Annotated in this window: 40 protein-coding genes and 1 pseudogene (2 of these 41 running past the window's edge); 29 read left to right on the top strand and 12 right to left on the bottom strand. The window is 75.1% G+C overall.

From position 1 onward, the window contains the following. The 3 genes in view from NMK34_RS14300 to NMK34_RS14310 are tightly spaced (each overlapping or abutting the next) and all read left to right on the top strand, a layout consistent with a single transcriptional unit that may run on beyond the window. On the top strand, positions 1-606 hold the 3' portion of the coding sequence (locus tag NMK34_RS14300; RefSeq protein ID WP_318333807.1) for a zinc-binding dehydrogenase. The gene continues 432 nt to the left of window position 1, outside the view; 606 of the gene's 1038 nt are visible here — the last part of the coding sequence; the start codon falls outside the window, past its left edge; its stop codon occupies positions 604-606. After that, on the top strand, positions 606-1424 hold the full coding sequence (locus NMK34_RS14305) for a sugar phosphate isomerase/epimerase family protein (RefSeq protein ID WP_318333808.1): 819 nt from the start codon (positions 606-608) through the stop codon (positions 1422-1424). The genes NMK34_RS14300 and NMK34_RS14305 overlap by 1 nt, the downstream gene beginning before the upstream one ends. Further along, on the top strand, positions 1421-2758 hold the full coding sequence (locus tag NMK34_RS14310) for an MGH1-like glycoside hydrolase domain-containing protein (RefSeq protein ID WP_318333809.1): 1338 nt from the start codon (positions 1421-1423) through the stop codon (positions 2756-2758). The genes NMK34_RS14305 and NMK34_RS14310 overlap by 4 nt, the downstream gene beginning before the upstream one ends. Before the next feature lie 46 nt (positions 2759-2804). Here the strand turns inward: NMK34_RS14310 and NMK34_RS14315 are convergent, their stop codons facing one another. Then, positions 2805-3509, bottom strand: coding sequence for a CBS domain-containing protein (locus NMK34_RS14315; protein WP_318333810.1), 705 nt, complete (start codon positions 3507-3509; stop codon positions 2805-2807). Between the two features lie 94 nt (positions 3510-3603). Further along, on the bottom strand, positions 3604-5718 hold the full coding sequence (locus tag NMK34_RS14320; protein WP_318333811.1) for a molybdopterin-dependent oxidoreductase: 2115 nt from the start codon (positions 5716-5718) through the stop codon (positions 3604-3606). Positions 5719-5855: 137 nt separating this feature from the next. Between NMK34_RS14320 and NMK34_RS14325 the strand changes: the two genes are divergently transcribed. From NMK34_RS14325 to NMK34_RS14375, 11 genes are all read left to right on the top strand, one after another. Next, positions 5856-6248 carry a DUF2267 domain-containing protein gene (locus tag NMK34_RS14325; protein ID WP_091427199.1) on the top strand — a complete coding sequence of 131 codons (393 nt, stop codon included), beginning with the start codon at positions 5856-5858 and terminating at the stop codon, positions 6246-6248. Positions 6249-6577: 329 nt separating this feature from the next. Next, the gene (locus NMK34_RS14330) at positions 6578-10045 is read left to right on the top strand and encodes an AMP-binding protein (RefSeq protein WP_318333812.1); all 3468 of its coding nucleotides are present in this window, start codon (positions 6578-6580) and stop codon (positions 10043-10045) included. Further along, entirely contained in the window at positions 10042-13152 is a 3111-nt protein-coding gene (locus tag NMK34_RS14335; RefSeq protein WP_318333813.1) for a thioesterase domain-containing protein, read from the top strand. The genes NMK34_RS14330 and NMK34_RS14335 overlap by 4 nt, the downstream gene beginning before the upstream one ends. Beyond that, positions 13149-15452 (top strand): lantibiotic dehydratase, encoded by a 2304-nt coding sequence (locus NMK34_RS14340; RefSeq protein WP_318333814.1) that lies wholly within the window; start codon positions 13149-13151, stop codon positions 15450-15452. The genes NMK34_RS14335 and NMK34_RS14340 overlap by 4 nt, the downstream gene beginning before the upstream one ends. Beyond that, positions 15449-18952, top strand: a complete 3504-nt coding sequence (locus NMK34_RS14345) for an amino acid adenylation domain-containing protein (protein ID WP_318333815.1) — start codon at positions 15449-15451, stop codon at positions 18950-18952. Before NMK34_RS14340 ends, NMK34_RS14345 begins: the two co-directional genes overlap by 4 nt. A 29-nt stretch (positions 18953-18981) precedes the next feature. After that, a complete protein-coding gene (locus tag NMK34_RS14350) occupies positions 18982-24429 on the top strand; it encodes an SDR family NAD(P)-dependent oxidoreductase (protein ID WP_318333816.1) in 5448 nt (1815 codons plus the stop codon). Positions 24430-24461: 32 nt separating this feature from the next. After that, the gene (locus NMK34_RS14355) at positions 24462-25415 is read left to right on the top strand and encodes a TauD/TfdA family dioxygenase (RefSeq protein WP_318333817.1); all 954 of its coding nucleotides are present in this window, start codon (positions 24462-24464) and stop codon (positions 25413-25415) included. A gap of 1 nt (position 25416) precedes the next feature. Beyond that, positions 25417-25605: an MbtH family protein gene (locus tag NMK34_RS14360; RefSeq protein ID WP_318333818.1), complete on the top strand. Its 189-nt coding sequence runs from the start codon at positions 25417-25419 to the stop codon at positions 25603-25605. Beyond that, positions 25602-28727: an amino acid adenylation domain-containing protein gene (locus tag NMK34_RS14365; protein ID WP_318333819.1), complete on the top strand. Its 3126-nt coding sequence runs from the start codon at positions 25602-25604 to the stop codon at positions 28725-28727. Before NMK34_RS14360 ends, NMK34_RS14365 begins: the two co-directional genes overlap by 4 nt. Next, complete coding sequence (locus NMK34_RS14370; protein ID WP_318333820.1) at positions 28727-34222, top strand: non-ribosomal peptide synthetase; 5496 nt, start codon at positions 28727-28729, stop codon at positions 34220-34222. The genes NMK34_RS14365 and NMK34_RS14370 overlap by 1 nt, the downstream gene beginning before the upstream one ends. A gap of 94 nt (positions 34223-34316) precedes the next feature. Further along, positions 34317-35963, top strand: coding sequence for a DUF885 domain-containing protein (locus NMK34_RS14375; protein ID WP_318333821.1), 1647 nt, complete (start codon positions 34317-34319; stop codon positions 35961-35963). Here the strand turns inward: NMK34_RS14375 and NMK34_RS14380 are convergent. The 3 genes from NMK34_RS14380 to NMK34_RS14390 form a co-directional block, all read right to left on the bottom strand. Further along, positions 35909-37123 carry a hypothetical protein gene (locus NMK34_RS14380; protein WP_318333822.1) on the bottom strand — a complete coding sequence of 405 codons (1215 nt, stop codon included), beginning with the start codon at positions 37121-37123 and terminating at the stop codon, positions 35909-35911. The genes NMK34_RS14375 and NMK34_RS14380 overlap by 55 nt on opposite strands. A gap of 43 nt (positions 37124-37166) precedes the next feature. Then, entirely contained in the window at positions 37167-37679 is a 513-nt protein-coding gene (locus NMK34_RS14385) for an NUDIX hydrolase (RefSeq protein WP_318333823.1), read from the bottom strand. Between the two features lie 116 nt (positions 37680-37795). Continuing rightward, positions 37796-38392: a DUF4291 domain-containing protein gene (locus NMK34_RS14390; protein ID WP_318333824.1), complete on the bottom strand. Its 597-nt coding sequence runs from the start codon at positions 38390-38392 to the stop codon at positions 37796-37798. A gap of 79 nt (positions 38393-38471) precedes the next feature. On the opposite strand from NMK34_RS14390, the gene NMK34_RS14395 reads away from it, so the two are divergent. Then, positions 38472-38966 carry a type II toxin-antitoxin system PemK/MazF family toxin gene (locus NMK34_RS14395; RefSeq protein WP_135239834.1) on the top strand — a complete coding sequence of 165 codons (495 nt, stop codon included), beginning with the start codon at positions 38472-38474 and terminating at the stop codon, positions 38964-38966. 85 nt (positions 38967-39051) lie between these two features. Here NMK34_RS14395 and NMK34_RS14400 read toward each other — a convergent pair whose 3' ends face one another. Beyond that, a complete protein-coding gene (locus NMK34_RS14400) occupies positions 39052-39687 on the bottom strand; it encodes a GGDEF domain-containing protein (RefSeq protein ID WP_318333825.1) in 636 nt (211 codons plus the stop codon). A 225-nt stretch (positions 39688-39912) separates the two neighbouring features. Between NMK34_RS14400 and NMK34_RS14405 the strand changes: the two genes are divergently transcribed. The 4 genes from NMK34_RS14405 to NMK34_RS14420 all read left to right on the top strand — a co-directional run bounded on the left by NMK34_RS14405 (position 39913) and on the right by NMK34_RS14420 (position 43581). After that, complete coding sequence (locus NMK34_RS14405) at positions 39913-40170, top strand: DUF397 domain-containing protein (RefSeq protein WP_135239836.1); 258 nt, start codon at positions 39913-39915, stop codon at positions 40168-40170. Between the two features lie 105 nt (positions 40171-40275). Then, on the top strand, positions 40276-41163 hold the full coding sequence (locus NMK34_RS14410; protein WP_194801709.1) for a helix-turn-helix domain-containing protein: 888 nt from the start codon (positions 40276-40278) through the stop codon (positions 41161-41163). A 76-nt stretch (positions 41164-41239) separates the two neighbouring features. Beyond that, positions 41240-42076 (top strand): SAM-dependent methyltransferase, encoded by an 837-nt coding sequence (locus NMK34_RS14415; protein ID WP_318333826.1) that lies wholly within the window; start codon positions 41240-41242, stop codon positions 42074-42076. 62 nt (positions 42077-42138) lie between these two features. Continuing rightward, complete coding sequence (locus tag NMK34_RS14420) at positions 42139-43581, top strand: serine/threonine-protein kinase (RefSeq protein ID WP_318333827.1); 1443 nt, start codon at positions 42139-42141, stop codon at positions 43579-43581. Between the two features lie 3 nt (positions 43582-43584). Here the strand turns inward: NMK34_RS14420 and NMK34_RS14425 are convergent, their stop codons facing one another. Next, entirely contained in the window at positions 43585-44277 is a 693-nt protein-coding gene (locus tag NMK34_RS14425; protein WP_318333828.1) for a carbon-nitrogen hydrolase family protein, read from the bottom strand. A gap of 66 nt (positions 44278-44343) precedes the next feature. Here NMK34_RS14425 and NMK34_RS14430 point away from each other — a divergent pair, with 66 nt between their 5' ends. Beyond that, positions 44344-45117: a DedA family protein gene (locus NMK34_RS14430; protein ID WP_318333829.1), complete on the top strand. Its 774-nt coding sequence runs from the start codon at positions 44344-44346 to the stop codon at positions 45115-45117. Between the two features lie 7 nt (positions 45118-45124). Here NMK34_RS14430 and NMK34_RS14435 read toward each other — a convergent pair whose 3' ends face one another. Continuing rightward, positions 45125-46483, bottom strand: a complete 1359-nt coding sequence (locus NMK34_RS14435) for a hypothetical protein (RefSeq protein WP_318333830.1) — start codon at positions 46481-46483, stop codon at positions 45125-45127. Positions 46484-46633: 150 nt separating this feature from the next. Then, positions 46634-47965, bottom strand: coding sequence for an NADP-specific glutamate dehydrogenase (gene gdhA / locus NMK34_RS14440; protein WP_194801703.1), 1332 nt, complete (start codon positions 47963-47965; stop codon positions 46634-46636). Positions 47966-48056: 91 nt separating this feature from the next. Between gdhA and NMK34_RS14445 the strand changes: the two genes are divergently transcribed. Genes NMK34_RS14445 through NMK34_RS14460 form a run of 4 tightly spaced genes read left to right on the top strand, consistent with a single transcriptional unit; the run spans position 48057 to position 50962 of the window. Further along, complete coding sequence (locus NMK34_RS14445; protein WP_318333831.1) at positions 48057-48398, top strand: MazG-like family protein; 342 nt, start codon at positions 48057-48059, stop codon at positions 48396-48398. A 30-nt stretch (positions 48399-48428) separates the two neighbouring features. After that, positions 48429-49262, top strand: a complete 834-nt coding sequence (locus NMK34_RS14450; protein WP_318333832.1) for a hypothetical protein — start codon at positions 48429-48431, stop codon at positions 49260-49262. Between the two features lie 15 nt (positions 49263-49277). Further along, entirely contained in the window at positions 49278-50249 is a 972-nt protein-coding gene (locus NMK34_RS14455) for a pirin family protein (RefSeq protein ID WP_318333833.1), read from the top strand. Positions 50250-50293: 44 nt separating this feature from the next. Then, positions 50294-50962 (top strand): hypothetical protein, encoded by a 669-nt coding sequence (locus tag NMK34_RS14460; RefSeq protein WP_318333834.1) that lies wholly within the window; start codon positions 50294-50296, stop codon positions 50960-50962. A gap of 309 nt (positions 50963-51271) precedes the next feature. On the opposite strand, the gene NMK34_RS14465 is transcribed toward NMK34_RS14460, so the two are convergent. Beyond that, positions 51272-51541, bottom strand: coding sequence for a DUF2795 domain-containing protein (locus NMK34_RS14465; RefSeq protein ID WP_318333835.1), 270 nt, complete (start codon positions 51539-51541; stop codon positions 51272-51274). Positions 51542-51718: 177 nt separating this feature from the next. Here NMK34_RS14465 and NMK34_RS14470 point away from each other — a divergent pair, with 177 nt between their 5' ends. Beyond that, positions 51719-52123 (top strand): DUF2267 domain-containing protein, encoded by a 405-nt coding sequence (locus NMK34_RS14470; protein WP_318333836.1) that lies wholly within the window; start codon positions 51719-51721, stop codon positions 52121-52123. Between the two features lie 12 nt (positions 52124-52135). Here NMK34_RS14470 and NMK34_RS14475 read toward each other — a convergent pair whose 3' ends face one another. After that, positions 52136-53308, bottom strand: coding sequence for a CaiB/BaiF CoA-transferase family protein (locus tag NMK34_RS14475; protein ID WP_318333837.1), 1173 nt, complete (start codon positions 53306-53308; stop codon positions 52136-52138). A gap of 243 nt (positions 53309-53551) precedes the next feature. Between NMK34_RS14475 and NMK34_RS14480 the strand changes: the two genes are divergently transcribed. The 4 genes and pseudogenes from NMK34_RS14480 to NMK34_RS14495 form a co-directional block, all read left to right on the top strand. Then, on the top strand, positions 53552-54586 hold the full coding sequence (locus tag NMK34_RS14480) for a TerC/Alx family metal homeostasis membrane protein (protein WP_318333838.1): 1035 nt from the start codon (positions 53552-53554) through the stop codon (positions 54584-54586). 59 nt (positions 54587-54645) lie between these two features. Beyond that, positions 54646-55236, top strand: a complete 591-nt coding sequence (locus NMK34_RS14485) for a sulfite oxidase-like oxidoreductase (RefSeq protein WP_318336344.1) — start codon at positions 54646-54648, stop codon at positions 55234-55236. Between the two features lie 40 nt (positions 55237-55276). Next, positions 55277-55996, top strand: coding sequence for a ferredoxin reductase (locus NMK34_RS14490; protein WP_318336345.1), 720 nt, complete (start codon positions 55277-55279; stop codon positions 55994-55996). A 46-nt stretch (positions 55997-56042) separates the two neighbouring features. Further along, positions 56043-56213, top strand: a pseudogene (locus NMK34_RS14495) (DUF6510 family protein); the annotation flags it as partial. Here NMK34_RS14495 and NMK34_RS14500 read toward each other — a convergent pair. Beyond that, positions 56139-57671, bottom strand: the 3' portion of a protein-coding gene (locus NMK34_RS14500; RefSeq protein ID WP_318333839.1) for a glycosyltransferase family 2 protein. The gene runs 240 nt beyond the window's last position; the window shows 1533 of its 1773 coding nt (coding positions 241-1773); its start codon lies beyond the right edge, outside the window — the gene reads right to left on this strand; the stop codon is at positions 56139-56141. The pseudogene NMK34_RS14495 and the gene NMK34_RS14500 sit on opposite strands and share 75 nt — an antisense overlap.

Genomic DNA, 57671 nt, shown 5'->3' on the forward strand with positions numbered 1-57671 from the left:
GTGCTCGCCGGTGACCTGCACCTGGGCGACTGGGTGGGCGTGTTCGGGCAGGGCGTGATCGGGCTGCTCGGCACGCGCCTGGCCGCGCTCTCCGGCGCCCGCGTCGTCGCCGTCGACCGGATGCCGGGCCGGCTCGCGCACGCCGTGCGGCTCGGCGCGCGCCGGGTGGTCGACGCCGCCGCCGACTCGCCCGCCGCCGCGCTGCGGGCCGCCACCGACGGCCGGGGCGCCGACGTCTGCCTGGAGCTGTCCGGGGCGTACCCGGCGCTGCACGAGGCGATCCGCGCCACCGCGCACGCCGGCCGCGTCGTCGCGGCCGGCTTCTACCAGGGGTACGCCCACGGGCTGGAGCTCGGCGAGGAGTTCCACCACAACCGGATCCAGCTCGTGGCCGCCCAGGTCTCCGGGCCGGACCCGGCACCCGGCACGGCCGGCCGGTGGTCCGGGACGCGGATCGCACACACCTTCATGGATCTGGTGGCCGAGGGCAGCGTCGACCCGCTGCCGCTGGTGAGCCACGTCGTCGACGCGGGCGCGGTGGCCGACGCCCTGGCGTTGCTCGACCGCGGTGACGATGACGTCCTCCAAGTGGTGCTGAGGTTCTGATGGACATTCCGCTCTCGTGCCAGGAGCAGCTGCTTCCCGGCACCGACCTGACCCGGAAGTACGCCCTCGCCGTCTCCCTCGGCTACCAGGGCATCGAGCTGCGCGGGCGGGGCGACCTCGCCCTGGCCCGGCGGCTGCCGGAGCTGCGCCGCGCCCGCGCCGCCGGCGTGGTCATGCCGACCGTCTGCGTCGAGATGGACCACTTCATCGGCGACTTCGACCCGGGCCGCTCCCGCGACGCGGTGGACAACCTGCGGTCCCAGCTCTCGGTGATCGCCGAGCTGGGCGGCGTCGGCGCGATGACCCCTGCCGCGTGGGGCATGTTCTCCCGCCGGCTGCCCCCGTTCGACCCGCCACGCTCGGCCGACGACGACCGGCGGGTGCTCGTCGACGCCCTGGGCGAGCTGGCCGGGCACGCCCGCGCCGAGGGGGTCACCGTGTTCCTGGAGCCGCTCAACCGGTACGAGGACCACATGGTCAACCGGCTCGACCAGGCCGTCGAGCTGTGCCGCGCGGTCGGGTCACCGGCGCTGCGGGTGGCCGCCGACACGTACCACATGAACATCGAGGAGGACGATCCGCACGTCGCGCTGCGCGCCGCCGCGCCGTACCTCGGGCACGTGCAGGTCAGCGACTCCAACCGGCACCAGCCCGGCGCCGGGCACCTGGACTGGGGCGCGCTGCTGGCCACGCTCGACGCGATCGGCTACACCGGCTGGCTGGCGCTGGAGTGCCGGCTGCGCGGCGAGCCGGTCGCCGCGCTGCGCCAGGCCGCCACCGCGCTGGCCCAGGCCCGTCCCCGGCGGGCCGCCGCATGACGCTGACCACCGGGGTACGCGCCGACGCCGACCGCCATGCCCGGCTGCGCCGCCTCGCGCTGGCCACCCTGGACGCCAACTGGGAACACGACCACACCGTCCCCTCGCGCACGCTCTACCCGCACCAGTGGAGCTGGGACTCGGCGTTCATCGCGATCGGCCTGGCCCACGTCCGCCCGGACCGGGCCTGGCGGGAGCTGCGCACGCTGTTCGCCGCGCAGTGGGTCGACGGGCGGGTGCCGCACATCGTGTTCAACCCGGCCTCGCGCGCCGGGCCGTACTTCCCCGGGCCGCAGTTCTGGGACTCGGCCCGCGCCGACGGCTCGCCGGCCCGGGCCACCTCCGGGATCGTCCAGCCGCCGGTGCACGCCCCGGCCGCCTGGCTGGTGCACCGCCGCGCGCCCGGCGAGGCGTCGGTGGCCGCGCTGCGGCGGCTCTACCCGAGGCTGGTCGCGCAGCAGCGCTACCTGACCGGCCGGCGCGACGCCGGAGGCGGCGGGCTGGCGTCGATCGTGCACCCGTGGGAGTCCGGGCTGGACAACAGCCCCGCCTGGGACGCGCCGCTCGCAGGGCTCCCGGCCGACGAGGCGGTGATGCGCGCGTACCGGCGGCACGACACCGCGCACGCCGACGCGGCGCAGCGCCCCACCGACCTGGACTACGCGCGCTACGTCGCGCTGGTGGAGAGCTACCGGGCCGGCCGCTACCGGGACGAGGGACTGCTCGGGCGGCACCCGTTCCTGGTGGAGTGCCCACTGGTGAACGCCGCGCTCGGCGTCTCCGAGTACGCCCTCGCGCGCATCGCCGCGGTGATCGGCGCCGACCCGGGACCGCACCGTGACCGGGGCGCCCGGATCACCGAGGCGATCGTCACCCGCCTCTGGGATCCGATAGCCGGCACGTTCCGCCCCCGCGACGTGCGCGCGGACCGGCTCGTGCCGGCCCGGACCGTGCTCGGGCTGATGCCGCTGGCGCTGCCGGAGCTGCCCGCCGCGCAGGTGTCGGCGCTGCTGGCCGAGGCGTGCTCGCCGCGCTTCGGGCTGGCCGCCCGGATGGACCGGCCGCTGCCCACGTACGACCGCACCGCGCCGGACTTCGAGCCGCTGCGCTACTGGCGCGGCCCGAGCTGGATCAACACCGGATGGCTGCTCTGGCAGGGACTGCGTACCCACCGCCGGGCCGACCTGGCCGCCGGGCTGCGCGAGTCGCTGCTCGACCTGGTCGACCGGTCCGGCTGCCACGAGTACTTCCACCCGGACACCGGCGCCGGACTCGGCTCACCGGCGTTCAGCTGGACCGCCGCGCTGGTGCTGGACGCGCTCGCCCAGGAGTGACGGCGGTGGGCGCCGGGTACGCCGGCGCCCACCGGGCCGTCCAGGCTCAGGCGATGCCGGCCGGGGTGCCGCCGCCGATGCGCAGCGCCGACATCGGCGCGTCGTCGATCGCGTAGCCGAGCGCGTCGACCACCTCGACCACGCCGCTGACCTGCCCCGCCAGCCGGACCGCGAGCTGGGCGGTGGACCGGCGCTCCACCTGGCCGGTGAGCGTCACCACGCCCCTGCCGACTGTCACGTCCACCACGCCGTCGCGGACGCCGAGGCTGCGCCACAGCACCTCCTCGACCACGTCCCGCCGGATGCCGGCGTCCGGGCGCAGGTGCACCTTGAGCAGGTCGCCGCGGGTGACGATGCCGACCAGCCGGCCGAGGTCGTTCACCACCGGCAGCCGCTTCACGCCGCGTGCGTCCATCAACCGGGCCGCCTCCACGATCGTGGCGTCCGGCGTGATGGTGACCGGGGGAGCGGTCATCAGGTCGGCGGCCAGCGTCGCGCCGGCCTTCGCCCGCGCCTCGCGGCGGTGCCGGTCCGGCAGGATCCGCCGCTCCCGGGGCTGTCCCAGGAACTCCACCTTGTACATCAGGTCCGCCTCGGACACCACGCCCAGCACCCGGCCGGTCTCGTCCACCACCGGCGCCGCCGTGACGTGCCGTCCGGTCAGCACGTCGACGATCTCCCGGTACTCCGTGCCCTCCCGTACCGACGCCACGTCCCTGGTCATCACGTCCTGCACCTGCCACGTACGCATGGCGAACCTCCCTGTGTCCGCCTCCGACGCTAGGTGGCGGCGACGGGCCGGAGCAGGGGCGCAAAGACCAGGTCAGGGGGCCGGAGGTCCCGAATCACCCAGCTGCGACGGGCTCCGCGACCTCGTCGAGGGGCGGCTCGGCGGTCAGCAGGCCGGCCGGCACCGGCTCGACCTCCACCCGGCAGTCGTGGAACGTCGGCGCCTCGCCCAGGTCGGTGTCCCGGACGCCGGTGACCGCGTTGACGGTGGACCGCCCCGGGCTGCGCCGCGCCCAGTACGCCTTGTACGTGAACGCCAGACCGGGCCGGGCCGCCTCGTCCACCGCCACCGCGGCGAGGAACGCGCCCCTGTCGTTGTGCACGCGTACCGCGTCGCCGTCGGCGAGCCCGCGCGCCGCCGCGTCGTCCGGATGCAGGTGCACCCGGGGCGGCCCGGCGCGGCGGGTGTGCCACGGCAGCGACGCGAACGTGGAGTTCATCAGGTAGCGGTTGGCCGGGGTGAGCAGCGTCAGCGGGAACCGGCGGGCCAGCTCCGGGTCGGCCGCCTCGGCCGGTGGCGTGTACCCGGGCAGCGGGTCCACCCCGAGCGCTGCGAGCGCCGGATCGTGCAGCCGGGCCCGCCCGTCCGGGGTGGGGAAACCGCCCTCGGCGTACGGCGCGGATCCCACCGGCACGCCGGTGAGCCGGGCGTACGTGCGCTCGCGCAACTCCTCGTACGTGATCGGGGCGTCGGCCAGCAACTGCCGGGCCAGGTCCTCGTCGCTGTCGGAGAACGCCGGGTGGCCGATCCCGAGCGCGGCGGCGATCCGCCGGAAGATCTCGGTGTTCGGCAGCGCCTCGCCCGGCGCGCGGGTGACCGGCAGGTTCAGCGTCGTGTAGTGGTGCCCGTAGGACGTCTGGAGGTCCAGGTGCTCGGGCTGCATGGTGGCCGGGAGCACCACGTCGGCGTAGTCGCAGGTGTCGGTCCAGCGCTGCTCCAGCACCACGGTGAACAGGTCGGCGCGGCCGAGCCCGGTCAGCAGCCGGGCCTGGTCCGGGGCGGTCGCCGCCGGGTTGGCGTCGAACACCACGAGCGAGGTGACGGGCGGGTCGGCCTCCCCGGTGAGCACGGCGGCCAGCCGGCTCATGTTCAGCGACCGGGCCGGCGGGGCGGGCATGCCGGCCGGCCGGATCGCCGGGCCGTTGTCGACCGGGTGGTGGCCGCTGGTGGTGACGAGCGCCCCGCCTCCGGGGTACCGGAAGTCGCCGGTGACCAGCGGCAACGCGCAGATGGCCCGGATCGCCTGCCCGGCGCCGTGGTGGCGTTGCAGGCCCAGCCCGACCCGTACCGCTGTCGGCCGGGTGGTGGCGATCCGGTCGCCGAGGCGGCGGATCGTCCCGGCGGGCAGGCCGCACTCGGCGGCGGCGCGTTCCACCGGCCAGTCGTCGAGCCGGGCGCGCAGTTCCGGCCAGCCGGTGGTGTGCGCGGCCAGCCACTCCTCGTCGGCCGCCCCGGCGTCGCGAACGTGCCGCATCAGCCCGAGCGCGAGCGCCGCGTCGGTGCCGGGCAGCGGCGCGACGTGCTCGTCGCTGCGGGCCGCCGTGTCGGTACGAAGCGGGTCGATCGTCACCACGTACGCGCCGCGCTCGCGGGCCTGCTGCACGAACGGCCACAGGTGCAGGTTGGTGACGAGCGGGTTGGCGCCCCAGAGGACGATCAGGTCCGCCTCGACGATCGTCTCCGGTTCGAAGCCGACCGAGGCGCCGTAGAGCGAGCGCAGCGCCGCCCGTGCCGCCGCCGTGCAGATGGTGGTGTCCAGCCGGGACGCGCCGAGGTGGGCGAAGAGCCGGGGCCCCATGGTCCAGCCCTGGATCAGGCCCATCGTGCCGGCGAAGTAGTAGGGCAGCACCGACTCCGGGCCGTCCCGCTCGATGCTCGTCCGCAGTCCGGCGGCGACCCGGTCGACTGCCTCGTCCCAGCTCGCCGGCCGGTACGCGACCCGGCCGGCGCCCTTCGGGCCGGTGCGGACCCAGGGCGTGGTGAGCCGGTCCGGCCCGTTCACCGCGTCCAGGTAGCGGTTCACCTTGCCGCAGAGCGCGCCCCTGGTGAACGGGTGGTCGCGGTCGCCGCGCAGCGCGACGGCCCGGCCGTCCTCCACCGTGAGCTGCCAGACGCAGGTGTCCGGGCAGTCCAGCGGGCAGGCACCGGGGTGGGTGGTGACGGGGGCCATGGGCGGATGCTACCCCCGGTTCGTGGTACTGCCGCCGCTCGTCGTGGCCGGGGGCGTTTGGCCGGGGCGGGGGCGGGTACCCGCCGGGGCCGAGCGGGGTGGGCGTGGTGCCCGCCGGCGGCGAGGGGAGGGGTGGGATGCGGTTCCCCCTGTTCGTCGAGGCGGTGGCGCGGCGGGCCGAGTTGCCTACCGACGAGGCCGCGACCGTCTCCCGTGCCGTGTTGCAGACCCTGGCCGACCGGATCACCGCGGACGAGGCGACGGATCTGGCCGCGCAGCTGCCGGACGACGTGGGCGGCTATCTGGAGCCCGGTGGGACCGCCACCACGGGTGGCGCTGTCGACTTCCTGTACCGCGTGGCCGAACGCGCGGCGGTGGACCCGGCGGTCGCCGAGGTGGGCGCCGTGGCGGTGCTCGCCACGTTGCGCGACACGGTGACGGTGGGGGAGTTCCACGACCTCGTCGCGCAGCTCCCGAAGGGCTTCGACGCCATGGTGGACCCCATCCCACGGCCGCCGTACGATGTCTGAGCAGGCTCCCCGCGACCCGGGTCGAGCTGCGGCACCGAGGCCGTCTGCGGCGAAGATTCCACGGCCTGGAAGTATTTTCACCGTAAAATAACTTGTTGCCGGTCACCTACGCTGTAAATCGTCTACGCGCTAGAGGGATGATCGGACGAATTCCTCCGTCCGAGGTTCCAAGGTGCCGTCCCCTCTTCGGCTCAAGCCTCATCGCCGCTCTTCCGGGGCAGGAATCGAGCCATATTCTGCTTCCAATGTGAAGTCCTGGGGGGGATCAATGATCACATTCGTCGATTGCTGCCTGCCTGCCCTCTGTGGAGCGCGACCCGCATCCTGACATGGCAGAGACGATGATCATCAATCGTTTCGGCGCGATCACGGCGGTACACGGCGGACGTCCGGCACTTCTCGGTGAGACCCACGAGGTCACCTACACCGAGCTGGCCGGGGCGGCCGGCGGGCACGCTGCCGTGTTCGCCGCCGCGGGCCTGCGCGCCGGAGACCGGATCGCGCTGCTCACCGCGCACGGTGCACCGACCGTGGCGGCGATGCTCGGCGCCCTCGCGACCGGATGCGCGTACGTGCCGCTGGATCCGGGCTTCCCGGCCGCCCGGCTGCGCCACATGGTCGACGCCGCCGGCGTCACCGCCGTGGCCTGCGCCGCCGAGCACCGCGACCTCGCCTCCACACTGGCCGGCGAGCGGCCGGTCGTCCCGCTGGACGAGGTGCCGCCGGCGCCGCTGCACCCGGTCGCGGCCGACCCGGACGCACTCGCGTACGTGCTGTTCACCTCCGGCTCCACCGGCGTGCCCAAGGCGGTCGGGCAGACCCACCGCAACCTGGCCCACGTCGTCGACAACCAGATCGCCGCGCTCGGTGTCGGCCCGGACGACCGGCTCAGCCTGCTCGCGTCGTTCAGCTTCGACGCCGCCATCCCCGACCTCTACCCGGCACTGCTCACCGGCGCCGCCGTCGTCCCGGTCGACCTGCGCCGCCAGGGGCTCGCGTACGCCGTCGAGCAGCTCGACCGGCACCGCGCCACGGTGCTGCACTGCACGCCCACCGTCTACCGCTTCCTGCTCGACACGCTCGACGCGCGCCGGCTGCCCACGGTGCGGGCGGTGCTGCTCGGCGGCGAGCAGGCCACCTGGGCCGACGCGGCCCGCGGCCGGGACCGGTTCGCCCCCGGGTGCGTGCTGGTGAACGGCTACGGCGCGACCGAGATGACGTTCGCCGCCCGGCACGTGCAGCCGCTGTCCGAGGTGGACCCGGACGCCCGCGGGCCGCTGCCGGTCGGTGTTGCGTTCCCCGGCTACCGGCTGGACCTCGCCCCGGACACCGGCGAGATCGTGGTCCGCAGCCGCCACCTCGCCCCCGGCTACCTCAACCAGGACAGCGACCGGTTCGGCGTCGACGCCGACGGGCTGCGGTCGTACCGCACCGGTGACCTGGGCCGGCTGCTGCCCGGCGGGGAACTTGTCTGCCTCGGCCGGCTCGACCGGCAGGTCAAGGTGCGCGGCCACCGGGTCGAGCTGACCGAGATCGAAGCCGTGCTGTCCGCCCAGCCCGGCGTTGCGGGCGTCCGCGCCATCGTGCGCGACGGCGAACTGCTCGCGTACGCCCGGGCGGCCGGTACCCGCCCGGACCCGGTGGCGCTGCGCGCGGCGCTGACCGCCGCGCTGCCCGACTACGCCGTGCCCCGCGCGGTGGTGGTGGTCGACGAGTTTTCCCTCACCGTCACCGGCAAGGTCGACGAGCGGGCGCTGCCCGACCCGGTGACCGAGGTGCCGGCCGAGGAGGCACCGGCCACCGACACCGAACGCGCCGTGCACGACATCTGGTGCGCTGTGCTCGGCCGCGACGCGGTCGCCCGCACCGCCAGCTTCTTCGACGTCGGCGGGCAGTCGCTGCTGCTGGGCCAGGTGCAGCAGCGCCTCGCCGAGCGGTTCGGCGTACGCCTGCCGATGCTGCGCCTGTTCGACCACCCGACCGTCGCCGCTCAGGCGGCGCTGCTGGACGCCCCGCCCGAGGCGGTCCGCGCCCCGGTGCTGCCCGCGCCCGCCGCGCCGGTGCGCGCCGCCCGCGAGTACACCGGCGACGAGATCGCCGTGGTCGGCGTCGCCGGGCGGTTCCCCGGCGCGCCCGACGTGGCGACGTTCTGGTGGAACCTGTGTACCGGCGTCGACTCGGTGCACGACCACACCGACGAGGAGCTGGCCGCGCTCGGTGTCGGCCCCGGCCTGCGCGCCGACCCCCGGCACGTCCGCGCCGCCGGCCGGCTCGACGGGGTGACCGACTTCGACGCCGAGTTCTTCGGCTTCGCCGCCGACGAGGCGGCCCGCACCGACCCGCAGCACCGGCTGTTCCTGGAGACCGCCTGGGAGGCGCTGGAGGACGCCGGGCACGACCCGGAGCGCTTCCCCGGGCTGGTCGGCGTCTACGCCGCCACCTCGGCCAACCGCTACTTCCTGTTCCACCTCATGGACAACCCGGCGGTGGTCGGCGACGTCGACCCGGACGACTGGGAGGCCCGGCTCGTCGGCCGCCAGTTCACCGACCACCTGCCCGGTCAGGCGGCCTACCGGCTCGGTCTGACCGGCCCGGCGATGGCCGTGCAGAGCGCCTGTTCCAGCTCGCTGGTCGCGGTGTGCGTGGCCGCGCAGAGCCTCGCCGACTACCAGTGCGACCTGGCGCTGGCCGGCGGGTCCACGGTGATGTGGCCCCGGCACCGGGCCACGCCGGGCGGGCTCGCCTCGCCCGACGGCCGGTGCCGCGCCTACGACGAGGGCGCCGCCGGTTCCGGGTTCGGCTCCGGCGCGGGCGTGGTGGCGTTGCGCCGGCTCGCCGACGCGCAGGCCGACGGCGACCGCATCTACGCGATCCTGCCCGGCTGGGCGGTCACCAACGACGGCCCGGACCGGGCCGGCTTCGCGGTGCCCGGCCCGGCCGGACAGGCCGCCGCCGTCGCCGGCGCGCTCGCCACCGCCGAGGTCGCGCCCGGCGAGGTCCGCTTCGTCGAGGGCCACGGCAGCGGTACGCCACTGGGCGACGCCATCGAGGTCGCCGCGCTGCACGAGGTGTACGCGGGCGCCGCGCCCGCCGAGTCCACAGCGCTCGGCTCGGTGAAGACGAACATCGGTCACCTCGACGCCGCGGCCGGCATCGCCGGGCTGATCAAGACAGTTCTCGCCGTCCGGCACGGGGTGATCCCGCCGAACCTGCACTTCACCCGCCCGCACCCGGAGATCGACCTGGCCGCCGGACCGTTCTACGTGCCCACAAAGGCGCGGGACTGGCCGGACGACGCGCGCCGGGTCGCCGGGGTCAGCGCGTTCGGCCTGGGCGGCACCAACGCGCACGTCGTGGTGGAACAGCCGCCGCCCGCCGAACCGGCCGACCCGCCCGGCGAGGGACCGTGGCTGCTGCCGGTCTCCGCGCGTACCCCGGCGGCGCTGCGGGCCGCGCTGGCCCGCCTGCGCGGCCACCTGGCCGGGGCCGCCCCGGCGCTGTCCGACGTGGCCGCCACGCTGGCACTGGGCCGGCGGGCGTTCGCCCACCGGGCGGCCGTGGTCGCCGCCGACCTGCCGGCCGCGCTGTCCGCGCTGGACGTGCTGCTGGACACCGGCGCCCGCATCGCCGGTGACGGCGGCCCGCTGGGCGAGACGGCAGCCGACTGGGTCGCCGGGCGCGACGTCGACTGGCACGCGCTGCACCCCGAGGGCACGGTCCGGCGCACCGGACTGCCCACCTACCCGTTCCAGCGCCGCCGGCACTGGATCGACCCCGTGCAGAAAGGTCCGCGGTGAACTGGTTCGTCTCCGCCGGAAGCCGACCCGAGGCGCCGGTGCGGTTGTTCTGCCTGCCCTACGCCGGAGCGGGCGCCAGCGCGTTCCGGCGCTGGGCGGCCGAGTTCGGTACGAGCGTCGACGTGGTGCCGGTGCAACTGCCCGGCCGGGAGAACCGGATCACCGAGGACCCGCGCTTCAGCGTCGCCGAGGTGGCCGACGCCATCGCCTCCCGCGCCGACCGCCCGTACGCGATCTACGGCCACTCGATGGGCGGACGGCTCGGCTTCGACGTGGTCCGCGAGCTGCGCCGTACCGGCCGCCCGCTGCCGCTGCGCCTCTACGTCGGCGGCGCCCGCGCCCCGCACGTCGCCACGCCCGGCCCGTTCGACGGGCTGTCCCGGGCCGGCGACGACGAGCTGCTGCGCCGCCTCGGCGAGGGCGGCGGCCTCCCCGCCGAGCTGCTCGACCACCCGGAGCTGGTGGAACTGCTGCTGCCGCTGCTGCGCGCCGACTTCGGCCGGGTCGACGACTACCGCCACATCCCCGGCGAACCGCTGCCGGTGCCGATCGTCGTGTTCGCCGGCCGCACCGACCGGGCGGTCAGCCGGGAGCAGAGCGCCGCCTGGGCCGAGCACACCGCGGCCGGGTTCACCCTGCACGAGCTGGACGGCGGGCACTTCTTCCTGCACGACCGGCTGACCGAGCTGGCCGCGCTGATCCGGGCCGACCTGACCGCCGCGCCCACCGACACCCGCCCCGGCACGCCGGACGCGGGTCCGGACCCGGTGCGCGACGCCGGCCGCGGGACCGCCGGCGCCGCGCACCGGGTTCCGCTCGGCGACACCGGCTGGTCGGTGTGGCGCGACGCGGTGCTGCGGACCACCGGGTTCCCGGCCGACGGGCTGGAGCTGTTCGCCGCACCCAGGGCCGCCGCCGCGGCCGACGAGCTGCTGGCCACCGGCGCCGGTGAGGACCGGTTCGCCAAGGAGTTCGAGGAGGCGCTGCGCGCCGGCGCGCAGCGGTTCAGCGAGCTGGCCGCCGACCCGCTGCTGCGCGAGGCGGTCACCTGGCAGAACCGGGGCGCGCTGGTGGCGTTCGACGGGCTGGTGCGCGGCGGCGCCGACGCGGCCCGCAACGTGCGCCGACGCGACCGGGAACGGGCGCTGCTGAAGTACTGGCAGCGCTACTGCGGCAAGAACGAGACGGTCGGCTTCTTCGGCCCCAGCTGCTGGGTCACAGTCGATCCCGCGCAGCCGGAGGTTGCCCGGGTCAACCCCGGCGAGAGCCTGACCCGGCGGCGCTGGGTGTGGTTCGAGTCGTGGGCGCTGTCCGCGTACGCCGAACGGATCGGCGCGGACCTGGCGGTGCGCCGGTGGTGGCCGCCGATGCTGCGGGCCCACCTGGTGGTCCGGGACCGCGACGTGCTGCGGCCCGGCCGGCCGCCGCTGACGCTGACCCCGGTGGAGGCCGCGCTGCTGCGCGCGGCCGACGGCCGGCGCGCCGCCGCCGACCTGGTCGCCGACCCGGCGATCGGGCTGCGCCGCCCGGAGGACGGCTACGCGCTGCTCGACCGGCTGGTGGAGCGGGAACTGATCACCTGGGACGCGGCCCTGCCGGTGAGCCCGGACGCCGAGCGGGTGCTGGCCGACCGGATCGACGCGATCGGCGACGAGCCGGCCCGCGCCGCCGCCCGCGCCGGGTTCGACCGGCTGCGCGCCGCCCGCGACGACGTCGCCGCCGCGGCCGGTGACGCGGACCGGCTGCGGACCGCCCTGGACGCGCTCGACGCCACGTTCACCGAGCTGACCGGCGTGCCCGCGGTACGCCGGGCCGGGCAGATGTACGCCGGCCGCACGGTCTGCTACGAGGACAGCGCCCGCGACCTCGACGTGGTGTTCGGCGCGCCGCTGCTTGCCGAACTGGCCGCCCCGCTGGACGTGCTGCTGCGCGCCGCCCGCTGGCTGGCCAACGCGCTCGCCCGCGCCTACCTGGACGTGCTGCGCGGCCTGTACGAGGAACTGCGCGCCGAGTCCGGCGCCCCGGTGCCGCTCGCCGACCTGTGGTTCCTTGCCCAGGGCATGTTCTGGGGCGACGGGGAACGGCCGGTCGACGCGGTGGCGGCGGACTTCGCCGCCCGCTGGGCCGGACTGTTCGGCCTGGACACGCTGCCCGCCGGCACCACCGACGTACGGCTGCGCGCCGCCGACCTCGCCGGCCGGATCGACGCGGTGTTCCCCGGCGACGGTCCGGAGTGGTCGAACGCCGCCATCCACAGCCCCGACCTGCAGATCTGCGCCACCGACGCGGACGCGCTGCGGCGCGGCGACTACACGGTGGTGCTCGGCGAACTGCACGCCGCCTGGTCGTCGTTCGACTGCGCGGTGTTCACCCCGTCGCACCCGGACGTGGAACGGCTGCGTGACGCGCTCGCGGCGGACCTCGGGCAGCGGCGCGTCCGGCTGCTGTTCCCGGCCGACTGGCCGCGGCGGACCAGCCGCACCGCCGAGTCGCTGACCGGCCCGACCGACAGGCACCTGGCGTTCCTCGACGCGCCCGGCGCCGACCCGGCCCGCGTTCTGCCCACCGTCGACCTGGTCGTCGACGAGGTGGACGGCGAACTGGTCGCCACCGCCTCGGACGGGCAGCGCTGGCCGCTCGTCGAGATCTTCGCCGAGCCGTTCAGCGCACACGCCGTGGACGGGTTCAAGCTGGTCGCCGCCGCGCCGTACACGCCCCGGATCACCGTGGACCGGCTGGTGCTGGCCCGGCAGACGTGGCGGACCACAGTCGGCGAGAGCGGCCTGGCCGTGCCGAACGGCGAGCGGGACCGCTTCCTCGCCGTCCGGGACTGGCGGCGCCGCCTCGGCCTGCCCGAGCAGGTGTACGTCAAGTTCGGCACCGAGACCAAGCCGTGCTTCGTGGACCTGTCCGCGCCGGCGTTCGCCACCACGCTGTGCGCGATGGTGCGCGCCGCCCGGGTCGACGGCGGCGACGACGTGTCGTTCACTGTGAGCGAGATGCTGCCCGCGCCGGAGCAGGCGTGGGTGCCCGACGGGGCGGGCCGCCGCTACTTCAGCGAGCTGCGCCTGCACATCACCGACGCCGGGCGGGAGGACCACCGGTGAGCCACCTGCTGCCCCTGGGCGACACCGGCTGGTCGGTGTGGCGGGACGTGGTGCTGCGTACCGCCGGGTTCCCGGCCGCCGGGCTGGACCGGTTCGCCGCGCCGGACTGCGCTGCCGCCGCGGACGCGCTGCTCGCCGGCGACACCGGCACCGAGGTGTTCGGCAAGGCGCTGGCCGAGGCGTTCGCCGAGTCCTCCGCGGTGGCCGGTGAGCTGGCCGCCGACCCGCTGCTGCGCGAGGCGGTGACCTGGCAGAACCCGGACATGCTGATCGCGCTGGACGGGCTGCTGCGCACCGACCCGCAGGTCCGCAACGTGCGCCGCCGCAAGCGCGAGCTGAGCCTGCTGCGCTACTGGCAGCGCTACTGCGGCAAGGCCGAGACCATCGGCTTCTTCGGCCCGGTCTGCTGGGGCACGTTCGACGCCACCCGGCCCGGCGTGCACACCACGCCCGGCGACGCGCTGGTGCACCGGCGGCGGGTGTACTTCGAGGCGTGGGCGCTCATCGCGTACGCCGACCGGCTCGCCGACGACCTCGCGGTGCGGCGCTGGTGGGCGCCCGCCCTGCAACCGCACCTGACCGTCGCCGGGCGGGAACTGCGCTGGCCGCTGCACCCGCCGATCGCGCTGACCCCGGTCGAGGCGCTGGTGCTCGGCGCCTGCGACGGGCGGACGCCCGCCCTGGAGCTGGCGCACCGGCTCTGCGACGCCGGCGAGGTGCACAGCCCCGACGACGTCTACCTGCTGCTCGACCGCTGGGTCGAGCGCGGCCAGCTCAGCTGGGGCGCGAACCTGCCGATCGCGCCGGACGCCGAGCGGGTGCTCGAAGCGCGGATCGCCGCGATCGGCGACGAGCCGGTCCGCGCCGCCACGGCTGCCGAGTTCGGCCGGCTGTGCGCCGCCCGCGACGAGGTGGCCGCCGCAGCCGGCGACCCGGACCGGCTCGGTGCCGCGCTCGCCGCGCTCAACGCCGAGTTCACCGCCGTCACCGGGCGCCCGGCCACCCGGCACAGCGGGCAGATGTACGCCGCCCGCACCGTCTGCTACGAGGAGACCGCCCGCGACCTGGAGTTCCGCATCGGGTCGGCGGTGCTCGACGCGCTCGCCGAGCCCCTCGCCGTGGTGCTGCAGACCGCCCGCTGGTTCACAGGCGAGGTGGCCGCCCGCTGCGGCGAACTCTTCACCGAGCTGCACGAGGAACTGGCCGCCGACGGCCCGGTGCGGCTGGCCGACCTCTGGCTGCTGGCCCAGGGCACGCTCGTCGCCCCGGACGGCCCGATCGGCCGGGCCGGCGCCACGCTCACCGCGCGCTGGGCCGAGCTGTTCGGCCTGGCCGACCTGCCCGAGGGGCAGGCGGAGCTGCGGCTGCACGCCGCGGACCTGACCGAGCGGGCCCGGGAACTGTTCCCGGCGACGCGGCCCGGCTGGCCGTCGGCCCGGCTGCACAACCCGGACGTGCAGCTCAGCGCCGCCTCGCCGGAGGCCGTCGAGCGCGGCGACTTCCTGCTGGTGCTCGGTGAGCTGCACCCGGCCTCGGTGGCGTTCGACAGCGCGGTGCTCAGCCCGTTCCACCCCGACCCGGCCGCGCTGCGCGCCGACCTGGACGCCGACCTGGGCCCGGTCCGGCTGCGGGTGCTCTGGCCGGACAGCTTCCCGCGTCGTACCACCCGCACCACGTACGCGCTGACCGGCCCGGCGGACCGCCAGATCGGCATCGACACCGCGCACGGCGCCGACGTGGATCGCCTGGTCCCGGCCACCGCCGTGCTGGTCGAACGCACCGGCGACCAGCTCACCGCGGTCTTCCCCGACGGCGCCCGCTGGCCGCTGATGGAGGTGTTCGCCACGCTGCTCGGCTCGCTGCTGCTCGACGCGTTCAAGCTGCTCGGCGCCGCCGCGTACACGCCCCGCATCACCATCGACCGGCTGGTCGTGGCCCGGCGTACCTGGCGCACCACGGCCGGGGCGTGCGGGCTGGGCGGCCACGCCGACGAGACCGCCCGCTACCTGGCGGTACGCCGCTGGCGCGCCGAGACCGGCCTGCCCGAGCGGGTGTTCGTCAAGGTCGGCACCGAGATCAAACCCTGCTACGTGGACCTGACCGGCCCGCTGTACGCGCAGTCGCTGTGCGCGATGGTCGACGCCGCGCTGCGCACCGGCCCGGACGTGCCGGTGGTGGTCTCCGAACTGCTGCCCGCACCCACCGAGGCGTGGGTGCCCGACGCCCGGGGCCGCGGCTACGTCAGCGAACTGCGCCTCCAGATCACCGACCCGGCCGAGCACCTTGGAGCACTCCGGTGACCGACACCCTGACCGTCAGCGCCGTCCACGGCCCGGACCTGCCGTGGCCGGACTCCACCCTGGCCGACCTGATCACCGCGCAGGCGGCCCGCACCCCGGACGCGGTGGCGGTGCGCCAGTGGGACACCCGGCTCACCTACCGGCAGCTCGTCGACCGGGCCGCCGGGGTGGCCGCCGCGCTGCGCGAGCACGGCGTCGGCCGGGGCGACCGGGTCGGCGTGTGCGGCGCGCGTACCCCCGACCTGGTGGTCACCGTGGTCGGCGTGCTGCTCGCCGGCGCCGCGTACGTGCCGCTGGAGCCGGGCGGCCCCCGGGCCCGGCTGCGCGGCATCGCCCGCGACGCGGGCGTCCGGGTTGTGGCCGGCGACGCGGCGGCGGCCGAGTTCGGCGACGAGCCCGGCGTGACGGCGCTCGGCCTGCCCGGCCCGGCCCCGCTCGCGCCCTGCCCGGCCCGACCCGGCGACCCGGCGTACGTGCTGTTCACCTCCGGCTCCACCGGCCGCCCGAAGGGCGTGCTGACGACCCACCGCAACGCGGTCGAGTTCGTCACCGGGGTGAGCGCGCTGACCGGCGCCGACGCCTCGGTCCGCAGCCTCGGCATCGCCTCGCTCGGCTTCGACGCGGCCACCATGGACCTGTTCGTGCCGCTCACGCTCGGCGGCGCGGTGCAGCTGCTCGGCGCCGACGACCGGGCCGACCCGGTACGGCTGGCCCGGTTCGTCGCCGCGCACGAGGTCACCTGGGGCTTCATCACCCCGACCGTGCTGTCGCTGCTGGACCCGGCCGGGTTCCCGTCGTGGCGGGTGCTGCTCTGCGGCGGCGAGGCGGTCCCGGCCGAGCTGGTCGCCCGCTGGGCGCCGGGCCGGCGGTTCCTCAACGGCTACGGCCCCACCGAGACCACAGTGCTGGCGGTCACCTGCGACCTCACCCCGGCCGACACCGACCCGATGCCGATCGGCCGGCCGCTGCCCAACCACCGGGCGTACGTGGTCGACGCCGACCTGCGTCCGGTGCCGGCGGGCCGGACCGGCGAACTGCTGATCGGCGGGCCCGGCCTGGCCGACGGATACCTGAACCGGCCCGGCCTGACCGCCGAGCGGTTCGTGCCCGACCCGTTCGGCGAGGCCCCCGGCGAGCGGCTCTACCGCACCGGCGACCTGGTCCGGCAGGGCCCGGACGGCCGGATCGTCTACCTCGGCCGCGCCGACCGGCAGGTGAAGGTCCGCGGCCAGCGCATCGAGCTGGGCGAGATCGAGGCGGTGCTGGCCGCCTGCCCGGGCGTCGAGCGCGTCGCGGTGGAGGCGGTGCCCGGCCCGGCCGGCGCCGAGCTGGTCGCCTTCCTCACCCCGGCCGGCGCGCCGGACGACGACGAGCTGCGGGCGTACGCGGCGACGCGGCTGACCACCGCGATGCTGCCGGCCCGGACGATGCGGCTGGACGCACTGCCGGTCAGCGCCACCACCGGCAAGCTGGACCGGCCGGCGCTGCGCGAGCTGGCCGCAGTCGGCCCGGCCGCCGTGGCCGACGCGTCCGCCGACGACGACCCGGTGACGGCGGCGGTCCGGCGCGTCTGGACCCGGCTGCTCGGCGCCGCGCCCGCCCCGGACAGCGACTTCCTCGCCGCCGGCGGCAACTCCATCGCCGCGATGCGGCTGGTCGCCGCGCTGCGCGCGGAGCTGGGCCGGCAGGTGGACACGCGGGTGCTGTTCGCCGACCGCACGTTCGCCGCGCTCGTGGACCGGGTCCGCGCCGCCGACCCCGCCGCCGCCGACGGGCTCACCACCGGAAACCCGCCGACGCTGTCCCCGCCGCAGCGGCGACTGTGGTTCATGGACCAGCTCGCCCCGTCCAGCGCGCCGTACAACATCGCCGTCGCGCACCGGCTGCGCGGGCCGCTGGACGTCACCGCGCTCGGTGCCGCGCTGCGGGCCGTCGCTGAACGGCACGACGTGCTGCGCTGGCGCATCCCGTGCAACGGCGGGGTGCCGTACGCGGTCCGCGAGGAACCCACCGACGTGGCGGTGCCGGTGGTCGACCTGACCGGGGCCGCCGACCCGGACGCCGAACTGGCCGGCATGCTCGCGGCCGGCGCCGGGCACGCGTTCGACCTGGCCACCGGCCCGCCCTGGCAGGTGACCGTGTACCGGCTCGCCGCCGAGGAACACGTGCTCGCGGTGACGGTGCACCACGCGGTCTTCGACGGCTGGTCCGAGGCGCTGCTCTACGACGAGCTGGCGCTCGCGTACGCCCGCGCGCTCGGCCGGTCCGTGCCGGGCCGCCCGCCGCTGCCGGCCACGTACGCCGACTACGCGGTGTGGCGCGCCGACCGGGACCGGCGCCGGGGCGAGACGGACCTGGCCTGGTGGGCCGCGCACCTGGCCGGCGCGCCCACGGTGCTGGACCTGCCCCGCGACCGTCCCCGCCCGGCCGTGCAGACGTACGCCGGCGCGGAGGCCGCGGTGCGGCTGGACGAGACCGCCGACCGGGCCGTACGCGACCTGGCCGCCCGGCGCGGCACCACTGTCGCGGCGGTGCTGCTTGCCGCTTTCGGCGAGCTGCTGCGGCGGGTCACCGGCGGCGACGAGCACGTGCTCGGCGCGATCGTCGCGGACCGGCGGCTGGCCGCGTTCGACGAGGTGATCGGGTTCTTCATCGACACCGTGCCGGTGCGGGTCCGCTCCGGCGGCGCGAGCTTCGCCGAGCAGGTCGACCGGTCCGCCGCCGAACTGCACGAGGTCACCGCCCACCCGGGCGCACCACTGGAACGCATCGTCGAGGCGCTCGGCGTGGGCCGGGACACCTCCCGTGCCCCGCTGGTGCAGGTGCTGTTCAACGTGCTCAACTTCGTCGCGCCCCGGCTGACGCTGACCGGCCTGGCCGTCGAGCCGGTGCCGGTGCCCAAGCCCGGGTCGCCGTTCGACCTGACCGTCTACGTGGTGGAGCGCGACGGGCGGGCCGGCGTCGAGGTGGTGCACAACCCGGACCTGTTCACCGGTGAGCGGATCGAAGCGCTCCTGGCCGACCTGGCCGCACTGGTCGGCGCGCTCGCCGCCGACCCGGACGTCCCGGCCGCCGAGGTGGCGCCCGAGCTGCCCCGCCCGGCGGTACGCGTCGCGGCGCTCGGCGCGATGAGCGTCGCCACCGCCGAACCGGCCCGCGCGCCGCTGCCCGCCGGGTCGGACGCGCTCACCGCGACCGAGGAGCTGATCGCCGGGATCTGGCGGGACGTGCTCGGCCGCGACGCGGTCGGCGTGAGCGACAACTTCTTCGACATCGGCGGCCACTCGATGGCCCTGGCCGCCGTGCACGCCCGCCTCACCGAGGCCACCGGCCGCTCGATCACCATGCTCGACCTGTTCCGCCACCCGACCGTGCGGGCGCTCGCCGCCAGCCTCGACGGGGCCGCCGACCGGCCGGAACTGGCCCGCGCCGCGATGCGCGCCGCCGCCCGGCGGGGACGTGCCCGCCGTACCCCGCCACCACGCCGACCTCACCCGTGACGCGATCCCTTGTGAATGAAGGAACCCCCATGCAGAACGACATTCCGGCCGACGACGGCGTCGAGCCCATCGCCATCGTCGGGCTCGCCGCCCGCCTGCCCGGCGCGGCCGACGTCGACGAGTTCTGGCGCAACCTGGTCGACGGCGTGGAGTCGACGACCGAACTGACCCGCGAGGAGCAGCTCGCCCGCGGCGCCCAGCCGCAGGAGGTCGACGACCCGGGCTGGGTCAACCGTGCCCCGCTGGTGGACGGCTACGACGAGTTCGACGCCGGACTGTTCGGGATGACCGCCCGCGAGGCCGAGATCACCGATCCGCAGCACCGGCTGTTCCTGGAGACCTGCTACACCGCCCTGCAGAACGCCGGCTACGACCCGGGGCGCTACGACGGCGCGGTGGGCGTGTACGCCGGCACCGGCGGCAACACGTACCTGCACCGCAACGTGTACCGCAACAAGCGCGTCGGCGGGAACCCGCACGGCGCTGTCTCGCTCGCCACCGGCAACTCGCCGAACTACGTGGCCACGAACGTGTCGTACCGGCTGGACCTGCGCGGGCCCAGCATGACCGTACACACCGCCTGCTCCACCTCGCTCGTCGCGTTCCACCTGGCCTGCGAGGCGCTGCGCAACGGCGAGTGCGACATGGCCCTGGCCGGCGGCGTCAACATCGAGCTGCCGCACGTCGGCTACCTCGGCATGGACGGCTTCACCTCGCCGGACGGGCGGTGCCGGCCGTTCGACGCCGGGGCGAACGGCACGGTGTGGGGCAGCGGCGTCGGCGTGACGCTGCTCAAGCGGCTGTCCGACGCGATCGCCGACGGCGACACCATCCGCGCGGTAGTGCTCGGCAACGCCATCAACAACGACGGCGCCGGGAAGGTCGGCTTCACCGCCCCCAGCATCGACGGGCAGATGGAGGCCGTCGCCCAGGCCGTCGAGCTGGCCGGCGTCGACCCGCGCAGCATCAGCTACGTCGAGGCGCACGGCACCGGCACCGCGCTCGGCGACCCGATCGAGGTCGCCGCGCTCTCAGCGGTCTACACCAAGGACACCGACGAGCGCGGCTGGTGCGGCATCGGCTCGGTGAAGTCGAACATCGGCCACCTCAGCCAGCCCTCCGGCATCGTCAGCGTGATCAAGACGGTGCTGGCGATGGAGCACGGGCTGATCCCGCCGACCATCAACTACGAGACGCCGAACCCGGCCATCGACTTCGCCGACACCCCGTTCTACGTGGCGAACACGCTGACCAAGTGGGACACCGACGGTGGACCGCGCCGCGCCGGCGTCAGCTCCTTCGGCATCGGCGGCACCAACGCGCACGTGGTGCTGGAGGAGGCCCCGGCCGCCGGCCGGCACGAGCCGCCGGCCCGCCCGGCGCAGCTGCTCCAGGTGTCGGCGAAGACCCCGACCGCGCTGGACACCGCCGTGCGGCGGCTCGCCGGCCACCTGGAGAGCGGCAGCGACGTGGCGCTCGCCGACGTGGCGCACACGCTGCGCGTCGGCCGCCAGGTGTACGCCCACCGCGCCGCCGTGGTCGCCGGTGACCCGGCGTCCGCGGCCGCCGCGCTGCGCGAGCGGCGCAAGGGCCACCGGGGTGTCGCCGAGGGTGCCGCGCCCCGGGTGGCGTTCCTGTTCAGCGGTCAGGGCTCGCAGTACGCCGGGATGGGCGCCGAGCTGTACGCGCAGGACAGCGCCTACGCCGCCGCCGTCGACGAGTGCGCCGAGCTGCTCCGCCCCGAGCTGGGCCTGGACATCCGCGACCTGATCCTCGGCCGCGACCCGGAGGCGGCGGACAAGCTCACGCAGACCCGCTACACCCAGCCCGCCCTGTTCACCGTCGAGTACGCGCTCGCCGCCGCCTGGCGGGCCGCCGGGGTCACCCCGGCCGCGATGATCGGCCACTCCATCGGCGAGTACGTGGCCGCGACGGTGGCCGGGGTGCTCGACCTCGCCGACGCGCTGCGCGTGGTGGCCGCCCGGGGCCGGCTCATGCACTCCCTGCCCGCCGGTTCGATGCTGGCGGTCACGCTCGACGAGTCGGAGGTGACCGGCAAGCTTCCCGAGGGCCTGTCGGTGGCGACTGTCAACGGCCCCGGCACCTGCGTGGTCGCCGGTGAGACGGCGCTCGTGGAGGAGTTCGCGGCGAGCCTCGGCGGCAAGAACAAGTCGAAGGTGCTGCGCACCTCGCACGCGTTCCACTCGCCGATGATGGACCCGATCCTGGACGAGTTCACCGCGCTGATGGCCACCGTGCCGCTGCGCGCCCCGGCGGTGCCGTTCGTCTCGAACGTGACGGGCACCTGGATCACCGAGGCGCAGGCCACCGACCCGGCGTACTGGGCCGCGCATCTGCGCCGCCCGGTCCGCTTCGGCGCGTGCGTGGCGACGCTGCTCGCCGAGGGCACCTGGGCACTCGTCGAGTGCGGCCCGGGCCGGCAGTTGGCCAACCTGGCCCGGATGCAGGTCGCGAAGGCCGGTGAGGCGCAGCGCGCGCTGACCCCGCTGGGCAGCCTGCCCGGCCCGGGCGAGCAGACCGGTGACCTGGCCGCGCTGCTCGGCACGGCCGGCGCGCTGTGGTGCGCCGGGGTGCCGGTGAGCGTCCCGGCCGACCCGCACGCGCGGCGGGTGCCGCTGCCCACGTACCCGTTCGAGCGGCGCCGCTACTGGATCGACCCGGACCCGGAGCAGGAGCCGGCGGCGGCGCCGGTCGAGACCGGCCCCCGCCCGCTGCCGGAGTGGTTCGCGGTGCCGGTGTGGCGGCAGGCCGCGCCGGCCCGCACGGCCGAGCCGCTGGGCCGCTGCCTGGTGCTGGCCGACGGTCCGCGCGGCGACGCGCTCGTGGCCGCGTTGCGCGCCGCCGGCGACGATCCGGTCGAGGTACGCGCCGGCGAGGCGTTCACCGCCACCGCCAACGGTTTCCGGCTGCGCCCCGGCGTACGCGCCGACGCCGAGGAGCTGGTCGCCGCGCTCGGCGCCGACCTGCCCCGGCGGATCGTGCACGCGTTCGCGCTCGACGGCGACCCGGCCGGCACCGACACGGCGGCCGCCTGGGCGGCGCAGGAACGCGGCTTCTTCGGTGCGCTGCACCTGGTGCAGGCCCTGGCCGGCGCCGGTGTCACGGCCGACGAGGCGGGCGTCCGCCTGGACCTGGTCACCGCCGGCATCGGCGACGTCCGCGGCGACGACCTGACCCGCCCGGAGCACGCCACGCTGGCCGGCCTGGCCCGGGTGCTCCCGGCGGAGCTGCCCGGCCTGACCGTGCGTCTGCTCGACACCGACCCGGCCGCGCGTGGCGTCGCCGCCCTGGTGGCCGAGCTGCGCAGCCCCGTCGACGCCGAGCACCCGGAGGTGGCGCTGCGCGGCGACCGCCGCTGGCTGGCCGGCTACGAGCAGGTCACAGTGGACGCCGAGGACGAGCCGGGCGTGCTGCGCGAGGAGGGCCGCTACCTGATCACCGGCGGTCTCGGCGGCATCGGCGTCACCCTCGCCGAGGACTTCGCCCGCCGGGCCCGCGCCAAGCTGGTGCTGCTGGCCCGTTCCGGGCTGCCCGAGCGGGACGAGTGGGACGCGCACCTGGCGGTGCACGGCGGCGCCGACCGGGCCGGGCGGGCCATCGCGGCGATCCGCCGGATGGAGGCCGCGGGCGCCGAGGTGCTGGTGCTCGCCGCCGACGTCACCGACGCCGACGACCTGCGCCGGGTCCGCGACGAGGCGGAGCGCCGGTTCGGCGGGCTGGACGGCATCGTGCACGCCGCCGGTCTGCCCGGCGGCGGCATGGCCGAGGTGAAGGACCGCGACGAGGCGCGGCGAGTGCTGGCCCCGAAGCTGGCCGGCACCCTGGCGCTGGCCCGGGTCTTCGGCGACCTGCCTCTGGACTTCGTCGTGCTCTGCTCCTCGATCACCGCGGTGATCGGCGGGTTCGGCCAGGTCGACTACTGCGCCGCGAACAACTTCCTGGACGCGTTCGCGCGCTCCGGCACCGGGTTCCGCGCGCCGGTGGTGTCGCAGAACTGGGGCGGCTGGGCCGAGGTCGGCATGGCGGTGGAGACCGCCGCGCCTGCCGCGTTCCGGGCCGCCGGGCGGGACACCGTGACCACGGCGGTCGCCCACCCGGTGCTCACCACGATGGTGGCCGGGCCGGACGGGACGGTGCTGCACGGCCTGGTCTCGGCGGACACCCACTGGCTGCTCGACGAGCACCGGATCGGCGGGGTGCCGGTGGTGCCGGGCACCGCCCACCTGGAGTCGGTGCGCGCCGCGGTGGTCGCGGCGCTGCCCGCGCCGGGGCCGGACGCCGCTGTGGAACTGCGGGACGTGGTGTTCCTGGAGCCGTTCTCGGTGCCGGACGGCACCGTGGCCCAGTACCGGGTCGAGCTGACCCCGGCCGAGGACGGCACCGACTTCACCGTCGCGAGCCTCGCCGCCGGCCAGGCGCGCACCCACGTCCGCGGCACCGCCGGGTGGACCACCGACGCGGCCCCGCCGGCCGCCGTGCCCGCGGTGGCGGGGCGGCGGGTCGACGACGACGCCTCGTTCGGCCGGGGACGCACGAGCATGCTCACGTTCGGGCCGCGCTGGGCGGCGCTGGCCGAGCACCACCTCGCCGACGGCGAGGAGCTGGCCCGGGTGCAGGCACCCGCCGCCGCGGTCGGTGACCTGCCCTCCTGGGGCATGCACCCGGCGCTGCTGGACGTGGCCACCGCGTTCGGCCGGGGCCAGGGCTCCGGCACCTACCTGCCGCTGTCGTACGGCCGGATCGTGGTGCGCGGCGCGCTGCCGGCGACGTTCCACAGTCACCTGCGGCACCGGCCCGCCGCCACCGACGAGGTGGTCGCCGCCGACCTGTCGCTGCGCGACCCGGACGGGCGGGAGCTGGTCTCGATCAGCGACTTCGTGCTGCGCCGGGTCGACCAGGAGGCGGTCACCGGCAACCTGGCCGAGTCCCCGGCGGCGGGCGACGCGGCGGTGCCGGTCACCGAGGACATCCGCCCCGTCGACGGCGCGGAGGCGTTCCGCCGCAGCCTCGCCGCCGGTCTCGGCGCCCAGGTGGTGATCACCACCCGCACCGTCGCCGACATCCGGCGCCGCGCGGCCCGGGTCACCACCGACAGCCTCGCCGAGGAGACCGACGCGCCGGCCGGTCCGGCCGGGGTCACCGGTGGCGGCTCGGCGGCGCCCGGCACCGAGCTGGAGAAGACGATCGCCCAGGTGTGGCGCGACGGCCTCGGCGTCACCGACGTCGGCGTGGACGACGACTTCTTCGCCCTCGGCGGCAACTCGCTGGTGGCCGTGCAGCTCATCGCCGCCATGCGCAAGGCGACAGGCGTACGGCTGCCGATGCGCAGCCTCTTCGAGACCCCCACGGTGGCCGGCCTGGCCGCCCGGATCGAGGAGCTGCGCGCGGAGGCGTCCGCCGACGCACCGGCCGCCCCGGCGGCGATCCCGGCCATCCCGCGGCTGCCCCGCGGCTGACACCCCGACGCAGAACCAGGAGACACCGCACCATGAGCGAGACAACCACGACGCTGCCGGTGGTCGTCGAGAGCGACGGCCGGGCGCTGACCGACCTGATCGCGGCCCGGCGCGCCGAGCTGCGGGACACCCTCGTCACCAGCGGCGGGCTGCTGTTCCGCGGCTTCGACGTGGGCGGCGTGGACGGCTTCGACCAGGCCGTCCGCGCACTCGCCGGCGAGCCGCTGACCTACACCGAGCGCTCCTCGCCCCGGCACTCCATCAAGGGCCGGGTCTACACCTCGACCGACTACCCGCCGGACGAGGAGATCTTCCTGCACAACGAGAACTCGTACCAGGCGCGCTGGCCGCTGACGCTGTTCTTCTACTGCGTCACGCCCCCGGACAGCCAGGGCGCCACGCCGCTGGCCGACGTGCGCCGGGTGTACGAGCTGATCGACCCGGCGGTCCGCGAGGAGTTCATCCGCCGCCGCTGGATGCTGGTGCGCAACTTCCACGGCGACTTCGGCACCCGCTGGCAGGAGGTGTTCAACACCGAGAGCCGCGCCGAGGTCGAGGCGTACGCGGCGGACAACGGCATCACCGTGGAGTGGGTCGGCAAGGACGGCCTGCGTACCCGCGCGGTCCGCGACGTGGTGCACCACCGGCCCGGCTCGGACACCCCGCGCTGGTTCAACCACGCCACCTTCTTCCACCTCAGCACCCTGCCAGCCGACTACCAGGAGGGGCTGCTGGCCATGTTCGGCGCGGACGGGCTGCCGTCGAACACCTACTACGGCGACGGCGGCGAGATCCCCGCCGACGTCATGGACCACCTGCGCGCCGCCTACCGGGCCGCCACCGTCCGCTTCGACTACCAGCGCGACGACGTGCTGGTGGTGGACAACATGACCGCCGCGCACGGCCGGGAACCGTTCACCGGTCCCCGCAAGATCGCCGTGGCGATGGCCGAGCCGTACACCCCCGAGACCGCAGGAGCGAACTGACATGGCCGAACCCCGATTCCTGGTCGTCCGCAACGACGAGGAGCAGTACTCGATCTGGTCGGCCGACCGGGACCTGCCCGCCGGCTGGCACGACACCGGCTTCGCCGGCACGCGCGAGGAGTGCCTGGCCCACGTCGACGAGGTCTGGACCGACATGCGTCCCCGCTCCGTGCGCGAGGCCCTCGCATGAGTACGAGCCAGGAGTGGACCTTTCCGGCCTCGTACGCCCAGGAGCGGGTGTGGATGGCCAACCAGCTCGACGCCGGGTCGCCGGTGTTCAACGTGTCCTTCCCGTGGCTGTTCCCGGCCGACGTGGACGCCGACACGGCCGGCGACGTGGTCAACCGGGTCATCGCCCGGCACGAGGCACTGCGTACCCGCCTGCGGACCGACGACGGTGCGCTGGTGCAGGTCGTACGCGCCCACGAGCCGGCGCCGCTGCCCGTCACCGACATCACCCATCTGCCGGCCGGTGAGCAGCGGGCCGAGTTCGAGCGCATCCGCGGCGAGATGGCCCGCACGCCGATCCCGCTGGACGCGGCCCCGCTGTGGCGGGCCCGGCTGATCCGGATGGAGGAGGGGCTGGCGCTGGCGTTCGTGGTGCACCACGCCGTCTTCGACAGCCACTCGGCGGTGCTGTTCCACGCCGAGCTGGTGGCGTTCTGCGAGGCCGCGCGCACCGGCGCCGAGCCCGCCGTGCCCGAGCTGCCCATCCAGTACGCGGACTTCGCGGTCTGGCAGCGTCAGCAGCTCACCGGTGCGGAACTGGACCGGCAGCTCGCGTTCTGGACCGGTCACCTGGCCGGCGCGCCGCCGGTCACCGGCCTGCCGCTGGACCGGCCCCGCCCGGCCCAGCTCGGCTTCGCCGGTGACGAGGTGCGCTTCACGCTGCCCGACGGGCTGCTGGACCGCGTCGGCGCACTGGCCACCGGCGCGCAGGCCACGCCGTACATGGTGCTGCTCGCCGGTTTCGCGGCGCTGCTGTCGCGGATCTCCGGCGAGGCCGACGTGGTGGTCGGCGTCTCCACCGCGGGCCGGGACAACCCGGAGCTGACGCCGCTGATCGGCATGTTCGTCAACCCGGTGGCGCTGCGCTGCGACGTCTCCGGCGACCCGACGTTCGCGGCGCTGCTGGGCCGGGTCCGCAACGGCCTGATCGACGCGATGGAGCACGGGCAGACGCCGTTCCAGAAGATCGTCGAGGCGGTCGACCCGCAGCGTGACCCGTCGGTGCAGCCGATCTTCCAGACCGCGCTGAACTGGATCCCGGACTCCGGCCTCGACCCGGTGGAGCTGGGCACCACCAAGGACGACCTGGCCTTCGACATCACCACCGGCGACTGCCGCCTGGTCTACCGCACCGAGCTGTTCGACCGGGCCACGGCCGAGACGGTGGTCCGCCGCTACGTACGGCTGCTGGCCGCCGCGGTCGCCGAGCCGGAGCGTACGGTCGGCGCGCTGCCGCTGCTCACCGACACCGAGCGGGAGCAGGTGCTCGGCACCTGGAACGACACCGCCCGCGACGTGCCGGTGACCACCGTGGTCGACGAGGTGCAGCGGCAGGCCGCCGCCACCCCGGACGCGGCGGCGCTGGTCTGCGACGGTGTGACGCTCGGCTACGGCGAGCTGAACAGCGCCGCGAACCGGCTGGCCCGGCTGCTGGTGGCGCGCGGCGCCGGCCCGGAGACCCGGGTCGCGCTGGCGCTGCCCCGCTCCTGCGACCTGGTCGTGGCGATGCTGGCGGTGCTCAAGGCCGGCGCCGCGTACGTGCCGGTGGACACCGCGTACCCGGCCGGCCGGATCGCTTACCTCCTGGAGGACGCCGCGCCCGCGCTGGTGGTGACCGCGCCGGACACCGCCGCCCTGGTGCCCGGTGACGCGCTGGTGCTCGACGGCGAGATCGGCTCCGACCAGTCCGGCGACGACCTCACCGACGCCGACCGGGTCGCGCCGCTGCGTCCGGAGCACCCGGCGTACGTGCTCCACACCTCCGGCTCCACCGGCCGCCCGAAGGGCGTGGTGGTCGAGCACCGGGCGGTGACCGCGTACCTGGCCTGGGCCCGCGCCACCTACCCCGGGCTGGCCGGGGTGGCGCTGCTGCACTCGCCGGTGTCGTTCGACCTGACCGTGACCGGCCTGCTCGGCACGCTCACCGCCGGCGGCACGGTACGGCTCGCCGCGATCGACGAGCCCGCCGCCCGCGCCGGTGGCCGGCCCGCCTTCCTCAAGGTCACGCCGAGCCACCTGCCGCTGCTCGACGGCGAGCTGTCGCCGACGGCCGACCTGGTGATCGGCGGCGAGGCGCTGACCGGGGAGCAGCTCGCCGCCTGGCGGGCCGCGCACCCCGACGTGGCAGTGATCAACGAGTACGGCCCGACGGAGGCCACTGTGGGCTGCGTCGCGGCCCGGATCGCCCCGGGCGAGCCGGTCCCGGCCGGTCCGGTGCCGATCGGCACGCCCACCTGGAACACGCGGGCGCTGCTGCTCGACGCCGCGCTGCGGCCGGTGCCGCCGGGCGTGGTGGGGGAGCTGTACGTCACCGGCACCCAGCTCGCGCGCGGCTATCACGACCGGCCCGCCCTGACCGCCGAGCGCTTCCTGCCCTGCCCGTACGGCCCGCCCGGCGCCCGGATGTACGCCACCGGCGACCTGGCCCGCTGGCGTGCCGACGGGACGCTGGACTACCTGGGCCGCCGCGACGACCAGGTCAAGGTGCGCGGCATGCGCATCGAGCTGGGCGAGGTCGAGGCCGCGCTGCTGGCCCACCCGGACGTGCGCGCCGCCGCCGCGGCGGTCCGCACCGACGGCGGCGAGCCGACGCTCGTCGGCTACCTGGTGGGCCCGGCCCACGAGGACTCGGTCCGCGCCGAACTGGCCCGTGAGCTGCCCGCGCACCTGGTGCCGGCCGCCCTGGTCCGGCTGGACGCGCTGCCGCTGACGCCGAACGGCAAGCTGGACCGTGCCGCGCTGCCCGCCCCGGCGGCGGCCGAGTCGGCGCAGGACAGCTACGTCGCACCCCGCACCGACGCCGAGGAGCTGGTCGCCGAGGTGTACGCCGAGATCCTCCAGGTGGAGAAGGTCGGCGCCCACGACGACTTCTTCGCCCTCGGCGGCAACTCGCTGCGCGGCATGCGGGCGATGGCCCGGATCCGCGCCGAGGTGGACGTCGACCTGCCGATGCGGGCGCTGTTCAGCAGCCCCGTGGTGGCGGACCTGGCCGCCCAGATCGAACAGCGGATCGCCGCCGAAATCGACGGGCTCTCCGACACCGAGGTCGCCGCGCTGCTCGCGGCGGAAGAGGGAACCAACTGATGACGGACCTGAAGGATCCGGCCCGCGAGGCGGCCCGGCAGGCGCTGATCGCCCGACGGCTACGCGCCCGCCAGACCGCCCCCGCGGCCCGGATCACCCCCCGCCCGTCCGGCGCGGAGGTGCCGCTGTCCTACGCCCAGGAGCGGGTCTGGTTCATGGACCAGCTCGCCCCGGGCGAGGCGGCGTACCACATCGCGGTTCCGCTGCGGGTACGCGGACCACTCGACGTGGACGCGCTGCGCGCCGCTCTGACCGGGCTCGCGGACCGGCACGAGTCGCAGCGCACCCGCTTCCCGGCCGACGCCGACGGCCGCCCCACCGTGGTCGTCGCGGACACCGCCGACGTGCCGCTGACGGTGGTGGAGGCGCCCGACGAGGCCGCCGCGCAGGCGCTCGTCGACGCGGCGGCGGCCGAGCCGTTCGACCTGGCGAACGGGCCGCTGCTGCGGGCCCTGCTGATCCGGCTCGCCGCCGACGACCACGTGCTGTTCCTCGCCCAGCACCACATCGTCGGCGACGGCTGGTCGGTGGACGTGCTGCTGCGCGACCTGATCACGCTCTACCGGGGCGGCGAGCCGCCCGCCCTGCCGATCCAGTACGGCGACTTCGCCGTCTGGGAGGCCCAGGAGCTGGACGGCCCGCAGGCGCGGGCGCACGTCGACTACTGGAAGCAGCGGCTGGCCGGGATCACCCCGCTGGAGCTGCCGCTGGACCGGCCCCGCCCGGCCACCCAGACCTACCGGGGTGACTTCGTCGAGTTCCAGCTCGACCCGGCCGCCACCGAGGCGCTCAACGCGCTCACCCGGGACAGCGGCGGCACGCTGTTCATGACGCTGCTCGCCGCGTACCAGGTGCTGCTGGCCCGGCACGCCGGCCAGGACGACTTCGCCATCGGTGCGTCGGTGGCCGGCCGGTCCGCGCCGGAGCTGGAGAACGTCGTCGGCATGTTCATCAACATGCTGCCGCTGCGCGCCGACCTGGCCGGCGACCCGACGTTCGCCGAGCTGCTGGAGCGCACCCGCCGTACCGTGCTCGACGGTTTCGAGCACGCCGAGGTGCCGTTCGCCAAGGTGGTCCACGAACTGGGCCTGCCGCGCGACGTCAGCCGCTCCCCGGTGTTCCAGGCCATGTTCGTGCTGCAGAACTACGAGATGGGCCGGTTCACCGGCGTGTCCCGCACCGACGAGGTCACGTTCTCCTGGACCCCGATGGAGTTGCAGGCCACCCGGTTCGACTTCGAGCTGCACGCGGTGGAGACCGTCGACGGTCTCTGGGGCAAGCTGGTCTTCAACACCGACCTGTTCGACCGGGCGACTGTCGAGCGGATGGCGCAGCGGTGGACCGCGCTGCTGGACGCGGTCGTCGCCGCGCCGGACACCCCGGTGTCCCGGCTGCCGCTGCTGCCCGCCGCCGAGCGGGATCTGCTGGCCGCCTGGAACGACACCGCCGCGGACTTCCCGCGCGCGGAGACGCTGCACGGCCCGATCGAGGAGCGCGCCGCGGCCACCCCGGACGCGGTCGCGGTCACCATCGACGGGCACAGCCGCACCTACGCCGAGCTGAACGCGCAGGCCAACCGCGTCGCGCACCGGCTGCGCGCGGCGGGCGTCGGCCCGGAGACCCTGGTCGGCGTCTGCGCGGAACGGTCGGTGGAACTGGTCGCCGGCCTGCTCGGCGTGCTCAAGGCCGGCGGCGCGTACCTGCCGCTGGACCCGGAGTACCCGGCCGACCGGCTCGCGTTCATGGTCGGCGACGCGGACGCGCCTGTGGTGCTGGTCCAGTCGCACCTGCGCGACGTGCTGCCCGACACCGGCGCCACCGTGCTCGAACTGGACGACGCCACGGTCTGGGCCGACCGGCCCGACACCGATCCGGCGCCGGCCGCCGGGCCGGAGAACCTGGCGTACGTCATCTACACCTCCGGGTCCACCGGCCGCCCGAAGGGCGTGCCGAACACGCACCGGGGCATCGTCAACCGGCTCGACTGGATGCAGAAGACGTACGGCCTCGGCGCCGACGACGCGGTGCTCCAGAAGACCCCGGCGAGCTTCGACGTGTCGGTGTGGGAGTTCTTCTGGCCGCTGCGCACCGGCGCCCGCCTGGTGCTGGCCGAGCCGGGCGGCCACAAGGACGCCGGCTACCTGCGTGACCTGCTGGTGTCCGAGCGGATCACCACCGCCCACTTCGTCCCGTCGATGCTGACCGTCTTCCTCGCCGAGGACGGCGTGGAGGCGGCCACCGCGCTGCGCCGGGTGATCTGCTCCGGTGAGGAGCTGCCGCTGGCCTCGGCGGCCGACTTCACCGCCCGGCTGCCCTGGTGCGGCCTGCACAACCTGTACGGCCCGACCGAGGCGGCCATCGACGTGACCGCCTGGGCGTGCGAGCCGGACCGGCTGGCGCAGGTGACGAGTGTGCCGATCGGCGCGCCGATCGCCAACCTGCGGCTGCACGTGCTCGACCCGTCCGGCGCGCAGTGCCCGGTCGGGGTGACCGGTGAACTGCACATCGGCGGTGTCGGGCTGGCCCGCGGCTACCACCGCCGGCCGGCGCTGACCGCGGAGAAGTTCGTCCCCGACCCGTTCTCCGTCGAGCCGGGTGCCCGCCTGTACCGCACCGGTGACCTGGCCCGCTGGGTCGTCGGCCCGGACGGCGCCGGGGTGATCGAGTTCCTCGGCCGTATCGACCACCAGGTCAAGCTGCGCGGTCTGCGCATCGAGCTGGGCGAGATCGAGAGCGCGCTGCGCGAGCAGCCGGGCGTCACCGAGGCCACGGTGATCGTCCGCGAGGACAGCCCGGGCGACAAGCGGCTCACCGCGTACGTGGTCGGGGAGGCCGAGCACGCCGCGCTGAAGGCGGCGCTGAAGGACACGCTGCCCGAATACATGGTGCCGGCCGCGTTCGTCACGCTCGACGCGCTGCCGCTGACTCCGAACGGCAAGCTGGACCGCAAGGCGCTGCCAGCGCCGGTGGTCACCCGTGAGGCGTCGGTGGCGCTCGTCGAGCCGCGCGACGACACCGAGCGGGCGCTCGCCGCGATCTGGTCCGAGGTGCTGGGCGTGGACACGCTCGGCATCGACGACGACTTCTTCGACCTGGGCGGGCACTCGATGCTCGCCACCCAGGTGGTCGCGAAGATCCGCAAGGCGGAGCTGGGCGGCCGGGCGGTCGGCGTGATGGACCTCTTCCAGCAGCGCACCATCCGCGACCTCGCCGCGTTCATCTCCGGTGACGCCGCGCAGGAGGGGCCGCGCCGGCTGCTCTACGAGCTGACCAAGCCGATCCCGGCGGGCAAGCGGGTGCTGACGTACGTCTGCGTCCCGTACGGCGGCGGCAGCGCCATCGTCTACCAGCCGCTGGCCGACGCGCTGCCGGCCGGATACGGGCTGTGGTCGCTGGCGATCCCCGGCCACGACGTGGGTCTCAGCGAGGACGCGCTGCCGTTCGACGAGCTGACCAGCCGGGTCGCCGACGAGATCCTGGAGCGGGTCGAGGGGCCGATCGCCCTGTACGGCCACTGCGGCGTGGGCAGCGCCATCCTCGCCGACGTGGCCCGCAAGGTCGAGGCGGCCGGCCGTGACCTGGAGGCCGTCTACATCGGCGCCATGTTCCCGTTCGCCCGCCCGAAGGGCGTGATCGCGGCGCTCCGCGACCGCCTCGAGCGGCTCAGCAGTAACAGGCACTCCGCGAGCTGGCTCAAGTCGATGGGTGTGGACACCGACGAGCTGGACCCGGAGCAGGCCGACCGGATCATCAGCAACATGCGGGCCGACTCCCGCGCCTCGGAGGAGTACTTCACCCGACTGCTGGACCAGCAGGCGGCGAAGCTCCGGACGCCGATCATCTCGGTGGTCGGCTCCGAGGACCCGGTGACCGACTACTACCGCGAGCGGTACGCCGAGTGGCAGTTCCTCAGCGACACGCTCGGCCTCGTCGTCCTCGACCAGGCCGGGCACTTCTTCCTCAAGTACCGGGCCGAGGAACTGGCCGAGATCGTCACGCAGGTGCACCCGGCGGTGGTCGCCGGTGACGTCAGCGCGCTGACGCCGCAGGCCCGCGGTGAGGACGCCGGCTGGGTGGTGGCCGACACGCTGCGGGTGGGCGAGGACCGCAAGCCCACAAAGACGGTCAAGCCGAGCATGGGCCGGTTCATGGCCGTCACGACCGGTCAGCTCATCTCCAGCACCGGTTCCGCGCTGACCGCGTTCGCGCTGCCGATCTGGCTGTTCAACCGCACCGGCTCGGTGGCGAACCTCGGTCTGCTCTGGGCGCTCGCGCTGATCTGCGGCGTGCTCATGCTGCCGGTGGCCGGCGCGCTGGTCGACCGGGTCAGCCGACGGCGGATCATGATGACGGCGAGCTGCTTCGCCGGGTCCGTCCAGCTCGTGCTGGCGGCCCTGTTGTGGACCGACAACCTGGTGCTCTGGCACATCTACATGCTGGTGGCGCTCAGTTCGGTGGCCGGTTCGTTCCAGCGGATCGCGTTCCAGTCGGCGGTGCCGCAGCTGGTGCCCAAGCGTTACCTCGGGCACGCCATGGGCATCACCCAGCTGTCCACCGGTGTGGCCACGCTGCTCATGCCGGCGTTCGCGGCCGGCCTGCTCGCCACCATCGAGCTGAAGGGCATCCTGCTGGTCGACGTGGCCAGCTACGTGTTCGCGGTGCTCACCCTCGCTGTGGTCCGCTTCCCGGACGCGCTGGGCTGGCGGCCCCGGGAACGGCTGCTGGTGGCCATCGCCAACGGCATGCGCTACTCGTGGCGGCACCGCGGGTTCCGGCTGATGCTCGGCTACTTCGCGCTGGGCAACATCTTCCTGGCGCCCGCGCTGGTGCTCATCACGCCGCTGGTGCTGTCGTTCGGCAGTCCGACGCAGGTGGCGCAGGTGGCGCTGGCCGAGGCGGTCGGCGCGGTGCTCGGCGGCGTGCTGATGTCGCTGTGGGGCGGTCCGCGCAAGCGCCGCATGATCGGTGTGCTGATCGGCAACCTGGGCACCGCGATCGGCTGCGTGCTGATCGGCCTGGACGCGTCGGTGGCGATGATCTGCGTCGGCTTCTGCTGGCTGGCCATGTCGATGACCACCGCGCAGTCGATCTACGCGACGATCGTCCAGGTGAAGGTGCCGCAGCGCTTCCACGGCCGGGTGTTCAGCCTGAACCAGACCATCTCCTGGTCGACGCTGCCGATCGGGTTCGCGCTGCTCGCGCCGGGCGCCACCGCGCTGTTCGAGCCGATGCTCGCCCCCGGTGGGGTGCTGGCCGGTTCGGTGGGCGCGGTGATCGGCACCGGACCGGGCCGGGGCATCGGTTTCGCGTACATCTGCTTCGGCGCGGCGCTGATCCTCATCACGCTCGGCGGTTTCGCGATCCGGCTGCTGCGCCGGTTCGACCTGGAGGTGGAGGACTCCCTGCCGGACGACCTGATCGGCGCCCAGGAGCGCGAGAAGCGCCTGGCCGCCAAGGCCGAGAAGGCCGAGAAGAAGGAACTCGCCTCGGTCTGACCCGCCTCCCATCCGGTTGATCAAGGAGTTCGTGTCCGGTCCGGGCCTTCCGGCCGGCACGAACTCCTTGATCGCCGGGGCTAGCATCGGTGCGATGAGCGAGGACGTCACCGACACGCTACTGCGGGAGATGGGGCGCCTCGATCCCTGCGCCGCCGTGGTCGAGGCCGGTGAGCCGGACGTCGACGGCCTCACCGACTACAGCCCGGACGGTCACCAGGCCCGCGCCGACCTCGCCGCGCACGCCCTGCGCCGGATCGAGGCGCTTCCCGCGACGCCGCTGCACGCCCACCTCGCCGAACGGCTGCGCGCCCGGATCGCCTTCCACGACGCCGGGGAGGACCTGCGGGAACTGCACGCCGCGGCCACCGGCCCGCTCCAGCTCATCCGCCAGTGCGTCGAATCAGCGGTGCCGGGCCGCGACGCCGGGCGCGCGGCCGCCGAGGACGGCTGGGCCCACGTCGGCGCGCGCCAGGCCGCGATCCCGGCCGCACTCGACGGGTACGCCCAGAGCCTGCTGCTCGCCGCCGCGCGCGGTCACCTGCCGGCCCGGCGTCAGGTGGAGCTGGTGACGCGGCGCTGCCGCACCTGGCTCGACGACGACCTCGCCCTGGCCCAGCGGTACGGCGACGGCCCGCAGCGCGCCGCGTTGCAGGCGGCGGCCGAGGCCGCGCGGGAGGCGTACCGGAGGTTCGCCGCGACGCTCACCGCGGAGCTGGCGCCCCGGGCACACGACGACGAGGCGTTCGGCCCGTCGCGGTACGCCCTCTGGGTGCGGGCCTTCCTCGGCGCGGAACCGGACCTGCGCGAGCTGTACGCGTGGGGCTGGGACGAGTTCACCGCCATCGAGGCGGAACTGGCCGCCGAGGCGAGAACCCTGGGCGGCACCGTGCCCGAGGTGCGGGAACGGCTCGACCGTCCCGACGCGCCGGGCGTCCTGCGCAGCCGGGACGAGTTCGCCGCCTGGCTCCAGGAGCTGCTGGAGGCCACCACCGAGCGGATGCACGGCGTCCACTTCGACATCCCCGCGCCGCTACGGCGCATCGAGTCACGGGTCACCACGTCCGGCGGCACCGCCTACATCGCGCCGTCGCGGAACCTGACCCGGCCGGGCCGGGTCTCATGGCTGCTGCCCGACGGGCAGGAGCACTTCTCCACCTGGTGGGCGTACAGCACCGCGTACCACGAGGGCGTCCCCGGCCACCACCTGCACCTCGGCTCGGAGGCGTGCCGGGGCGGCCCCGGGCAGCGGCTGAACCTGCTCGGCGGGCTCTCCGGCGCCCAGGAGGGCTGGGCCCTGTACGCCGAGCGTCTCATGGACGAACTCGGACTCTACGAGCAGCCGGGCGCCCGGCTGGGACACCTGTTCATGCAGTTGCTGCGGGCGGCCCGGGTGGTGCTCGACATCGGCCTGCACCTGAAGCTGCCGATGCCCTCCGGCGGTACGCCGTGGACGCCGGACGCCGCGCTGGACCTGCTGCGCGACCGCTGCCACCAGGGCCCGTACGCGCCACTGGAACTGGCCCGCTACCTGGGCCGGCCCGGGCAGGCGCTGACCTACAAGGTGGGGGAGCGGGTGTGGCGGGACGGCCGCGCGGCGTTCCCCGGCGACCGGCGCGCGTTCCACAACCGGGCGCTGGAACTCGGCTCGCTGGGACTGGACCAGCTCACCAGCGCGCTCGCCGCCTACCCGGCCTCGCCGGCGGGCAGCTCCTCCGGGTCGGTCACCCAGGCGGAGTAGACGGGCAGCGCGTCCCACGGACCGCCGGCCGGGTCGGTGGTCACCGCGACCACCGCGTACGGGTGACCGAACCGCAGCTCCGCGACGCGGGCGACGCCCTCCGGCGGCAGCGCCGTCGCCCGGCCGAACGCGGTCACCGCGGCCGCCTCGAAGCCGTAGCGGCCGAACCGTGCCACCGCCGACTGCGCGGCGTCGAACTCCGGACCGGCCAGGCCCAGCAGTTCGCCGAGCGCCCGTGCCGCCGCGTCGAAGCCGAACCCGGGCGCGGTCAGGTCGTGCCGGCTGCGCGCCGACCAGCACGGCAGCACCGCCGTGGCGCGTTCCTCCCGGCCGTCCGCCGCGTACGTGCGGGTCGGCTCCTCCCGCAGCGCCCACAGCGGCGTCTCGCCCAGCGGCAGGTCGAACAGCGACCGGCAGCCCGGCATGGAGTCCGGGACGAGCGCGGCGGCGCTCGCCAGCTCCTGCGCGGCGGCCAGCACGTCGGCCGCCGGCACCTCGGGCGCGGCGGCAACCGACACCACGAGCATCCCCGCGCCGTCGTCGCCGGCGCGGGCCGGCACCGCGTGCACCGCCACGTCACCGGCCCGGTCGGTGGCCGCCACCCAGCAGCGGTGCCCGAACGGCGGCGTCCGCAGCACCCGGCTCAGCCGGCCGGACCAGGCGCTGCCCGCGCCCAGCTCCGTATCCGGGGCGGTGTCGAACGGGTCGGCCCACGACACCCGGGTCGCGAGCGCGCTGGCCAGGATCAGCAGGGTGTCCGGGGCGACGTCGACCGGGAAGCGGTCGATCAGCCCGCCGGTACGCTCCCGGGCCCAGGCGTCCAGCGCCGCCTGGTCGGGCAGCGGACCGCGTTCGGTGTCCTCCGGCAGGGCGGCCCGCCACGCGGCCAGCTCGGCGGCCGGGGTGCGTTCCCACAGCGCGGTGGCGGCGGCGACCATCGGGTGCGGCGCGGCGAGCAGTGCCCGGGCCTCGGCGGCGGCGTCGTCCGGGTCGGCGTCGAGCGCCTCGGCGAGCGCCGCGCGGGCGTCGCCGGTGGCGGCCGGGCCGGTCAGCGCCAGCAGCAGCCAGGCGCCCAGCGGCGAGGCGACGTGGTGGGTGTCACCGGCGGCGCGGTGCAGCCGCTCGGCGTAACGGGCCAGGGGTGCGCGCAGAGGAGTCACGGCTCCACTCTGCCCGCCGGCGCGCCCGGTGGCACGCCCCGCGTCAGGACCACAGTTCGAACGGCTCGTCGATCTCCGTCCCGGCCAGGAACGCCGGTAGCAGTTCCGGCAGCCGCCCGGGATAGCAGCGCGGCCGCCTCGCGAGCACCTCGGCCAGCGGCCACCAGCGGAACCCGAAGTAGTCCTCCACCTCGTAGTCCATCCGCAGCGCCTCGTCCACGTCCGGCCCCGGGCCGGGCAGCCGTACCGTCACGATGACCTCGTCCTGGAGGTGGCGGCGCCGGCGGTGCCGGAAGCTGGCCCGCCGCCGCCAGGTGGGAGCGCCCACCTCGTCCGGGCCGATGGCGATGCCTGTCTCCTCGCGCAGTTCCCGGACCGCCGCCTCCCGGTACGTCTCGCCCGGGTCCAGCCCGCCGCCGGGTAGCTCCCACCACACGCCGAGGTCCGGGTGGTCCGGGTCGCGGGTGTGGAACAGCAGCAGGCGGTCGGCGGCGTCGAGCACCACCAGCCGCACCGCGCTTCGCTCGAACAGCGGCAGATCGTCGGGCAACTCCACGCCCCCAGCGTAAGGAAGGGCCCCCTGTTAACGCCTCCGGTAGTAGAGGGGCCCCTTGTTAACATCGCGGAGCGGCGCGGCGCGGCCATGGCGAGCCGGCGCGGCACCGCACCCGCTCAGCCGGCGTCGACGACGCGCGCCACCTCGGCCGGCAGCGGGTACGGCCGCTCCACCGGCAGCAGCGCCGCCGCCCCGGCCTCGTCGCCGACGGTGAGCCGACCGTGCACCGACCGGGCCAGCCCGGTGACGTCGGTGAGCCCGACCACCCACTCGTCGACGTACCGGCGTACCGCGTCGCCGGTCAGCCCGACCTGCAGCGAGCGGTACGGCAGCGGCGCCAGCCGCAGCGAGCGTTCCGGGTCCCACTGCACCCGCACCGGGCTGACCCACAGGAGGTGCCGCCAGGCGTCCCGGTCCGGGTGCAGGCGCGGGTCGTAGCTGCTGAGGCAGGCGTGGCGCAGGGCCCACTCGAAACCGGCCCGGCTGATGTCGACCGCCAGCACCCGTTCCTGGCCCGGCTTGAGCGCCCAGCCGCAGCGGTACATCATCCAGCGGAACGAGGTCTTGATCCAGGTCATCCGCTCCCGCTTGAACGGCGGCACGAACCGCCCCGCGCGCAGTGCCGCCTCGGCGATCTCCGGCGGGTACGCCTGGTAGACGGTGACCGACGTGCCGGTGTACGCGGCGCGGATCTCGTGGCGGGGCACTGTCACCGGGGCATGATGGCACCGCGTACCCGCTCCGGCGACCCGATTCCGGGCCCGGCGCACCCCGACCGATAGGCTGCCCGCCGTGGCAGGTCTGTTGAGGAACGTGGCGTCGAAGCTCGGCCGGATCACCCGGGGCGTACCCGCCCCCACCCGCACCGGCGGGCCGATCCCGGCGCAGGTCGCGCGCCGCCGCCAGGTCAGCGCGTTGCAGCGCCGCGAGCTGTCGTACGCCCCGGAGCCGGACGGGCAGGCCGACCCGGGCGAGATCGTCTGGACCTGGGTGCCGTACGAGGACGACCCGCGTCAGGGCAAGGACCGCCCGGTGCTGGTGGTGGGCCGGCACAGCCGCACGCTGTTCGGGCTGATGCTGTCCAGCCAGAGCGACCGGGACGGTCAGCGGCACTGGCTGGCGCTCGGCCCGGGGGAGTGGGACCGGGACGCGCGGCCGAGCTGGGTACGCCTGGACCGCGTGCTCACCATGCGCGAGGACAGCATCCGCCGCGAGGGCGCGGTGCTGGACCGGCCCCGGTTCGACCGGGTCGGGCAGGCGCTGCGCGCCGGCTACGGCTGGCGCTGACCCACCGGACAGAGCCCGGCGACGAGCCGGGGCAGGCAAGCCGGACCCGCCCCGGCACCCCGCGACGAGCTAGCGGACGAGCCGCTCAGCACTCCGCGACGAGCTGGCGGGCCGGGCGGGACGCGCCGAGCGTCTTCGCCTCGTACATGGCCGCGTCGGCGCGGCAGAGCGCGTCGGTGAGCTGGGTGTGGCAGTGCACCGGCGCCAGCCCGACCGAGGCGGTGACCTGGATGCTGCGGGCGCCGAGGGGGATCGGCGCGGCGAGCGCCTCGCAGAGCCGCCGGGTGGCGTGCTCGATCCACCGGCGGTCCGGCGTGGGGCTGGCGAGCAGTCCGGCGAACTCGTCGCCGCCGAGCCGGGCGACCAGGTTGGGGCCGGCGAACGCGGCGAGCCGCTGCGCGACGCTGACCAGCACCTGGTCCCCGGCGGCGTGCCCGTAGCGGTCGTTGACCTGCTTGAAGTTGTCCAGGTCGAGCACGACCGCGACGAGCGGCTGGCCGGCGGGGTCGGTGAGCAGGGCGGCGGCCAGCCGGAAGAAGGCGCGGCGGTTGGGCAGCCCGGTGAGCGGGTCGTGGCTGGCGGCGTGCCGCTCGGCGGCCAGTTCGGCCTGGAGCAGCTCGATCTCGGCTTCGGCGCGCAGCGCGCGGCGGCGTAACTGCCAGGCGGAGACGAGTGCGCCAGCCGCGGAGATGCCGGAGGCGATGGTCATCGGATCCGCCAACGCGTCCTCCTCACCGCAGTCCCGAAGCCGCGCGGAGCGGCGTCCCCGGGGCCGGGCTCAGGTCACCGTACGTGAGCGAACCGGCACACCGTATTTCGAGTATCATCCTCTCCGTCCATTGCAGATGCAATAGCAGATGCACGTGCATCTCACTCCTCAGTCGACAGACGTCGCCACCCACCGCTCCTCCCCGCGGCCTCGGCTGGCTCATCCCGAAGGACGCCCATGCAGCAACCCCCGAACGGCGTGCCCGTGACCGAGTTGCCACCCATGCGCTGGCTGAAGAGCCGCCGCAGCAACCCCAGCGGCAACTGCGTCGAACTGGCCGAGCTGCCCGACGGCGGCGGCATCGCGGTCCGCAACTCGCGGCACCCGGAGGGCCCGGCGCTCATCTACACAGTGGACGAGATCGCGGCGTTCGTGCTCGGCGCGCGGGACGGCGACTTCGACCACCTGATCCCGCCGTCCCGTACACGGGACTGACTCCGTCCGTCCGGAGGAGTTCACCTCACTGTCGGTTCATGGCATGCTTACTCGTCGGTCCGGGAGGGTGCCCGGCCGGGACGGTCGGGATGCGAGGGCGGTCAGGTGGCGACGGTGCCCGTCGAGGGTGGTCCGACAAGCGGTCCGACAGTGCTGCGCATGCTGCTCGGCGGGCAGCTGCGCCGGCTGCGGGAGAGTGCCGGGGTCAGCCGGGAGACCGCCGGCTGGGAGATCCGCTCGTCGGAGTCGAAGATCAGCCGCATGGAGCTGGGCCGGGTCGGCTTCAAGGAGCGCGACGTGGCCGACCTGCTCACGCTCTACGGCGTCACCGCGCCGGAGGACCGCGACGCGCTGCTCAAGCTGGCCCGCGACGCGAACAGCCCGGGCTGGTGGCACCGCTACGGCGACGTGCTCCCCGCCTGGTTCCAGTCGTACCTGGGCCTGGAGGCGGCCGCCGCGCTGATCCGCACGTACGAGGTGCAGTTCGTGCCCGGCCTGTTGCAGACCGCCGCGTACGCCCGCCAGGTGATCCTGCTCGGCCACCGCGGCGCGTCGGCGGCGGAGCTGGACCGGCGGGTGGAGCTGCGGATGCAGCGTAAGGAACTGCTGCGGCGGCCGAACCCGCCGCAGCTGTGGGCGGTGCTCGACGAGGCGGTGCTGCGCCGCCCGATCGGCGGCGCCGCGGTGATGCGCGAGCAGATGGACGCGCTGATCGAGGCGACGTCCGGGCCGCACGTGCGGTTGCAGATCGTCCCGTTCGCCGCCGGCGGGCACGCGGCGGCCAGCGGCGCGTTCAGCATCCTGCGCTTCGGTGACGCCGACCTGCCCGACATCGTCTACATCGAGCAGCTCACCAGCGCCATCTACCTGGACAAGCGCGACGACCTCGACTTCTACGCCGAGGCGATGGAACGGTTGTGCGTGGAGGCCGCGCCGCCGGAGCGGACCCCGGAGCTGCTGGCCCGGCTGCGCGACGAGCTCTACCCGGCCTGACCGGCGCGGTGGCGGGCAGTAGCATGACCGCCAACCGGAGACAGTGGACGGTGGCACGCGAGTCGTGGAGGCGGCCTTGACCAGCGACGCACCAGGTACGGCACCCGAGTCGGGCCGGATCGACACCACGGTGGCGCATCCCGCCCGCCGGTACAACTACTGGCTCGGCGGGAAGGACAACTTCCAGGCCGATCGTGACTCCGGCGACGCGATGGCCGCGCGGTTCCCGACCATCCGGATCAGCGCGCTGGAGAACCGGCGGTTCCTGCGCCGCGCCGTGCGCCACCTGGCCGGCGAGGCGGGCATCCGGCAGTTCCTGGACATCGGCACCGGCATCCCCACCGCCGACAACACGCACGAGGTGGCGCAGGCGACCGACCCGCGCGCCCGGGTGGTCTACGTCGACAACGACCCGATCGTGCTGGCCCACGCCCGCGCGCTGCTCACCAGCTCCGCCGAGGGCGCCACCGCCTACCTCGACGCGGACCTGCGCGACCCGGAGCGCATCCTCACCCACCCCGACCTGCGCCGCACGCTGGACTTCTCCCAGCCGGTGGCGTTGATGCTGCTGGCGGTGCTGCACTTCGTGCCCGACGGCGAGAACCCGTACGCGATCGTCGGCCGCCTGCTGGAGGCCCTGCCCGCCGGCAGCTACCTGGCGGCCTCGCACGCCACCCACGACTACCTGCCGGCCGAGGTGGCCGCCGAGGCGAAGGCGGCGGCCCGCGGCGGCGGCCCGCACGGTGTGATCAACCTGCGCAGCCGGGAGGAGGTCGTGCGCTTCTTCGACGGCCTGGAGCTGGTCGAGCCGGGCATCTGCTCCGTCGCCGAGTGGCACGCCGACGGAGAGCCCGAACCGCGCCCGTCGGTGATCGACGTCAGCATGTACGGCGGGGTCGCCCGCAAGCCCTGACGCCGGGCTCCGGGCCGGGCGGTTGACGGGCACGGGGACCGGACGGGCAGACTGGAGGCATCATGTCGCCGTTCACGCCCGCCCTGCGCCTGCACGACCGGTACGTCCTGCGCGAACGCATCGGCCTCGGCGGGATGTCCGAGGTGTGGCGCGCCGACGACGAGGTCCTGCACCGGCCCGTCGCGGTCAAGGCTCTCGCCGGGCAGCTCGCCGCCGACCCGCAACTGCGCGCGGTCATCCAGCGCGAGGCCCGCGCGGCGGCGCGGCTCACCCACCCGCACGTGACCCAGGTGTACGACTACGGCGAGGCTACGCTGGACCGCGGCGTCGTCGTCCCGTACCTGGTGATGGAGCTGGTGGAGGGGCAGACGCTCGCCGACCGGCTGAACGGCGGGCCGCTGGCCTGGCCGGACGCGGTCCGCACGGCCGGGCAGGTCGCCGGGGCGCTGGCCGCGGCGCACCGGATCGGCGTGGTGCACCGCGACGTCAAGCCGGCGAACGTGATGCTCACCGAGACCGGCGCGAAGGTGCTCGACTTCGGCATCGCCGCGCCCGCCGGCCCGCACCCGGTCACCGGGCAGACCGGCGCGCTGCTGATGGGCACCCCCGCCTACTTCGCCCCGGAACGGCTCGACCCGGGCCCGGCGAACCCGGCCGGCGACGTGTACGCGCTCGGCGTGCTGCTGTACCGCAGCCTCACCGGCCGGGCGCCGCTGCCGGTGCGCAGCTGGGACGACGTGCTGGACGTGCGGCGCAACCGGCCGACCGTGCCGCCGCCGCGGGTGCCCGGCCTGCCGCCGGAGATCACCGACCTGGTCCTGGCCTGCCTGGACGTGGACCCGGAGCGGCGGCCCACCGCAGCCCGGCTCGCCGACCGGCTCGGCGCGGGCCGCCCGGTGGACCCGCCGACCGCGATCCTGCCCACAGTGGCGCCGGCCGTGCACCCGCCCACCCTGATCGAGCGGTCCCCGGCCACCGCGTCCCGCCCGGTCCCGCCGGCGCGTCCCGTCGCGCCGCCGCGCCCGGCGGTCTCGTCGAACCGGCTGCTCGGGCTGCTCGTCGCCGGTGCCCTGGTGTTGCTGCTCGCGGTGGTGGGCTCGCTGGTGTGGGGCGACGGCTCCGGCACGCCACCGGCAGCCGCGCCGACCGCCGGCCCGTCGACGCGCGCCGCCGAGCCGCCCGCCCCGGAGCCCAGCAGTGCCGCGCCGCCGTCGACGGTGCCCGAGCCGGTGACGCTGCGTCAGCTCGGCGACCGTTTCGGTGAGCTGATCGACCGGGCCGAGTCGATCGGGCTGGTCGACGGCAAGACCGCCGACGATCTGCGCAAGAAGGCCGCCGAGCTGGACCGGGGCAAGCCGAAGGACCGGGGCAAGCGGGTCGAGGATCTGCGCGAGAAGATCGACGACGCGGCCGAGGACGAGAAGATCGACCCGGTCACCGCCACCGCGCTGCGCAAGCTGCTCGACGGTTACGAGCGGCTGCGCGGCGGCGCCGACGAGGGCTGACCGTCAGCGCAGCGTGGCGGCGACCACCTCGCCGACGCCCCTGCCGGCGCGGACCACCGGTTCACCGGCCGGTGACCAGATCCCGGAACCACCCGCCGCGCGCGCGTACCCGCCGCCGGTCGACCCGGCGAAACTCGCCGTCGCCACCCACACGCCGTGCGCGGCGGCGACCCGGCGGGCGCGTTCCTCGGGCACCGCCGCGTCGTCCGCCGACTCCAGCACCCCGGCCAGGTAGGCGTCCGCGCCGAGCGCCACCGTCGCCGCCGCGTGCTCCGGCGTGCCGGTGTCCTTGCACACGGCAAGCCCCAGCCGCCAGCCGTCCACATCGAGCACCGCCGGCTCCCGGCCCGGTCGCATGTGCCGCGGCTCCGCGCCACCCAGGCACATCTTCCGGTACGCGACCCGCGCGCCCTCGGCGTCGACCGCGAGCACCCCGATGTGCGGGCCGGGCACCGGCGCCCCGGCCAGCGCCAGCGTGCCGGTCTCGGCGCAGGCCGCCCGCAGCGCCGCGAGCCTCGGGCCGGCCGGGTCCAGCGGCGCGGCGGTCAGCTCGTACCCGGTCAGGGACATCTCCGGGAAGACCACCACGCGGGCCCCGGCGGCGCGCACCGCGTCGGCGTGCCGGGCGGCGTTGCCCTCGACGTCGTGGGAGCGGGTCAGCGGCTGGGCGACGGCGATCCGCAGCGGCTTACGCATGGCGTACACGATAATGGTTTCCATGACGCGTGGTCGTCCGCGGCTTCGCCCCGTAACGTTGGTCCGATGATCGGAAACGCACAGCTGCTCGCCGTCCCCCGGGTGAGCACCGCGCGGGCCGCGGAACCGTCCGGCGACGGGGTGACCGGATGGGTCACCGGCCTGATGGAACGGCTCGGTGGGCCGGGCGCCGGCCTCGCGGTCGCCCTGGAGAACCTGTTCCCGCCGATCCCCAGCGAGGTGATCCTGCCGCTGGCCGGCTTCACCGCGAGCCAGGGCCGGATGAGCCTGGCCGGCGCGATCGTCTGGACCACGCTCGGGTCGATCGTGGGCGCGCTGGCGCTGTACTACATCGGCGCGGCCCTCGGGCGGGACCGGATGCGCGCCCTCGCCGCGCGGCTTCCGCTGATCAAGCTGGAGGATGTGGACCGCACCGAGGCGTGGTTCCTGCGCCACGGCGTCAAGGCGGTGTTCTTCGGCCGGATGATTCCGATCTTCCGCAGTCTCATCTCCATCCCGGCCGGGGTGGAACGGATGCCGGTGCCGGTGTTCCTGCTCTACACCGCGCTGGGCAGCCTGATCTGGAACACCACGTTCGTGCTCGCCGGTTACCTGCTCGGCGAGCAGTGGCACGTGGTCGAGGCGTACGCGGGCACGTTCCAGAAGCTGGTCATCGTGGCCGTGCTGGCCGGTGCCTGCTGGTTCGTGGTCAGCCGGGTCCGCCGCTCCCGCCGCACCGCCGGGGCCGCGCCGCAGGAGGCGGAGGCGCCGCCGGAGCCGCAGCCGGCCCCGCAGGGCACCGTCTACCGGGGCGGCTGGTACTCCCGGGCGGAGGACTGAGGCAGGCTCAGCACGGCGGGTAGAGCGGACGGGTGCCGGTGCCGGCGGCCCGGGCGGCCCGGTCGCTGAACCGGCAGCCGAAGTCCGGCGCCGCGACCGCGCGCCGGTCGGTGACCGCGTCACCGGCCGGGCGCTTCCCGGTACGCACCCAGCGGACCAGGTCGTCCCACGCGGCACCGGCCTCGGCCGGGCTGAACTCGCAGTGCTGCGCGGTGCGCACCGCCCGCTGCACCAGCAGCCGGGACCGGCCGTGCCGGGCCACGTCCCGGGCGTACGCCTGCTCCATGCCGAACGGCACGAACAGGTCGCCGAGCCCGTGCAGGCTCAGCACCGGCACGGTGGGCCGCCCGGCGATCCGGGGCACCTCGGTCAGGCCGGGCGAGAGCCGCTGGCGCAGGTTCTCCGGCGCGACCCGCTGCACAGTGGCGTCGAGGTTCACCGGCTGGTTCGGCGTGTACCTGGTGAACAGGTTCGTGGCGAGCTGACCGGGCCGCCGGGCGGGGGAGCCCTCCGCCTCGCCGACCGCGATGCCGAACAGGAAGTCCTTCCACACCGCGAACGCGGCGTCGGCGCCCGGCCGCGGCCCGCCGGAGCGCTCCACGGTGACCGCGCGCAGCTGCTTGCCGAGGTCGTTCGTGGTGTCCGGGCCGCCCGGCGTCAGCCCGGCCAGGCCGAGCGTGACCTGGATCCGGGGCACCGCCGAGGTGAGGTAGTCGGGCGGCGTCGGGTACGCGCGCACCCCGGCGAGCGCCTGCGCCACCAGGTTGTAGTCCAGGAAGAAGTCGAACAGCTCCTGGTCGCCGAGCACCCCGCACATCGGCAGCGCGCCGGCGTAGAAGCCCGGGTACTGCTCCAGCGACCGGCCGATGACGTGACCGCCCATCGACGCCCCGGCGATGAGCACCCGGTGCGGGCGGCGGACGGTACGGCTGAACAGGTCGGCCAGGGCGCGGGTGCCGCGTACGCCGGAGCGCACGTCGTAGCCGTTGCGGTCGTACGACGACGACGCCCACGCGTACCCCTGCGCCACCAGGCGCTGCCGCAGGTCGAAGCCGGGCGGCTCGGGCGACAGCTCGGTGCTCTGGCCGCGGTAGCCGTGCGCCCACATGACGAGGTCGCCGTTCCAGCGCGCCGGGATCTCGATGATGTACCCGGCGTTGGCGTGCACGCCCTGCCGCACGGTGGTGGCGGCCCCGCCGACGACGAGCGGCGGCAGCGGCGGGTTGACGATGGTGTAGCCGGGAAGCGGGCCGCTGCCGTCGTCGCGGCCGGTGGCGGCGGCGGGGGCCGCGCCGGTGAGGCCGAGCGTCAGCGCGAGGGCCGCGCCGACGGCGAGCAGCCGGCGGCGGACGGGTGAGGGCTGCATCGCTGCTCCCCGGGGACGGGTGCCACCCCGGGACGGGGGTGACGACGCGGGACGGATGCCTACCGGCCGGTAGCGACCTGAACCTAGGCCGGGCGTCGAGAGCTGTCAATCGCTGACCGAACGCCCGGCCGGCGTCCGTCCCGCCGCCGCTCACACCAGGCCGTGCGCCAGCATCGCCTCGGCCACCCGCCGGAACCCCTGGATGTTCGCACCGGCCACGTAGTCGCCGGGCAGGCCGAACTCCTCCGCGGTCGCCCAGCACCTGTCGTGCACGTCGCGCATGATCTCGCGCAGCCGCTGCTCCGACTCGCCGAACGTCCACGTGTCGCGGCTGGCGTTCTGCTGCATCTCCAGCCCGCTCACCGCCACGCCGCCGGCGTTCGCGGCCTTGCCCGGGGCGAACCGCACCCCGGCCCGGCCGAGGATCCGCACCGCCTCCGGCGTGGTGGGCATGTTCGCCCCCTCCACCACCGCGACGCAGCCACCGGCGACCAGCGCGGCCGCCTCCGCGCCGCCGATCTCGTTCTGCGTGGCGCACGGCAGCGCCAGGTCGCAGGGCACCTCCCACACGTTGCGGTCAGCGACCGCCACGGCGTTGCGCGCGTGCTCCGCGTACTCGGCCAGCCGGCCCCGGCGCTGCTCCTTCAGCTCGCGCAGCAACGCCAGGTCGATGCCCTTCTCGTCGACCACGTAGCCGCCGGAGTCCGAGCACGCCACCACGGTGCCACCGAGCTGGTGCACCTTCTCGATCGCGTAGATGGCCACGTTGCCGGAGCCGGACACCACCACCCGCTTGCCCTCCAGGCTGTCCCCGGCCTGGCGGAGCATCTCGTCGGCGAAGAACACCGCCCCGTACCCGGTCGCCTCCCGGCGCACCTGCGCGCCCCCGTACGCCAGGCCCTTGCCGGTGAGCACGCCCGCGTCGTACCGGTTGGTGATCCGCTTGTACTGCCCGAACAGGTAGCCGATCTCCCGGCCGCCCACCCCGATGTCGCCGGCGGGCACGTCGGTCTGCGGGCCGATGTGCCGGTACAGCTCGGTCATGAAGCTCTGGCAGAACCGCATCACCTCGCGGTCCGAGCGGCCCTTCGGGTCGAAGTCCGCGCCGCCCTTGCCGCCGCCGATGGACAGCCCGGTCAGCGCGTTCTTGAAGATCTGCTCGAACCCGAGGAACTTCACGATGCCCAGGTAGACCGACGGGTGGAAGCGCAGGCCGCCCTTGAACGGGCCGAGCGCGCTGTTGAACTCCACCCGGAACCCGCGGTTGACCCGTACCCGGCCCTGGTCGTCCTCCCACGGCACGCGGAAGATGACCTGCCGTTCCGGCTCGCAGACGCGTTCGACCACCTCGGCGTACTCCGGATGCCGGGCCAGGGCCGGACCGATGCTCTCCAGCACCTCGCGGACCGCCTGGTGAAACTCGGGCTCTCCCGGGTTCCGGGCGACCACGCCGGCGAACACCGACTCGACGGTCTCCGGCATCACGGGCACCTCCTCTCGCCTGGGACGCGGGCCCCTGGCCTGCGTCGCCCCAGGATACGAACGGTGTGCGGGGTGGGGTTCACTGGTCGGCGTGGACGCCACCATCTGGACGACCGCGCGGGACGCGCGCGCCTGGCTCGACGCCGCGAACGGCCGCGGCGACACCGAACTGACCTGTCGCATCCTCAAGATCGGCGAGGAGGCCGGCGAGGTCGCCGCGGCCTGGATCGGGCTGCTCGGGCAGAACCCGCGCAAGGGGGTGACGCACACCCGCGAGGAGGTCGCCGCCGAACTCGCCGACGTGGCGTTCACCGCGCTCGTCGCGATCGAGAGCCTCGGCCTGGACGCGCAGGCCGTGCTGGCCGCCTGCGCCGGCAAGGTGCGGGAACGGACCGGAGGGGGAATGAACCGAGACGCCGACGCGGACGTATGACCCGATGGGGACCGGCGAGAGGGGACGACCATGACCGCATCCGAGGACGACCCCGGCCTGGCCCGGCCCCGCTGGTCCGGCGGAGCCCGGCTGCTCGCGGCGGCGGCGGTGCTGGTGGTGGTGCTCGGCGCGGTGGCGGTGGCGGTGACGCTGTCCAACCCGGCCCGGCTCGGCGTGGTCTTCTCCGGCGGCGCCCCGCCGTCGCCCGCTCCCGGCGGCGGCTCCGGCGGGGCAGGCGCCGCCGAGGTGGCCGGCGCCGAGACGCTCGCCGCGCCCCGCGGCGACCGGCAGCGCGCCCAGTTCGAGCTGGTCGACGGGCTGACCCGGTTGACGCTGCGGGCCGACGACCTCGGCGACGACCTGTACCGGATCGGCGCGCCGGACGGCTCCGGCGTGACGCCCCGCCCGCAACTGGTGGGCGACCGCGTCCGGCTGCGGATCGAGGAGAACGGCCGCCCCGGCCCGGCCGCCGTCGAGGTGGTGCTCAACTCCCGGGTCACCTGGCGGCTGCGGCTGATCGGCGGCGTCAGCGAGCAGCGGCTCGACCTGGGTGAGGCCCGGCTCGCCGGGATCGACCTGGTCGGCGGCGCGTCGCGTACCCGGCTGCTGCTGCCCCGGCTCGACGGCTCGCTCACCGTCCGGATGACCGGCGGGGTCAGCGAACTGACGGTCACCGTGCCCGGCGGGCCACCGGCCCGGGTGCGGGTGGCCTCCGGCGCCGGCTCCCTGACCCTGTACGACGAGCGTCGCGGCGGGATCGCCGCCGGTGACCTGGTCAGTTCGCCGGGCTGGGACCGGGCCGCCGACCGGCTCTACCTCGACCTGGTGGGGGGCGCCAACGCGGTGAGCGTCACCGCGGAGTGAGCGTACAGTCGGGCGGTGGACCGCACTGAATCCCTGCCCGCGCAGACGCTCCCACCGGGCGTCGGCCCGACCGACCCGGGCAGCGTGCTGCTGCCGGGCCACGACGTCCCGCTCGGCCGCTACACCACTGTGCGGCGGCTGCTGCCGCAGCGGCAGCGCCGGATGGTCGGCGCCTGGTGCTTCGTCGACCACTTCGGGCCCGACGACGTGGCCGACCGGCCCGGAATGGAGGTGCCGCCGCACCCGCACACCGGCCTGCAGACCGTCACCTGGCTGCTCGACGGGGAGATCCTGCACCGCGACAGCCTCGGCAACGTCCAGCCCATCCGCCCGGGCCAGCTCAACGTGATGACCTCCGGGCGCGGCATCGCGCACTCCGAGCGCTCCCCGCTGGTGCACCCGCCGCTGATGCACGGCGTGCAGTTGTGGGTGGCGCTGCCCGACCCGGCCCGCGCCGGTGACCCGGACTTCGCCCACCACGCCGACCTGCCCCGCTTCCGCGACGGCGACCTGGACGTCACGCTGCTGGTCGGCGACCTCGGCGGGGAACGCTCGCCCGCGGTCGTGCACACCCCGCTGGTCGGCGCGCAGCTCGAGGTCCGCGGGCCGGCGCCGGCCACGCTGCCGCTGCGTCCGGACTTCGAGTACGGGCTGCTCGCCATGTCCGGCGCCGCCGAGTGCGACGGCACGGCGCTGGCCCCCGGCGCGCTGCTCTACCTGGGCCTCGGCCGGAACGCGCTGACGCTGCGCGCCGAACCGGGCACCCGGTTGCTGCTGCTCGGCGGCACCCCGTTCGAGGAGCCGCTGGTGATGTGGTGGAACTTCGTCGGCCGCTCGCACGAGGAGGTGGTGGCCGCCCGGGAGGACTGGATGGCCGGCCGCCGCTTCGGCGTGGTCGCCGACGACGCGGCACCGCCGCTGCCCGCGCCCGCGCTGCCCACCACCCGGCTCAAGGCCCGTGATCGCGGCGGCGACGTGCGCGGCTGACGGTCGTACCCGAATGCCGCGCCGTCGCCGGGGTAGTCGGCGGCATGCCGACAACCACCGCCCCGCGCGACGTCGCGGACAAGAAGCGGCTCGCCCGCCGGCTCGCCGGAGACGGCCGCGGGTTCGCCGAGTTCTTCGGGTTCCGGGTGACGAACAACCCGGCCCAGTTGTTCCAGGTGCTGTACCTGGCCGTCCTGCTGGCCCGCCGGGGCGACTTCCACCGGGCCGTCGACGCGGCCGGGGCGCTGCGCGACGCCGGCTGGGACACCGCGGCCCGGATGGCCCGCTCCCGCCACGAGGACCGGGTACGCGTGCTGCGCGCCGCCGGGCTGCGCGGTGACCTGCCCGCGATCGCCGACACCCTCGGCGACCTGTCCCGCACGGTCGTCGAGACGTACCGGGGCGACCTGCGCCGGCTGCGGACCGCCGCGCACCAGGAGCCGGGCGAGGAACGGCGGCTGCTGACCGCGCTGCCCGGAGTGGACGACGAGGTGTGCGACCTGTTCCTGCGCGAGGCGCAGGCGCTGTGGCGTGAGGCGGCGCCGGTGGCCGACCGGCGGGCGCTCGCGGCGGCCCGGCGGCTCGGGCTGGGCCGCACCGCGCGCGACCTCGCCGGACTCACCGGCAGCGGGGAGTCGGAGCAACTGTCGTGGCTGGTCGGGGCGCTGGCGCGAGTGGACCTGGAGCGGCGGTACGCGGAGGTGACCGCCTGAGCGCACGCGTGCGCCCGGACACACTTCCGCGATTCTCACCCGTTCGGCTGATGTCGCGTCGTATGATGATCGTGGCAGCGATGCCCGCCCGGTTCGGGCGAACATCTCACCGCTGCGCGGTCGCGACCCGGTTCGGGCGTGAACCGCGCAGGACAGGTGCTGCGTGGCGCCCCAGGTCGCGGTTCGTGACCCGGGGCGCTCGCCTGTCCGGGCCACGCCGACCGGCCACAGGGGAGCGCAGCCGTACCCCGGGCTTCTTCGCACGCGCAGGGGCCGGCGGCCGTGTCGCCCGCCGGCCCGCCGTCGTGCTCAGATGCCGCGCAGGTGCTGTGACACGCGTGGGTGGTCGACCCGGGCCTGCGCCGCGCGCTGCGACCGGCTCACCTCGGGCGCCGCGTCGATGCCGGCCGAGCGGGCCACCTCGGTGCCGTTGGCGTAGTCCACCGGGGGCAGCGCGCGCAGCGCCCGCAACACGTCCGGCGGCGCGCCCTCCCGTTCCGCCTCGCGGATGACGTCGTCCTTGCCGGCCGGGTAGTCCAGCGCGGACAGGTAATCAAGGACATCCGTGTAACTCGCCATGGGTCGGGCTCCTCGTGGCAGCAGTCGCGGTCATGACCGGGCGGCGGTTACCCGTCGCGCCGCCCCTCACGCCCGCGAGCGCGGAAAACCCGCCGTCGCCGCACGCGGGTGGCCGGGGCCGTTTCCGGCGCGCCGTCGCGGGTAGCCGCGGTGGGCGCACCGAAGGGGGTACCACGGATGCACTACCTGACCTTCGTGAGCCGGGTCGCCCGGCTCACCGGCACGAGCGAGGACCGGGCCGCCACACTCACCGGGGCCACGCTGGAGACGCTCTCCGAGCGGCTGACCGGCGGCGAGGTGATGGACCTCGCCGCGCAGCTGCCCAAGCCGCTCCAGGGGCTGCTGCGGCCCTATCCGCGCGACGAGGCCGCCGAACGATTCGGCGCGGCCGAGTTCGCCGCCCGGGTCGCCCGCCGGGCGGACTGCGACGAGAACACCGCCCGGGACGCCGTACGCGCGGTGTTCGTCACGCTGCGCGAGGCGATCCGGGGCGGGGAGTTCCAGGACGTCGTGGTGCAGTTCCCCCGCGACTACCGGGACATGGTCGAACCGGCCCTCGCCCCGGCCGCCACGCGCCGCTGAACCGGCGGCCGGTCAGCCGATCACGCCGGCGTCGCGCAGCGCGGCGATCCGGCCGGCGTCGATCCCGGCGCCGGCCAGCACCTCGTCGGTGTGCTCGCCCGGCGACGGCGGCGGGCGCCGGACCGACGTCGGGGTGGCCGAGAAGCGCGGCGCGGGAGCGGGCTGGGTGACGCCGTCCGGCGCCACGAAGACCTCCCGTGCCCGCAGGTGCGGGTGCTCCGGCGCCTCGGCCCAGTCGAGCACCGGCGCGACGCAGGCGTCCGTGCCGGCCAGCAGCGCCGTCCACTGGTCGCGGGTACGGGTGCGGAACAGCCGCGCCCAGGCCGCCCGCAGCGCGGGCCAGTTCGCCGGGTCGTCCCGGTCCAGCGCGTCCTCCGGCACGTCGTCGCCGTCGAGCGGGAAGCCGGTGAGCCGGACCAGCTCGGCGTAGAACTGCGGCTCCAGCGCGCCCACCGCGACGTACCGCCCGTCGGCGCACTCGTACGTGTCGTAGAACGGCGCGCCGCCGTCGAGCAGGTTCACCCCGCGCGGGTCCTGCCACAGGCCGATGCCGCGCAGCGCGTGGATCTGGGTGGCCAGCACCGACACGCCGTCCACGATGGCCGCGTCGACCACCTGGCCGGGCGCGCCGCCGCGCACCGCGTACAGCGCCGCGACCACGCCGAGCGCCAGCATCATGCCCCCGCCGCCGTAGTCGCCGAGCAGGTTCATCGGCGGCACCGGGCGTTCCCCGGCCCGGCCCACGCCGTGCAGCGCCCCGGTCAGCGCCAGGTAGTCGATGTCGTGCCCGGCGCGCTGCGCCAGCGGCCCGTCCTGCCCCCAGCCGGTCATCCGCCCGTACACCAGGCGGGGGTTGGCGGCGAGGCAGGCGTCCGGGCCGAGGCCGAGTCGTTCGGTCACGCCGGGCCGGAAGCCCTCGACCAGCGCGTCCGCGCCGGCGACCAGGTCGAGCACCAGGTCACGCCCCGCGGGCTGCTTCAGGTCGACGGCGATCGAGCGGCGGTTGCGGTTCAGCAGGTCGCCGGGGAAGGCGCCGAACCCGCGCCCGCCGGCCCGGTCGACGCGCACCACGTCGGCGCCGAGGTCGGCCAGCATCATCGCCGCGAACGGACCGGGGCCGATGCCGGCCAGCTCGATCACCCGTACGCCGGTCAGTGGTCCCTGGTTGGTCACCCGCGTCACCATAGGGGCAGGGGTGACCCGGGCGCCACGCCCTCCGCCGGCACCCAGTGGTTGACCAGGGCAATCATGCGTGTCCCGACTTGGCGTCCGGTCCGGCGGTGACCTAGCCTTGTGCAGGCGAGGGGAGTACTTCCCACGAATCATTCCGGTCAGTACGGCGAGCCGCCGAGGCGAGCCCCGGGTGATTGCCCACGAAAACGTGGGTGAAGGAGACCTCGAACATGACACGGTGTTCGAGGAGGCTCCATGCCCGAATTGTCGCCCCTGGCCGCGGCCGGGTTGTCGTCTGTCGGCACGCCCACGTTGTGGGTCGTGACGATCGTCGGTGTGCTCGTCCTGCTGGTGCTCGACTTCCTGGTCACCAGGAAGCCGCACGAGGTCTCGATCCGTGAGGCGCTCGGCTGGTCCGCCTTCTACATCGCCCTGCCGCTGGCCTTCGGCGGCTGGATCTGGTCCCGGTACGGCAGCCAGCAGGGCATCGAGTACCTCACCGGTTACCTGGTCGAGAAGTCGCTGTCGGTCGACAACCTGTTCGTCTTCATGCTGCTGCTGGCCGCGTTCGCGGTGCCCGCCGTGCTCGCCCAGCGGGTGCTGCTCTACGGCATCGCCGGCGCCCTGGTGCTGCGCGGCGTGTTCATCGCGCTCGGCGCCGCCGCGCTCCAGACGCTCGACTTCGCCTTCCTGCTGTTCGCGCTCATCCTGATCGCCACCGCGGTCAAGCTGCTGCGCGACGCCCTCTCCGGGCACGAGCAGGAGGTCGACATCAACAAGATGCGGTCGGTCCGGCTGCTCCGCAAGATCATGCCGGTGGTCGACGACTACCACGGCACCCGGATGACCATCCGGCAGGGCGGCCGGCGGGCGCTCACCCCGTTCGCGCTGGTCGTGGTCGCCGTGCTGGCCACGGACATCGTGTTCGCCGTCGACTCGGTGCCCGCCGTCTACGGCATCACCGAGGACCCGTACCTGGTCTTCGCCACCAACGCCTTCGCGCTGCTGGGCCTGCGCGCGCTCTACTTCGTGCTGCACGCCGCGCTCAGCCGCCTCGTGCACCTCAGCTACGGCCTGGCCGCCATCCTGGCGTTCATCGGCGTCAAGCTCGGCCTGCACTGGGCGCACGGCATCTGGAAGGGCGTACCGGAGATCCCCACGCTCGCCTCGCTCGGCGTGATCATCGGCGTCCTGGTGATCGTCACCATCACCAGCCTGCGGGCCACCCGCAACAGCGGAGACGGCAAGCGCACCGTCGTGCACGAGGTGCAGGGCGGAGGTTCCGCCTGACTCGGTGGGAACCCCTGCCCCGGCGGGACCGGCGGTGGTACGACTGACGGGTGGGAATCATCTCGCCCGGCTTCCAGGGCCGGCCCCGTACGTCCGCGCCCGACCTGCCGCCGGGGCAGTACCTCACCGAGGACTTCCCGGTGCTCTCCGCCGGCCCGACGCCACGCGTGCCGCTGGACACCTGGGAGTTCGTGCTGACCAGCGAGACCGGCGCGGAGTACCGCTGGTCCTGGGACGAGATGATGGGCCTGCCGCAGGACACCCCGACGGTGGACCTGCACTGCGTCACCCGCTGGTCCAAGCTCGGCACCACCTGGCAGGGCGTCTCCCTGGACACGCTGCTCGACGGCGTCGACACCGAGGCCCGGTACGCGCTCGCGCACTCGTACGGCGGGTACACCACCAACCTGCCGCTCGACGACCTGCGCGGCGGACGGGCGTGGGTGGTGCACACGTACGACGGGGGGCCGCTGCCGGCCGAGCACGGCGGACCGGCGCGGCTGCTCGTACCGCACCTGTACCTGTGGAAGTCGGCGAAGTGGGTGCACGGCATCCGGCTGCTCGCCGACGACCGGCCCGGCTTCTGGGAGACCGCCGGCTACCACGACTACGGCGACCCGTGGCGCGAGCAGCGCTACCAGGGCGACTGAGGTGACCGCGCAGGCGCAGGGCCGTCGCGTCGCGCCGCTGATGTGGCGGGTCGCCCGGCTGGTCGAGCGGCGGATCGAGACGCCCACTGCGCAGACGCTGGTGCTGGACGTGCCCGGCTGGCCCGGGCACCTGCCCGGGCAGCACGTCGACCTGCGCCTCACCGCCGAGGACGGCTACCAGGCCGCCCGGTCGTACTCGCTGGCCGGCCCCGCCGACGGCGAGCGCATCGAGGTGACGGTGCAGCGGGTGCCCGACGGTGAGGTGTCGCCGTACCTGACCGGCACCTACGCCGAGGGCGACCCGGTCGAGGTACGCGGACCGGTCGGCGGCTGGTTCGTCTGGCGTACCGAGGACACCGCGCCGGTGCTGCTCGTCGGCGGCGGATCCGGCGTGGTGCCGCTGATGGCGATGATCCGCGCGCGCCGCGCGGCGGGCAGCCGCACACCGTTCCGGCTCGTCTACTCGGTGCGCACCCCGGACGACGTCATCTACGCCGACGAGCTGCGCCGCCGCGCCCGCGACGACCAGGGCCTGGACGTCGCGTACGTCTACACCCGGTCCGCGCCCGAGGGCTGGCGCGGCGAGCCGCACCGGATCGGCCTGGCCGATGTGAACAGCCACGGCTGGCCGCCCGACCTGGAGCCGCTGTGCTACGTGTGCGGCCCCACCGGATTCGTGGAGACCGTGGCCGACCTGCTGGTGGGGCTGGGTCACCCGACCCGGCGCGTGCGGACCGAACGGTTCGGCCCGACCGGCTGAGACCCGAGGAGGGCGTATGACCGACCTGTCCTACGTGGATGGCAACATGCTCGACGGGCCGCTGCGCGAGTTGTTCGCGGTCGACCTGAGCGCCACCACCGGGCGCTGCGACACCTGCGGGACGACCGGCCCGATGGCCGGGCTACACGTCTACTCGCACGCCCCGGGCCTGGTCGGGCGCTGCCCCGCCTGCTCCGGGGTGATGGTGCGGCTGGTCCGGGCGCCGCAGCAGGCCTGGCTGGATCTGCGCGGCACCACGTACCTCCAGGTGCCCATGGCGGCCGAGCAGGGCTTCCGCGCCGCGCCCTGACGTCTGCGCCGTCACCGCGCCGCGCCTGCCGCGCCGGCGCAGCCGCCCGACGAGCTGACCCACAGTCACCGGGACGACGGCGAGCACGAGCTGACCGTTGCGCGGGTCGACTGTCGCCGCCACCCCGTACAGCCGGGCGCCGTGCCGCAGCAGCCGGGGCCGCCCGGCGGCGAGCCGAGGCGCGCGCACCGCGGCCCCGCCGCGCCCGTGACCGCCGTCCACCTCGGCGCGTACCGGATGGCGCTGCCCGCTGGCGGCGCTGGCGGCCAGGAGCCGGTCCAGCGCGAAGTCCGTGCGCAGCGTGCGGCCGGTCGGATCGCCGGCGTCCATCCGGGTGGCGCCCACGACCGGGCCGGCCAGCATCCGCACCGGCCCGGCCTCCGTGGCGAACCGGGGGTACGGGCTGCGCGTGGTCACCGTCAGCGTGTGCCCGTCGGCCCAGCTCACGTCGACGGTGTCCAGCCGCGCCAGCCAGTCGGCGCGCACGTCGGTGACGTCGGTCCACCGGGCCGGTGCGCCCGGGTAGCCCGCGTGCCAGCGGTCACCGGCGAACACCGTCGCCGGCACGCCCCGGCCGCTGTCCTGCTCGATGACCGCCAGCAGGTCGTCCACCCCGCCCGCGGTCACCGCGCCCAGGCGCAGCCGGGCCTCGATGTCGAGCCGGTCCCGCAGGCAATCGGTGACGTGCCGCCGTACCAGCCGCGCCACCGTGGCGTGCACCCGCTCCTGCGCGGCCCGGTCCAGGTGCCGGAAGTCGTCGCCGACCAGGTTCGCCAGCTCCAGCCCGGCGTGGCGGCGCAGCACCGCGTCCCGGCGCTCCCCGGCGGGGATCAGCTCTGCCACGTACGCGAACAGGCGCTCCACGCTGACCAGGCGCTGCTCCACCCGGCTGTGGTAGGTGATGTTGCGGGCGTCCAGCCGGCGCACCGCGTGGTAGTAGTCGTAGTCGGCGAGCACCGAGATCCGCCGGGCGTGGTAGCAGGCGGCGAGCGTGAACGGCTGGTCGCTGAGCACCGGCATGTCCTCCGGGAACCGCAGCCCGAGCCGGTCCACCAGGTCGCGCCGGAACAGCTTCGTGTTCGCCAGCGACCACGGCAGCGCCGAGTCGAACAGGCTCACGTCGACCGCGTTGCCGTCGGCGAACACGTCGGAGAAGACATGCCGGCCGTTGACCCCGACCACCTTGCCGAGCACCACGTCCGAGCCGTACCGGTCGGCGGCGGCGACCAGGCGCTCCAGGGCCTCCGGGCCGAGCCGGTCGTCCGAGCCGAGGAAGAACACGTACCGGCCGGTGGCCAGGTCCAGTCCCCGGTTGCAGGGCGACGCCGGGCCACCGGAGTTGGACTGGTGCACGACCCGCACCGT

The sequence above is a fragment of the Micromonospora sp. BRA006-A genome, from assembly GCF_033433935.1.
Taxonomy (GTDB): Bacteria; Actinomycetota; Actinomycetes; order Mycobacteriales; family Micromonosporaceae; genus Micromonospora; species Micromonospora aurantiaca.

Excerpts from the sequence above, each read along its gene's own strand:
- NMK34_RS14420 (WP_318333827.1), top strand. The coding sequence starts at position 42,139 with ATGTCGCCGTTCACGCCCGCCCTGCGCCTGCACGACCGGTACGTCCTG.
- NMK34_RS14375 (WP_318333821.1), top strand. The coding sequence starts at position 34,317 with ATGAGCGAGGACGTCACCGACACGCTACTGCGGGAGATGGGGCGCCTC.
- NMK34_RS14450 (WP_318333832.1), top strand. The coding sequence starts at position 48,429 with ATGACCGCATCCGAGGACGACCCCGGCCTGGCCCGGCCCCGCTGGTCC.
- NMK34_RS14465 (WP_318333835.1), bottom strand. The coding sequence starts at position 51,541 with ATGGCGAGTTACACGGATGTCCTTGATTACCTGTCCGCGCTGGACTAC.
- NMK34_RS14330 (WP_318333812.1), top strand. The coding sequence starts at position 6,578 with ATGGCAGAGACGATGATCATCAATCGTTTCGGCGCGATCACGGCGGTA.
- NMK34_RS14405 (WP_135239836.1), top strand. The coding sequence starts at position 39,913 with ATGCAGCAACCCCCGAACGGCGTGCCCGTGACCGAGTTGCCACCCATG.
- NMK34_RS14470 (WP_318333836.1), top strand. The coding sequence starts at position 51,719 with ATGCACTACCTGACCTTCGTGAGCCGGGTCGCCCGGCTCACCGGCACG.
- NMK34_RS14315 (WP_318333810.1), bottom strand. The coding sequence starts at position 3,509 with ATGCGTACGTGGCAGGTGCAGGACGTGATGACCAGGGACGTGGCGTCG.
- NMK34_RS14425 (WP_318333828.1), bottom strand. The coding sequence starts at position 44,277 with ATGCGTAAGCCGCTGCGGATCGCCGTCGCCCAGCCGCTGACCCGCTCC.
- NMK34_RS14365 (WP_318333819.1), top strand. The coding sequence starts at position 25,602 with ATGAGTACGAGCCAGGAGTGGACCTTTCCGGCCTCGTACGCCCAGGAG.
- NMK34_RS14350 (WP_318333816.1), top strand. The coding sequence starts at position 18,982 with ATGCAGAACGACATTCCGGCCGACGACGGCGTCGAGCCCATCGCCATC.
- NMK34_RS14355 (WP_318333817.1), top strand. The coding sequence starts at position 24,462 with ATGAGCGAGACAACCACGACGCTGCCGGTGGTCGTCGAGAGCGACGGC.
- NMK34_RS14435 (WP_318333830.1), bottom strand. The coding sequence starts at position 46,483 with ATGCAGCCCTCACCCGTCCGCCGCCGGCTGCTCGCCGTCGGCGCGGCC.
- NMK34_RS14370 (WP_318333820.1), top strand. The coding sequence starts at position 28,727 with ATGACGGACCTGAAGGATCCGGCCCGCGAGGCGGCCCGGCAGGCGCTG.
- NMK34_RS14310 (WP_318333809.1), top strand. The coding sequence starts at position 1,421 with ATGACGCTGACCACCGGGGTACGCGCCGACGCCGACCGCCATGCCCGG.
- NMK34_RS14490 (WP_318336345.1), top strand. The coding sequence starts at position 55,277 with ATGTGGCGGGTCGCCCGGCTGGTCGAGCGGCGGATCGAGACGCCCACT.
- NMK34_RS14360 (WP_318333818.1), top strand. The coding sequence starts at position 25,417 with ATGGCCGAACCCCGATTCCTGGTCGTCCGCAACGACGAGGAGCAGTAC.
- NMK34_RS14320 (WP_318333811.1), bottom strand. The coding sequence starts at position 5,718 with ATGGCCCCCGTCACCACCCACCCCGGTGCCTGCCCGCTGGACTGCCCG.
- gdhA (WP_194801703.1), bottom strand. The coding sequence starts at position 47,965 with ATGCCGGAGACCGTCGAGTCGGTGTTCGCCGGCGTGGTCGCCCGGAAC.
- NMK34_RS14475 (WP_318333837.1), bottom strand. The coding sequence starts at position 53,308 with ATGGTGACGCGGGTGACCAACCAGGGACCACTGACCGGCGTACGGGTG.
- NMK34_RS14430 (WP_318333829.1), top strand. The coding sequence starts at position 44,344 with ATGATCGGAAACGCACAGCTGCTCGCCGTCCCCCGGGTGAGCACCGCG.
- NMK34_RS14460 (WP_318333834.1), top strand. The coding sequence starts at position 50,294 with ATGCCGACAACCACCGCCCCGCGCGACGTCGCGGACAAGAAGCGGCTC.
- NMK34_RS14305 (WP_318333808.1), top strand. The coding sequence starts at position 606 with ATGGACATTCCGCTCTCGTGCCAGGAGCAGCTGCTTCCCGGCACCGAC.
- NMK34_RS14480 (WP_318333838.1), top strand. The coding sequence starts at position 53,552 with ATGCCCGAATTGTCGCCCCTGGCCGCGGCCGGGTTGTCGTCTGTCGGC.
- NMK34_RS14325 (WP_091427199.1), top strand. The coding sequence starts at position 5,856 with ATGCGGTTCCCCCTGTTCGTCGAGGCGGTGGCGCGGCGGGCCGAGTTG.